This window comes from Jiella flava (genome assembly GCF_017349315.1).
Taxonomy (GTDB): domain Bacteria; phylum Pseudomonadota; class Alphaproteobacteria; order Rhizobiales; family Rhizobiaceae; genus Jiella; species Jiella flava.
The window spans coordinates 1-56,661 of record NZ_JAFMPP010000011.1 but is presented as its reverse complement, the minus strand read 5'-3'; the positions used below and the strand labels follow the sequence as shown (position 1 = coordinate 56,661).

The window sequence follows — 56,661 nt, the reverse complement described above, 5'->3', positions numbered from 1 at the left end:
GCGGCCAAGGGCACGCCGGCCGCCCCGCTGGCGCCGATCACCGGATACGCGGCAGCTCTTCCCACTGGTGGAACGGCGGCGGCGAGGGCAACTGCCATTCGAGGGTGGTCGCTCCCTCGCCCCACGGATTGGCACCGGCGACGCGCTTCTTCGAAAAGGCCTCCCAAACCCCGTAAAGGAAGACCAGCACGGCAACGCCGGAAATATAGGACCCGATCGAGGAGACGAAGTTCCAGCCGGCGAAGGCGTCGGGATAGTCGACATAGCGGCGCGGCATGCCGGCGGCGCCGAGGAAGTGCTGCGGGAAGAAGATGATGTTCACACCGATGAAGGTCATCCAGAAGTGAATCTGGCCGATCCGCTCGTTGTACATGTAGCCCGTCATCTTCGGGAACCAGTAATACCACGCGGCGAAGATCGCGAAGACCGCACCAAGCGACAGGACGTAGTGGAAATGGGCGACGACGTAATAGGTGTCGTGCAGCACCCGGTCCATGCCGGCATTGGCGAGCTTGACGCCCGTGACACCGCCGACGGTGAACAGGAAGATGAAGCCGACAGCCCACAGCATCGGCACCCGGAAGCTGATCGAGCCGCCCCACATGGTGGCGATCCAAGAGAAGATCTTGATGCCGGTCGGGATGGCGATCACCATCGTCGCGAAGACGAAGTAGCGCTGGGTGTTGAGCGACAGGCCGGTGGTGTACATGTGGTGCGCCCACACGACGAAGCCGACGACGCCGATCGCCACCATCGCGTAGGCCATGCCGAGATAACCGAAGACCGGCTTCTTGGAGAAGGTCGAGATGATGTGGCTGATGATGCCGAAGGCCGGCAGGATCAGGATGTACACCTCCGGGTGACCGAAGAACCAGAACAAGTGCTGGAACAGGATCGGATCCCCGCCGCCGGCCGGCGCGAAGAAGGTCGTACCGAAATTGCGGTCGGTGAGCAGCATGGTGATCGCGCCGGCGAGCACCGGCAGCGACAACAACAGCAGGAACGCCGTCACCAGCACCGACCAGGCAAACAGCGGCATCTTGTGAAGCGTCATGCCCGGCGCGCGCATGTTGAGGATGGTGGTGATGAAGTTGATCGCGCCGAGGATCGACGAGGCGCCGGCGATGTGCAGCGAGAAGATCGCCAGATCGACGGCGGGGCCGGGATGGCCGGTGGTCGACAGCGGCGGATACATGGTCCAGCCGGTGCCGGCCCCGGTCGAGCCCGGCGCGCCCTCGACGAACATCGACAGGATCAACAGCGGGAAGGCCGCGGCGAGCAGCCAGAAGGAGATGTTGTTCAGCCGCGGAAACGCCATGTCAGGCGCGCCGATCATGATCGGCACCATCCAGTTGGCGAAGCCGCCGATCAGTGCCGGCATGACCATGAAGAAGATCATGATCAGTCCGTGACCGGTGGTGAAGACGTTATACATCTGCGGATTGGAGAAGATCTGGAGCCCGGGCTCCTGCAGCTCCATGCGCATCGCCACCGACAGCGCGCCGCCGACGATGCCGGCGCAGATCGCGAAGATCAGATAGAGCGTTCCGATGTCTTTGTGGTTGGTGGAATAGACCCAGCGCGTCCAGCCGCGCGGCTTGTGGTCGTCATGGGCCTCGTGGGCGGCGCCATATGCCATGATCGTGTCCTCTCTCCCCCGGAATTGTCAGCGCGCGGCGACTTTGGCGCCGTCGGCAGCCTTGACCGCGGCGGTCAACTGCTTGTTGGCGTTGTCGAGATCGCTGCCGGCAGCCTTGTACCAATTGGCGAACTGCTGTTTCGAGACGACGCGCAGCGCGATCGGCATATTGGCATGGTTCTGACCGCAAAGCTCCGAGCACTGGCCGTAGAAAATGCCCTCGCGGTTCGCCTCGAACCAATATTCGTTCAGTCGTCCCGGCACCGCATCGACCTTCACGCCCATCGACGGCAGGGCGAAGGAGTGGATCACGTCGCCCGAGGTCGACAGGATGCGCACCACGGTGTCGATCGGCACGACCAGCTCGTTGTCGACGGCCAGAAGCCGCGGATATTCCTTCAGGCTGCCCTTGGCCTCGGCGGCGGCATCCTGATCGGCAACGGAATCGGTCAGCTGCGCCAGCGGATAGGAATCGAAGGATACCGGCTGTTCCTTGGCTTCCTGCGACTGGCTGACCGGCTGATATTCGTAATTCCAGTACCACTGATAGCCGGTCGCCTTGACTGTCAGTTCCGGCTCGCGCGGCGGATTGTATTGGGCGGTCAAAAGCTGGAACGACGGCACCGCGATGAACAACAGGATGATGACCGGCGCGATCGTCCAGATCACCTCGATCGTCGTGTTGTGGCTGGTGCGCGACGGCGTCGGATTCACCGAGGCGCGATACTTGTAGATGCACCAGCCCAGGAGGCCGGCGACGAGAATGACGATCGGAACGATGAAGGCCAGCGTATAGTCGCTAAACCAATGGATCTGCGCCTCGATCGGCGACAGCGCCTCCTGCAGAGTGATTTGCCAGTCATGCGGCTGGCCCGGCAAGACCGCGCCCTTGTCCTGCGCCATCGCGGCACCCGCCGACGCGAGCAGCGCCGCCGCGGCAGTGGTGGATCGTCTCACTCGCCTGTTCTCCCTCGACATGGACGCCGGAAGCCGAATCATTTGCCGCACGCGCTGCCCCGATGGCCGCCACCTGCGGTGAATCGCTACCAGTCCCAGTGCCCCCCAGGGAAACTTCAAACCATGAAACCCGTTCGCTCGCAACTCCTTATGCAGGTCGGTCGCTTGCGGCAATTTTACCGGGGAAAGACAGAAAGACGAGCGTTTTCAGCAACAGGTGGGGCATTTGCGGGTCTGCTGCCATGGCCGCAGCGGCCTTGGCCAAAGCTTTCAACCGGGGCGTTTGGCCAAGGCATTTGGCCCGGACTTTCGGTCGCCATCGCGCCATCGTATGTTGGCCGCGATCGAGAATGACGCTAGTGGTCCGATTCAGGCATTTGATTCAACGCACGGCTCCGACTGGGACTCAAATGTCAAATTCAATCCACGAGGCGATGAGCGGCCCCGTCGGCGGCAACCTCGCCCGTGAAACTGATTCGGATTTCTGCATGTTCAAAGCGCTGAGATCGCTCGCAGTCCTCGCCGCGATGGCGGCCGCTATCGCCGGCAATCCGGCTACCGCCAGTTCGGCCGCGGCGCAGGCCGCGACGACCGGAACCGTGAAATCGAAGCACGGCGCCTGGGCGGTGGTCTGCGATCACCCGGCAGGAGCAAGCAGCGAGCAATGCGCGCTGTTGCAGAACGTCGTCTCAGATAAGCGCCCCGAGATCAGCCTGTCGGTCGTCGCGTTGAAGACCGCCGACGGCAAGGCGCGGATTTTGCGGGTGCTGGCGCCGCTCGGCGTATTGCTGCCGTTGCCGGAATACGGGCTTGGCCTGATCATCGACGGCAAGAGCGTCGGGCGCACGCAGTTCACCCGCTGCTTCGCCGACGGCTGCTACGCCGAGGTGCCGCTTGACGACAACCTCCTGAAGCTTCTGGAAAACGGCAAGGAGGCGGTGTTCACCTTCTTCCAGTCGGCCGAAAAGGATGGCGGTATCGGCATCCAGGTCGATCTCAACGGCTTCAAGGACGGTTTCGAGGCGCTGAAATAGCCGCTTGAACGAAACGCCGCCGGGGGCGGGCGGGCCTGTCGGCCGGGCGGCGCTGTCGCTTCTTCCGGTCGATGCGCCGAGCCGGTCTCACGGCAGCGGCCTTGGCTGTGGTATCGACGCTCACGCGGCCCTATCTTATCTGTTTCGCTCCGCCGGCCTCGCCAGCCGGCCCCGCTCTCGTCCGCCGATCGCAGGCAACCTGTCACGCCGGGGCGCGGTCGCGAGCGGCGATCCGAATTTTGAAGGAAGCAACGCCATGTCCATGTCCCTTCTGGAGCGCTTTGACCTTTCGCGCAGCGGCGTCGAATTCCTCCTCGCCGAAACCCTTGCCGGCGCCGACGACGGCGAACTCTTCCTCGAATATCGCGAATCGGAATCGCTGGTCTTCGACAATGGCCGGCTGAAATCCGGCAACTTCTCGGTCGATCAGGGCTTCGGCCTGCGCGCCGTTGCCGGCGAGTCGGTCGGTTACGCCCATGCCGGTGACTTTTCGGCGGCTGCGTTGAAGCGGGCCGCCGATGCCGTAGCGGCAGTCAAGACCGGGCATTCCGGCACCATCGCCGAGCCGCCCGCCGGTACCAATGCCAAGCTCTATGGCGAGGAGAACCCCATCCCCTCCCCGGGCTTCGAGGCCAAGGTCAAGCTGTTGACCGCCATCGACGCCTATCTGCGGGCCAAGGGCGACGATGTCCGACAGGTCTCCGCCACCCTCGGTGCTACCTGGCAGACGGTGGAAATCCTCAGGGCCGACGGCCGGCTGGTCAAGGACGTCCGGCCGCTGGTGAGGATCAACGTTTCGGTGGTCTGCGGCAAGGACGACCGGCAGGAGACCGGCTCCTTCGGCGCCGGCGGCCGGCGCGGCTTCGGCGAATTTCTGGCCGACGGCAGCTGGCAGCAGATCGCCGACGAAGCGTTGCGGCAGGCGCGGGTCAATCTTGAGGCGGTTCCGGCGCCGGCCGGCAGCTTCGACATCGTGCTCGGCGCCGGCTGGCCGGGCGTGATGCTGCACGAGGCCGTCGGCCACGGGCTGGAGGGCGACTTCAACCGCAAGAAGACCTCGGCCTTTGCCGGGCTGATGGGGCAGCAGGTGGCGGCCAAGGGCGTCACCGTCGTCGACGACGGCACCATCGCCGAACGGCGCGGCTCGCTGACCATCGACGACGAAGGCACGCCGACCAACCGCACCGTGCTGATCGAGGACGGCAAGCTCGTCGGCTATATGCAGGACCGGCAGAACGCCCGGCTGATGGGCATGCGCGCCACCGGCAACGGCCGGCGCCAGTCCTATGCCCATGTGCCGATGCCGCGCATGACCAACACGATGATGCTGAACGGTCCGCACAGCAAAGAGGAGATCATCGCCTCGGTGAAGGACGGGATCTATGCCGTGTCCTTCGGCGGCGGGCAGGTCGATATCACCAGCGGCAAATTCGTTTTCGGCTGCACCGAGGCCTATCGGATCCGCAACGGCCAGGTCGCCGAGCCGTTGAAGGGCGCGATGCTGATCGGCAACGGCCCGGAGGCGATGCATCGGGTCTCGATGGTCGGCAACGACGTCGCCCTCGACACCGGCATCGGCATGTGCGGCAAGCAGGGCCAAGGCGTGCCCGTCGGCGTCGGCCAGCCGCATCTGCGCATGGATCAGGTCACGGTCGGCGGCACCGAGGCGGCATGAGCGCACGCGGCGCGTCCGGTCAGGCGATCGCGACCGCCCGAAATCCGCCTTGACGTTTCCATCGCCAAATCGAGGTTCCTGCGGAGGAACGTGCATTGGACAGCCAGGTTTTCAAAGCGGCGTTCTTGGATATCAGAGCGCCCTGCGTCCGACAGGACGCAGGGCGCTCTTCCTCTTTAAATTGACGCATCGGCCGCCGGCACTTGAAATTCAAGGGTCGAGCGCCAGTCGGCTTTCGTTCCCCGCCACCGCCACCTGCCGGTGATCGGGGAAAATCATCGATCCGTCAGCTACGTTTGACGCTGGCCTGGCAGGCCGTTGCATCGACCTTTGTCACTTGGCCATTGCTTCCGACAGTGACGGCTGCGCTCATCGCGGCGGCGAGGTCAAGCCGGGCCCATCCCGCAGCATGAGAGTCAAGCGGCCCAGCCGTGGTGGACGCGGTCATGGCCAGGACGGCGCGGCGCTGCTTGTCCGTCAGCGACGGGTATGTCGTCAGCAGCAGGTTTTCCGCCCCCGCGGGAACCTCGAACTTGGCCGTCTTGGTCGCGGCGGGGATACCGTAGGTGAGCCGTTCCTTATAGACGCGAAGGGCCGAGGCGCAGTCAGAGACCGTCTGGTCGCTCCCCCCGGGCATCTTCTCACCACCATAGGGATTGTTGGTGTAGTTCTTTTGCTCGGCGACGAGTTGCGCGACCGTCTTGCCGGTCTTCTCCTGAATATAGCTCAAGAGTTCTTGCCTTGCCGGCAACAGGACCGTCTTGCGGAATTCCGGGTCAGACCACCGATAGGCGATGCCGGCTTCCGCGATGATGCGGCCACCGATCACGTCCAGCGGATAATGAACGCCGAGCACCACGCGGGCATTTCCCGATTCAGACGCACGCGCAAGGATATATGGAGCCACTTCGGGAAGGAGTGTCGCGAGCGTGATACCGACATTATAAGCGTCGGCCGTATGCCCGGAGGGGAACGAAGGCTCACTGCACATGTCCCAATCGCCGTATTCGGCGTCGAGCTTGATGCTCGGCTTTCCGAATTCGCCCGAGGTGTCGTCCTGCGTGGCCAACCGCTTGATTTTCAGATTACCGGTCGCAGTGGCCCAGGGCTCGCCCTTGCGGAAGGAGGCGAGGTCTCGCGCATTGATGTTCGCCGGATTGCAAGCCGGCGCGTCGCCAGCGGTCGGCGCCGTATTGGCGTCGGTGGGAACGAAAGGCCGGGGGTAGAAATAGGTATCCTTGGCGAGCGTAAGGTCTTTACCGTAGTCGCCTGTATCGAGGAAGGCTCCATCGAGACCGTCGTCGATATTCAGGAGTTTTGCGTTGAGCGGGAGTTCGTTCTTCAGACGGCCGGCGAGATAGACCTTGCCGAGCTCTTGTCCAAGACCGTCATACTCGGTCATGGAGGCGTCGTCCCAAGCGTCTTCCTGGGCGGCCTGCAATGCACGCGTCTGCTCAGCCGCGGTCGCGTGATTATTGATCCAAACCGCTAGCTCATCATTCTTGCGTAGCACGTCGCGGCCAATGGCGGTCGCATGTCCCTGAAAGAGTTGACCACTGATGATGTTCGCAGCCGCCTCGGTCTGCGCAACGATGTTTTCTCCAGTAGTCACCCAAAAATCAGTGAATCCAACCACCAACTCGCGGGGCGACGGCTCAGCTTGCGCCGCGGCTGCGTTTGCCGTCTGGGCGGAGACCCCGCACACAGGAGCTAATGACGCAGCAATTGCAATTACCCGGATTATATTCCGATTTATACTCATAAAATCCTCTCAGTTTCCGTAATTGCACAGCGTCTTAACGCCATTTCAGTGACGTATTAAAGACTCGCGCAGGCCGATATGCATTATGCGTCGCAAAAAACTTGGTCAAGCAACCTGTATTTGGTTCATAAAAGTGTAATTTCTGTTATAATTGTATGTCCGCGGAATTGTGATTCCGAAAATTCGAATGAACATCGCCCCTTGCATCTTATGAACATTGAGTTTCTGGCGAAGATGAGCCAAGTGCATGGACACGCGCCATTATGCGCTCTCACTCGCTGGCGAGCAGGCAGCATCGTCCAAGCCCTTTTGCGTGGCCTTGATCGCGCTTCCGGCCTGGAGAGAGGGATGGTCGGGTCGGTCGCGTCCTAATCCCGCCCTGTCTCGGAGAGCACCGCGTATCTTTCAGGACGCCCGAGGGATGCTCTAAGGTCTTGATTTTTAGCATCATACGTCGCCAAAAATCGGAAGCGATTTCCAGGCCGGTGCGTCCAATCAACAAGATCGCGTGCCCTTGGTGCGTTCTATCGGACGCACGGCGCGCGAGACGATGGGCGACGCAAGCGACGGCGCGGCGGGTTCAGCAAAGACGGCGCCAAGCACGGCCTCAAGGCAGCCGTGCGATCCGCTCGGTCAGCAGCGCATAGAAGCGATCGGCGTCGCCCGAGCGGATCCAAAGCGCGTTTTTCGGCCGGTTGGTGACGCCCCAATAATCGGCGACGGTCATGCCGCGGGTCAGCGGGCTGCTGGTCTCGATCTCGACATTGATCGTCCGCCCTTTGAAGATCGACGGATCGAGGACAAAGGCGGTGACGCAGGGGTCGTGCAGCGGTGCGCCTTCCCAGTTGTATTTCTCGACGTCGAAGCGCTCGGAAAAGGACAGCATCGCCGCGACCGCCTCACCGGCCTTGTTGCCGATCGCCTTGAAGGCGGCAATGCGTTCCCGGGTCGAGAGCATCTGGTGGGTGACGTCGAGCGGCAGGACGGTGAGCGCGACGCCGGAGCAAAACACCATCGCGGCGGCTTCCGGATCGACATAGATATTGAATTCCGCCGTCGGGGTGATGTTGCCACCCTGGAAATAGCCGCCACCCATCAGCACGAGTTCTTTCAGCCGCGTGGCGATGTCCGGCGCCTTGGCGAAGGCCAGCGCGACATTGGTGAGCGGCCCGAGGGCGAGCAGCGTCACCGTGCCGGGCGCCCGCGCCCGAACCGTCTCGATCAGGAAGTCGACGCCGTGCCCGTCCGCCGGCCTGGTCTGCGGCTCGGGCAGATCGGGCCCGTCGAGCCCGGTTTGACCGTGCACATGTTCGGCGGTGACGAGCGCGCGGCTTAGGGGGCGGTCACAGCCGGCAGAGACCGGAACGTCGGTCCGGCCGGCCAGCTCGACCAGCTTCAGGGCGTTCTTCGTGGTCAGCGCCAGGGGAATGTTGCCGGCCACCGTCACAATGCCGAGCACATCGAGTTCAGGCGAGGCGAGCGCCGTCAAAATTGCGATCGCATCGTCCTGACCCGGATCGGTGTCGAAAATGACCGCGCGTTGATCCATGGGGTTCGATCTCCGTTTGAGGTGGTGAACGCACACAATCGAGCGCCGCCACCGGCATTTTTGCGCCTGCTATGCCAAGTTTCAGCGGGCTTTGCCATGGCATTGACCGGATATCGGGATTCATGTGCAATCTGCCGTATCGGAAGTCAGGATCGCGTAATCGACACTCATAAAGAGAAGACAAAATTTTAAACACTGATAGATTGTATTATCCATTGAGGAATGATGCCCCATGACACTCGAAGACTGGCATCTCGGCGAGGGTGACAGCTTTCAGGACCGCCAACTCGCTGCCGAGTATGTCCCGATCCTGAAAGCCCATTTTAAGGACGACGAGCCCGATCGCATCGAACGCCTGCGCCGCACCTATGCGATGGCGCAGAATCTGTTTCTGATGGTCGAAGGCCGCCGGCTGCCGCGACGCGTCGTCATCGCTATGCAGGATCACAAGGGCTGCTTAGCCGTCACCTTCATCGACGAGTCGTGGAAGCGGTTCCTCGAACCGTTCTTTCGCCTCGCCTGGCGTTCGGAGGGCGAAGCCGCCGAACGCGTCAGCCTTGCCGTTCGGCAATAGGTGGCCGATGCTGTCACGCGCAGCGCGGCAAAATAGTTCACTTCGGTGCATTTATCATCGCAAATGTGATTGTTCATGATAAAACCGTGCACGTTCCGCGGACACTCGGTCGACCCACCGAGTGGCCGTCGCACTGCCAACCCTGAAGGTCAGCGAGTGATCGCACCATGTCGGACAGAGACACCTTCTTCATCAAGGAGCTCGCGGCTGAGTTCGGCCTGACCCTGCGCACCTTGCGCTTTTACGAGGAGCGGGGGCTGATCCGCCCGACTCGCCTCGGCTCGATGCGCATCTATTCCCGCGAGGATCGCGATCGCCTGAAGCTGATCGCCCGATTTGCCACGCTCGGCTTTCCGCTGACCGAGGTGAAGCAGATCGTCGATCTTCACGAAATGCCGGGGGACCGTCCCGAATGTTGGGTCGCCCTGAAATCGCGCCTGGTGTCGCAGCGCCAGATCCTGCGTGAGCAGAGCCAGGAGCTCGAGCGGATGATGCGGCTGATGGAGAAGACGCTGACGGAACTGGACGGCAAACTCGCGGCGCAGCGCTGCCCGGACTTGACCGAGAGCGACTGAGAGCCGCGGCGGCCCCAGGCGCTACTGCTGAATCTCTTCCGGCACGTCGTTTTCTTCCCGGACAGGCACCGCCCAGGAGGCTTCGATCGAAGGCAGCCCGCGGGTGATGTCGTGGCCGACGAAATGCTCCCAGCCGAAGGCGCGGGCCCGGACCGTCTGCGGAAACGGATCGCGCGGCGCCGCCGATGGCGCGATGCCGAGCATCGGCACGATCCGCTTGATCACCCCACCGGCGACCGGCACTGCGTTCCAGCCCGAGGCGCGAAAGCCATAGGTCTCTTTCAGCGCCTTCGGCTCGTCGAGCATCACAAGGAAGAGATAGCGGGGTTTTTCGGCCGGCACGACACCCATGAAGGAGGTCAGCACCTTGTCCTTGGAGTAGCGGCCCCCGACCACCTTTTCCGCCGTTCCGGTCTTGCCGCCCATGTAGTAGCCCGGCACTTCCGCCTTGCGGGCCGAGCCCGCCTCGGCGTTGAGACGCATCATGTAGCGCAGGGCCTCGCCCGTCTGATCGGAGACGAGATGCTGGCCCAAGAGGCGCGGTGCGACCTCCCTGCCCTTGATGAAGGTCGGGCGGATGAGATTACCGCCATTCACAAGAGCCGCGACCGCCATCGAGGCCTGCAGCGGCGTGACGGCGAGACCGTGGCCGAAGGAGATCGTTGCCGTATTGAGGATCTGCCAGTTCCTGGGAAGAATGGGGCTGGCGCTTTCCGGCAGCTCGGTGGTCAGGCGGTCGAGTTGGCCGAACCGCTTCAGGAACCGCCGCTGGCTGTCAATTCCGATCTGCGTCGCCATCCGGGCCATCGCGATATTCGACGAGTAGATGAACGCCTCCGGCATCGACAGCGGCCGGTTCTCGGCATGAAAGTCGTGGATCCGGAAGCGACCGAACTGCAGCGGCCGGCTGGCGTCGAGCACCGAATGAACGTTGAATTGCCCGGACTCCAGCGCCAGGGCGGTGTTCAGCGCCTTGAAGGTCGAGCCCATCTCATAGACGCCGACATTGATCCGGTTGATGCGATCCGACTTCAACGCGTCGGCCGGCTGGTTTGGATCGAAGTCCGGCAGCGAGGCGAGCGCGATCACCTCGCCATTGGTGACGTCGAGGACAAGGCCGGAGGCCGCGATGGCGCTGAACTTGTCGACCGCCTTCGCCAGCTCGTCGCGCAGCGCGTGCTGGATGCGCAGGTCCATGCTGAGTTGGACCGGCTCCAGCCCCTCCCGTTTGAAGTCGATGCCGGTCTGGCGCAGATCGCCCAAGCCCTGCTGGTCGATCCACTTCTCGATGCCGGCGATGCCGCGATTGTCGACATTGACCGCACCGAGGAAATGCGCGCCATTCGTCCCGTTCGGATAAAGCCGCATGGTCTCGTCGCGAAAGCCGACGCCCGGAACACCCTGCTCGAAGATGGCCTGCCGCTCGGCCGGCGTGATCTTGCGCCGGATCCAGGTGAAACGCGCCTTTTTGTTGGACAGCTGGCGATAGAGCTTGGCGGCGTCGAGATCGGTCAGAACGCTGGTCAGCTTTTCGACCGCCTCATCGACATCGACGATGCGGCTCGGCTCGGCATAGACCGAGCCGGTCGGCAGATCGACCGCGAGCAGCGTGCCGTTGCGATCGAGGATATCCGGCCGGGCGACCGACGGGCTGAAGGCGACCGGTGCATCGTCGCCGGTTTCGCTCATGCCGAACTGGGCAAGCCGCAGGAAGATGACCGCATAGACCGCCGCGAAGGCGACGACGCCAATGATGATTCGGGAGGCATTTCGCATGATGGTCTCGTCTCGGGGCGGATCAGACAGGGCGGCTCGTCACCTGCAGGCTACTCGTCATAGGCGAGGCATGGATCGAGAATGACCCGTCTGGCGCCGACGTGACGATAGCCGCCGGCCAGCATCACGCTCTTGGCGGGATCGATCACATGCGGAGCGTAGGTCACGCAGGTCACCTCGACGCCCTTCGGATCGCACATCACGAGATAGGCCAGAGCGCCATCCCAATGACTTTCCCGCAAAGGCCCGGTGATCGTCATGCTGATTCGACCGTCGTAATCCGGCGCTTTTTCGATCCAGGCCGGCAGGCTGGCGCAGGTCGCCGGTTCATCGGCGAACCCTTCGCCGAGCCGGAATGGTCCGGCCGGATCGATGACAGGGTCTTGCGCGACCGCACTCTTGCCGCCCATCGCCAGAACAACCGCCACGCACGCGATAAGCCTCGACAGATCCATCTTTCGCCTCGTTGGGCCGCACGCCGTCGTCGTCGTCTCGTGCCAGAGATCGGACTGTCCTCGGCTTTGGTTAAAATTATCTTACGTTGCGATAGTTTCGATTACCTCTACGAAACCATACCGGCGTGCGGCGCCCTTCATGTCGTTGTTGGAAACGATCGACACGCATCCGTGAAAGCGGCATGAGAGCATGATGCCGAAACGTTGCATGACGTTTCGGATCCCATCATGCGGTAAAACAAGGGCTTGGAGCGGAATAGCGATTCCGGCTGATCGCATTTCGTTCTGCAGCATCGGCCCGAAAATCGGAATCGATTTTCGGCAACGCACGATGCGTCGATTCAAAGGGCTAGTGAGCCATGAACACTGGCAGATCGGCCTTGGCGAGAATGCCGCTGGTCGCCCCGCCGAAGATCATCTGCCGCAGGCGGCTCTGGGTGTAGGCGCCCTTCAGCAAGAGATCACAGCCGAGCGCCCGGGTTTCAGCCAGGATCGTCTCGCCGGAGCGGATGCCGCCGGATGGCAGCAGCTTCAATTCCACGTCGAGACCGCTCGCCGCAAGCCGCCGCTGAACCAGTGCGCCCGACGGCTGATCACCGAGCCCGCCATCGTCGGCCAGGACGACGACCCGTTTTGCCATTCGCAAAAACGGTCGGGCGAAAGCGATGGTGCGGGCGGTTTCGCTGGAGCCGTTCCAGGCAACCGCGATGCTCTCGCCAAAGCCTGTCTCCAGCCGCATCGGCGGCGCGATCAAAATCGGCCCACCGCTTTCGAACAAAGCCGATTCCAGCGAGGTGATCGAGGCACCCTCCGGGCTCGGACGGCCGACGACGGTCAGATCGAAAACCCGCCCATAGCAGCCGAGAAACGCGTCCCCGGCCATCGGCTTGTCGTTCCACGACCAGCGCGGCCCGCTCCGAGCGCTCACTCCCGCCAACGCCTCGGCGCCACCGTCGCCCTCGCCCGGCGCAATCGGCACGTCGGCCTCTCGCATCACCCGCTCGGTGAGCTCGCGTGCCTCGTCGCGGTTGCGGCGGTGATCGAAGTCGGCACCGTTCATGATCGCGACACCCGCCGGATCCCAGGTGAGATTGACCAGCGGCGGCATTTGCAGGGCGAAGGCCTCGACATGGCCGGCAAACCGGCGGGCGACCTCAGCCGCCATCCGCAAGGCGTGTTCGCCATCACCATGGCTTTCCGCCGGCACCAGGATCGCTTTCATCCGCCCTCACTCGATTTGACAGTCGACGCCATTGGCCGCTCCGGCGCTGCCGCATCGAAACCAGCATGATCCCAAAGCGTGCGCGATGGCAACCGCATCACCACGGCAAAACCATGGCCCGAACCGCCGCGCCGGCTATGCATTCCCTATCGGCACAATCCATGATTTCGCCATCAACTTCGCCGCGGATGCGGCGTTTGCGCTCGCTGAGCGCCAAGGCTACTCTTCGCGCCTGACGTCTTGGGAGGGACCGCCGGCATGGGCGAACAGGGTTCGAAAACGGGAGGCCGGGCCGACGACATGGCAATGCCCGAGGAGCGGCGCGAGCTGCACGATCCTCTCGCCTCGAGCTTTCCGGTCAGCCGCGAAGGGCAGATGCTCTTCCTGATCGCCATCGCCTTTTCCACCTTCCAGCTCCTCACCGCCGCGCATCTGTGGGATCTGCCGAGCCAGATCGTGCGCGCCGCGCATGTCGGCTTTCTCTGCCTGCTCGGCCTGCCGCTGGTCGCCGCGGTCAAACGGGAGCCGAAGACTGTCAGAGCGCTGTTCTGGCTGCTCGGCCTCTGCGGTATGGCGGTCGCCGCCTATCAATGGTGGGAATACAAGGCGCTGATCTTCAGAGCCGGCTCGCCGCTCCTGCAAGACACCGTCGTCGGCGTCGTGGCCCTCGCCGTCCTGTTCGTCGCCACCTGGCGGATCATGGGATCGGCGCTGCCAATCATCGCCGGCCTGTTCCTCGCCTACTGCCTGTTCGGCCAGTATCTGCCCTCGCCCTTCGTCACCCGCGGCTATGCATTCTCGCAGGTGATCGATCACATGGCGTTCGGCACCGAGGGCATCTACGGCATCCCGACCTATGTCTCGTCGAGCTACATCTTCCTGTTCATCCTGTTCGGCTCATTCCTCGAGCGCGCCGGGATGATCAAGCTGTTCACCGACGTCGCCCTCGGGCTCGTCGGCGGCGCCAAGGGCGGCGCGGCCAAGGTGGCGGTGTTTTCCTCCGGCCTGATGGGTACGATCTCGGGATCGGGCGTCGCCAATGTCGTCACCACCGGCCAGTTCACGATTCCGCTGATGAAGCGCTTCGGCTACCGGCCGGAATTTGCCGGCGGCGTCGAAGCGACGTCGTCGATGGGCGGACAGATCATGCCGCCGGTGATGGGTGCCGTCGCCTTCATCATGGCCGAGACGCTGAACGTCGCCTATGCCGAGGTGGTGACCGCCGCGCTGATCCCGGCGATTTTGTATTTCGCCTCGGTGTTCTGGATGGTGCATCTGGAAGCCGGCAAGCGGAACCTTCTCGGGCTCGCCAAGGAGGATATTCCGTCCGCCTGGGGCGCGCTGAAGACCGGCTGGTATCTGATCCTGCCACTCGCCGTCCTCGTCTGGCTGTTGTTTGCCGGCTACACGCCGCTTTATGCCGGGACGATCGGCCTCGCCTTGACCGCTCTGCTAATTCTGGGCGCGCCGCTCGCCACCCGCATGCCGGGCCTGGCGATCCGCATCGTGTTCTGGATCGTCATCGGCCTCTCGGCCGCGGCCTTCTTCGAATACGGCATCATGCCGATCGTCGTGGCGATCGCCGTGCTGGTCGTCGCCTGCGCCTTCCTCAAGGGCGGGCGCGAAACGCTGATCGCGGTGCGCGACGCGCTTGCCGACGGCGCCAAGACCGCCCTGCCGGTCGGCATCGCCTGTGCCATTGTCGGCATCATCGTCGGCACCATGACGCTCACCGGCGTCGCCAACACCTTCGGCCAGTTCATCGTCTCGGTCGGCGCCACCTCGCTGTTCTTGTCGCTGGTGCTGACGATGATCACCTGCCTGATCCTCGGCATGGGTATCCCGACGATCCCAAACTACATCATTACCTCGTCGATCGCCGGCCCGGCGCTGCTCGCCCTCGGCGTGCCGCTGATCGTGTCCCATATGTTCGTCTTCTATTTCGGCATCCTGGCGGACCTGACGCCGCCGGTGGCGCTCGCCTGTTTCGCCGCCGCGCCGATCGCCAAGGCTCCCGGCCTGCGCATCTCCTTCGAGGCGGTGAAGGTGGCGCTCGCCGGCTTCGTCATTCCGTTCATGGCGGTCTATACGCCGGCCTTGATGCTGCAGGACGGCGGGCCGCTGGCGGCCGAGATCGGCTATCCGCTGGCGGTCGCCTATATCCTGGTGAAGGCGTGCCTTGCCATCGGCCTGTGGGGCGCGGCGGCGATCGGCTATCTGATCGGCCCGATGCGCTGGTGGCAGCGCCTGATCGCGGCGGCGGCCGCCTTCACGCTGATCGCCGCGCTGCCCTTGACCGACGAAATCGGCTTTGGTCTCGCCGTCGCCGCCATCGCTTTGCATCTTCACACGGTGCGCGCCGAGCGCGCCGGCACGCCGACGCCTGATACAAAACGTCGCGCCACAAGGCCGGCCGAATGATCTGCATCCTCACCGCCGGCAAGACGATCGCCATCGCCGCTTCGGCCTTCACCCTGGCCTGGACGCATTCGGTCGAAAAGACCCGCTGGGAGGAACATTGGCGGGCGGGGCCGGAGGGGCTGACGGTCATCGAAGGGCGGATCGAGGGATCCGGTGCCGGCATGGAACCCCCGGAAAACTCTCGACTTTTGGACGGCGCCTATGTTTATGAGCTGCATCGAACGCCGATCCCCGAGCTGGTGCTCGCCGCCTCCGGCGGGACCGTCAGCGGCTGGACATTTTGCGCCAAGGGACGGCCATGCCGCAACCTTGGACAGACCCAAACCGCGCCGATCCACATCCGCTGGTGCGCGGCGCCCGCCGCTTACAGCGTGACAAAAACGCCGTAACGCCGTCGCACGTCCGCTGCGACAGGGTAGACTTAACGTCGCGTAATTCGTACCTTTCGCCGCGATGGGCTGATGTCGGGACGGGACGTGGGTTAGCGCCATCTTCCGAGGCATGAATCCGGACGATCACCGATCTTTCGGGCCCAACTCATGCAGAGATTTTGACAGCTTGGATCGGCGAGGCGGCTGAAACGTCGCGCGCCGACGATGTCGAGACGCGGGTTCCTCCGCGTCGTTGTTGCCTGAGGCGTCGATGCGGCACATTTCCTACACCAGCATGGCGAACGAGCTGACCCAAGACGAGTTTTCCGGCATCCTCGCCCATGCCCGGCAAGCCAACGAAGAGCGCCAGATCTGCGGCGCGATCGCCTTTGACGGTCGGATGATCACCCAGATCCTGCAAGGGCCTGCTACCGAGGTCGACGAACTCTATCTGCGCATCCAGTCCGATCGGCGCCACACCGGGGTGGTGCTGCAATCGCGCGCCGACATCGATGCCTCACAGTTCGAAGGCTTCGGGCTGACCCGGATGACACCGTCGGACCTGTTCATGATCGCCATGACGATCGAAGAGCGTTACGGCGCCGGCGACAGCTCAGCGGTGCCGCTGTTTGGCCGAGTGAGCTGACGACGGGAAAGCCCGCCGCCCGTCGCGTCACGTCTCTGACTTGAAGCTTTGAAACAGCGCCGCGAGCATCGGCACGCCGGTTTCCACGAGATCGAAGGCTTCTTCGGTCTTCAGCCACAGCGAAAACAATCCATGGACCGCCGCGCAATAGGCGCTTGCAGCGCCTCTTGCCGACCAGTTCCGCGACAGCGTGCCCTCCGCCTCGGCCTTGGCAAAAACCCGCTCGATCCGATCGTAAAATTCATCGTCGCTGCGGCGGATGCTGGTCAGAGCCTCCTGCATTTCGCCGATATATTCGCAGCGCAGCAACAAGATGGTGAAAACGCGCTTGCCGCGCTCGTCGGTCGGTGCAAAGCGCAGCACCTCCAGCGTTCGCTCCAGCAACCGATCGAGGAGATGCGGAGCACCAAGCAGGTCCGCGACGGCGAAGAACCGCTCTTTCGGCAGACGGGCGCGCGCCTGCATCGCCATGAACAAATCGAGCTTGTTGGCGAAATGCCAATAGATCGCGCCTCTTGTCAGCCCGGCCTCGGCGGCGATTTGCGCCAAGGTCGTCGCGGCGACGCCCTGGCAATAAAACAAATGCTCCGCAGCGTCGATGATCGCTTCGCGGGTTTGTTCCGCGCATTCCTTGGTTCGTCGCATACGGGCCTCCTTGCACCTATACATACACGCATGTATGTTTGATGCAAAGCAACATGGGCGGCTTCGTCCTGTCGGTCCCGAAAGTCTTTTGATGCCATTGCTTATCCTCCGCAGAGACATGTGGATCGCCGTCGCCGTTCTGTTCATGCCGCTTTCCGCCGCCGCCCAAGCGCCGCAAATGCCGCCGCCGCAGGTCAGCGTCGAAACGCTCAAAACCCAGACCGTGCCGGTCACGTACGACTATCCCGGCCGCGTCGTCGCCTCGCGCGAGGTCGAGGTGCGGGCCCGGGTCGGCGGCATTCTGCTCGCCCGCAAATTCGACGAGGGCGCGCGGGTGAAGAAGGGCGATCTGCTCTTCATCATCGATTCGGCGAGCTATCAGGCGCAGGTGGCGCTTGCCCGCGCTCAGGTCGCCCAGGCCGAGGCCCAGCTTGGCCAAGCGCGGCGCAGCGAGGAGCGCGCCCGCGCGCTGGCCAAGAGCGGCGCCTCCAGCCAGGCGACCCTCGACGACGCGGTTTCGGCCCGCGAACTCACCGAAGCCCAGCTCGAAGCCGCAAAAGCCCAGCTGAAAACGGCGGCCCTCTCCCTCGACTACGCCACCGTCGAAGCCCCGGTCGCCGGCATTACCAGCCTGGAACAGGTGCCGGAGGGCAGCCTTCTGTCGAGTGGGGATCTCCTGACCAAGATCAGCCAGATCGATCCGGTCTATGTGAACTTTGCCGCCACCGACACCGAAGCCGCGGCGATCCGCGACATGGTCGAATCCGGCGCCGTCGAAGGCGTCTCGAAGGCCACCGATCTGAAGGTCGAAATCCAGTTCGGCGACGGCTCGTCCTATGGCGAGACCGGGCGGATCGACTTCACCTCGACCTCAATCGACAGCGACACCGGCACCATCCTGTCGCGCGCGGTCATGCCCAATCCGCAGAGCCGTCTCCTGCCCGGCCAATTCGTGCGGCTGCGGCTGAACGGGCTGGTGGTCAGGGATGCGATCGTCATTCCGGCCGAGGCGCTGATGCAGGGGCCGCAGGGCACCTTCGTCTACACCCTTGACGACGAGAACGTCGCCGCCGTCGCGCCGATCGAGATCCGGCGCCAGATCCCCGGCGGCTACATCGTCAAGACCGGCTTAAAGGCCGGCGACCGGCTGGTGACCAAGGGCGTCGTCAAGGTCCGCCCCGGCGCTCCGGTCAAGCCGACGACGGCGCCGGCGGCGGGATCGACACCGGGCAAACCAGATGGCGACACGACGCCGGGCAGCCAGCCGTCCAAGGAGACGGCCAAACGATGAATTCCCGCTTTTTCGTCGACCGGCCGATCTTCGCGGTCGTCATTTCGATCATCATCACGCTCGGTGGCGTCCTCGCCCTGAAGGCGCTGCCGATCGAGCAATATCCGCAGCTCGTGCCGCCGCAGGTGGTGGTGTCGGCCACCTATCCCGGCGCCAGCGCCGAAACCCTTGCCCAGACCGTCTCGGCGCCGATCGAACAGCAGATCAACGGCGTCGAGAACATGATCTACATGCAATCGACGAATTCCTCGACGGGGACGGCGTCGATCGCAGTGACCTTCGCGTCCGGCACCGATCCCGATCAGGCGACGATCAACGTCAACAACCGCGTCCAGCAGGCCGTGCCGTCGCTGCCGCAGGAGGTCCAGCGGCTCGGTGTCACGGTCAACAAGCGCTCCTCGCAGATCCTCGCGGTCATCACCATGTCGTCGAGCGATCCGCGCTACGACGCGACCTATGTCTCGAACTACGCGCTGCTCTACGTCCTCGACGAGTTGAAGCGCCTGCCGGGCATTGGCGAGGCGCAGCTCTTCGGCGCCCGCAACTATTCGATGCGGATCTGGCTGCAGCCCGACCGGCTGGCCCAATACGACCTCACGCCGACCGACGTCGCCGAGGCGATCCGCGACCAGAACGCCCAGTTCGCCGCCGGCCAGTTCGGCGCGCCGCCGACCGACAAGTCCCTTGCCTTCACCTATTCGGTGACGACCGAGGGGCGGCTGCCCGACAAGGAAGCCTTCGAGAACATCATCCTGCGGTCGGACAAGAACGGCGCCTCGCTGCTGTTGAAGGACGTCGCAAGGGTCGAACTCGGCGCCCAGGATTACGGTTTCAACGCCACCTATAACGGCACGCCCACCGTGCCGATCGGCATCTATCTGCAGCCGGGCGCCAATGCACTGGCAACGCTGGAAGCGGTCAACGCCCGCATGAGCGAGTTGCAGCAGTCGTTTCCGAATGGCATTTCCTACGCCATCCCCTTCGACACGACGAAATTCATCGAGGCCTCGATCGAGGAGGTGATCCACACCTTCATCGAAGCGATGGTGCTGGTCTTCCTCGTCGTCTTCATCTTTCTCCAGTCCTTCCGCGCGACACTGATCCCGATGCTCGCCGTGCCGGTGTCGATTCTCGGCACCTTCGGTGCGCTGCTCGCCTTCGGCTTCTCGATCAACCTTCTGACGCTGTTCGGCCTGGTGCTCGCCATCGGCATTGTCGTCGACGACGCGATCGTGGTCTTGGAAAATGTCGAGCGGATCATGTCGCGCGAAGGCCTGTCGCCAAAGGAGGCGACGGCCAAGGCGATGCGCGAGGTCACCGGGCCTGTCATCGCCATCGTCCTCGTCTTGTGCGCGGTGTTTGTGCCGGTCGCCTTTCTCGGCGGCCTCGCCGGCACGATGTACCGGCAATTCGCGCTGACCATCGCCGTCTCGGTGACGATTTCGGGCATCGTCGCACTGTCGCTGACGCCGGCGCTCTGCTCGGTGATCCTGAAGCCCGGCCACGGCGAGCCGATCGCCCCATTCCGCTGGTTCAATGCCGGCTTTGCCAAGCTCACGAATGCCTACGGGGCGGGCGTCGCCTTCGTCATGCGGCGGGCGGTGCTGGCGCTGGTGCTGTTCGGCGCCCTGTGCTTCGGCGTCTGGCACTTCATGCAGACGCTCCCCAGCTCGCTGGTCCCCGACGAGGACCAGGGCGTCAATTTCGCCGTCGCCATCCTGCCGCCGGCCGCCTCGCTGCAGCGCACCACCGACGTCATGGACCAGGTGGTGGCGAATATCCGCAAGCATCCGGCGGTGCAGGACGTCACCGCCTTTGCCGGCTTCGATCTCCTCGCCGGCGTGCAGAAGACCTCGGCGGGCGTTGCCTTCATCACGCTGAAAGATTGGTCCGAGCGCACCGATCCGTCGCTTGACGCACGCAATCTTGTCGGCCCGCTGATCGGCATGAATGCCAAAATCCGGGACGGCATGGTGCTCGCCTTCAACCCGCCGCCGATCCAGGGCCTGTCGACCACCGGCGGCTTCGACCTGTTCGTTCAGGACCGGCGCGGCGGCGGCTCGGAAGCGCTGCTCAAGACCGCCAACGCCATCGTCGCGGCGGCCGCCAAGCGGCCGGAGCTTGCCGGCGTGCGCACCTCCTTCTCGGCCAATGTGCCGCAATACCGGATCGACGTCGACAGCGAGAAGGCCAAGGCTTTGAACGTGCCGATCGCCTCGATCTTTTCCACCATGCAGTCGACCTTCGGGACGCTCTACGTCAACGATTTCACCCTGCTTGGCCGCAACTACCGGGTCACGCTGCAGTCGGAGGCGGATTTCCGCCAGACGCCGGAGGATCTGCGCTTCGTCTATGTGAAGTCGTCGAGCGGCGCGATGATCCCGCTCGACACGCTGCTTCACGTCAAGCGCGTCGTCGGCCCCGACCTCATCGAGCGCTTCAACGCCTTCAATGCCGCGAAGATCTCCGGCGGTCCGGCCCCTGGCTATTCGTCCGGCCAGGCGCTTTCGGCGATGCAGGCGGTCGCGGCCAAAACCCTGCCCGCGGGTTATAAGATCGCCTGGACCGGCTCGGCCTATCAGGAGATCCAGGCCGGCGGCACCGGCGCCATCGCCATCGGCTTCGGCATCTTGATGGTGTTCCTGATTCTCGCCGCCCAATATGAACGCTGGACGCTGCCGATCGCGGTGATTCTCACCGTGCCCTTCGCCGTCTTCGGCGCGCTCTTGGCCATCTGGCTGCGCGGCCTCGACAACGACGTCTATTTCCAGATCGGCCTCGTGACGCTGGTCGGACTGGCGGCGAAGAACGCGATTTTGATCGTCGAATTCGCCGTCCTGAAGCGCGAAGAGGGCCTTACGGCGTTCGATGCGGCGCTGGAGGGCGCCAAGCTGCGCTTCCGGCCGATCGTGATGACCTCGCTCGCTTTCATCCTCGGTGTCGTCCCGCTGGCGATCTCGAGCGGCGCAGGCTCGGCCTCCCGCCATTCGATCGGCACCGGCGTCATCGGCGGGATGCTGGCCGCGACCTTCGTCGCGATCTTCTTCGTGCCGTTGTTCTATCGTCTCTTGTCACGGGACAAGACGCCGGCAGCCGGCAGCCATGCGGACCGGGCCGACAAGCTTCCGGCGCCGCATCCGGCCGAATAACCGGACGCGGACGTCGCAAGATGGGCGGGCGCCCCCTGACCGGCGCCCGCCTGTTGCCAAGGCGTTATCGGCCGCGGCTCGGGGCCGAGGATGACTGCCCGCCGGCGCCTGGCGAGCGGATCGGCAGCTTGGCATATGGCCTTGGCGTCTCACATCGAAGCCCGAAACGCCAAGGCCTGTCGTCAACCAGCCGTCAGATGTGGATCGGCTTGGCAAAGGCGGCAAAGGCCGCCTCGCGCATGGCTTCCGACAGGGTCGGATGGGCGTGCGAGGTGCGGGCGAGATCTTCCGAGGCACCGCCGAACTCCATCAGCAGCGCCGCTTCGGCGATCATGTCGCCGGCATCGGCGCCGAGGATGTGGACGCCGAGGACGCGGTCGGTCTTGGCGTCGGCCAGCACCTTGACGAAGCCGTCGGTCTGCAGCATCGCCCGGGCGCGGCCGTTGGCCATGAAGGGGAATTTGCCGACCTTATAGTCGATCCCGGCCGTCTTCAGCTCTTCCTCGGTCTTGCCGACCGAGGCGACTTCCGGCGCCGTGTAGACCACTGACGGGATCGCGTCGTAATTGACGTGGCCCGACTGGCCGGCGAGGATTTCGGCGAGCGCCACGCCCTCGTCTTCGGCCTTATGGGCGAGCATCGCGCCCTTCACCACGTCGCCGATCGCATAGATGCCGTCGACATTGGTCTTGAAATGACCATCGATCTCGACCCGGCCACGATTGTCCAACTTGACGCCGGCGGCTTCAAGGCCGAGGCCCTCGGTATAGGGCTTGCGGCCGGTCGCCACCAAAACGACGTCGGCCTCGAGCGTCTCGGCCTCGCCGCCCTTGACCGGCTCGAAGGTCACCTTGGCGCCGGTCTCGGCCTTGTCGACGCCGGTCACCTTGGCGCCGAGCTTGAAGCTCAGGCCCTGCTTGGCGAGCAGCTTCTGGAAGGCGGTGGAGACCTCGCCATCCATCGGGCCGAGAATCTTGTCGAGATACTCGACCACCGTCACCTGCGCCCCAAGCCGCGCCCAGACCGAACCGAGCTCGAGGCCGATGACGCCGCCACCGACGACGACCAGCCTCTTCGGCACCTCGGGCAAGGCGATGGCATGGTCGGAGGAGACGATGGTGGTCTCGTCGAATTCGACCTTCAGGCCCGGAATCCCGGCAACCTCGGAGCCGGTCGCAATGCAGATCGCCTTGGTCTGCAATGTCTCGCTCGAGCCGTCGTCCTTGGCGACCACGACCTCCCCCGCCGACCGGATCGAGCCGGCGCCGATCAGGCCGGTGATCTTGTTCTTCTTGAACAGATAGGCGATGCCGTCGACATTCGACTTCACCGTCTTGTCCTTATGTCCCATCATCGTGGCGAGGTTCAGCTTGGGTGAAACCTCGATGCCCATCTCGGCGAAGGAATGACTGGCCTCGGCAAAGGATTCCGAGGCATAGAGGAGGGCCTTCGACGGAATGCAGCCGACATTCAGGCAGGTGCCGCCATAGGTCTTGCGCTTTTCGACGACGGCGACCTTCAGCCCGAGCTGCGCCGCCTTGATGGCGCAGACATAGCCGCCGGGGCCGGAGCCGATGACGACGAGATCGTAGGTGTCAGCCATGGGAGATGTGTCTTTCGGTCTGATTGGCGTTCAAGTGGATCAGACGCCCGGCGGGCGCCGCAAAAGTTGGGAGCTTCTTTCCAACGGCAACGCGGGCCATGCAACCTCCTGCCCGGATCCGGCGGACCGTCCGGCGCGACGGCGAGCGGAGGGTCCGCCGCTCAATCGCCGCCGACGTCGCAGTCGCCGGAGGTTTCGTCGAATTTGGTGCGGGCCGGCCGCAGCGTCGCCTTGGAGATCTGCAATGGCACGAACGGCGGCGTCGCCTGGTTAGCCGGCTGAATGAAACGGGTAACGTAGCAGCCGGCGAAGACCTTGACCGACCCATCGGTCCCGATCGCCTCGATCACCGTGGGAACGGAGGTGTAAACCGAACCGGCCGCCCCCTCGCTCAAGGGATCGCCGAATTTCAGCTTCACGCCGCCGGTGGTCTCATAGCCCTTCTCGAAGGTCGCAAAGTCCGGCCGGCTGGAGTCTTCGGCAAAGTAGCTCCAGGCGCGCAGATATTCGTGCCGATCGATGGCGTTATAGAGCGATCGGATCAACGAGACCGGCGTGGACCGGTCATCGAGATAGTCCTCGTCGATGCCGGCTGTGTCGGATTTGGGAGCCGGAGCGCTCTCAGCCTGCGATGCGTCGGGGGCGCTGGCCTGCGCCGTCGTCGCGGCGGGCAGCGACGTGTCGAGGGCCGCCGCGGGGCCGATCGGGCCGGCTAACGCCGCGAAAACGCCGCAGAGAAGGGAAGCGGAACTCACAATTTTCATGGCAGGATGGCCCTTGCGCCGGAGACGTCGAGAATGGCGCCGGTGGAATAGCTCACGTCGATGGAGGCAAGCAGGAGGATTGCTTGGGCCCCCTCGTCGGCGGTGCCGGCCCGGCGCAATGGCAGGCTGAAGGCCATGGCGGCCAACTGGGTCGGCACGCCGCCCAAGGCGTTGCAGTCAGCGATCATGCCGAGGCGTGCCGTCGCCGCCCCAATGCCGCGCGAACGGCCGGTGACGACCGTCACGCCGGGAGCTAAATCTGAAGGGGGCTGCGACACGACGATCAAAGTCCGTTCTTGAAGGTCACCGGCTCAACCGGCCGGCGCGAGCGTCAGCCGCGAGCGATCGGTATAATCGGGAAGCTTGGTGTGTTCGTCGATCACCGCGCTCTGCAGCTGCTCGATGGTGAGGTTCTTGGCGCCAGTCAGATCGGCGCCGCGCAGATCGATTCCGGTCATGTCGGCGTCGTGAAAATTCACCCGGACGAAGACGGAGTCGCGGGCATCGGCGCGGCGTAGATTTGCAGCGGTCAAATTCACGCCCGTGAAATCCAGGGTGCGCAGCACCGTCCCCTCGAAGCAGAACTGGTGCTGAAGGCGCGAACCCTGATCGTCAGCGATCGAACTCATCGCTCACCCTCCTTCGCAACAACCTCTGCGATCGCGCGCGCATCAAACGGCGCCCGGCCGCCATCGAAATCCGCCATCTTCCGATCGAGCTGGTTTTCGAGAAGCTTGAAGACCGATCCCGACAGATCCGGAAAATCGACGGTGATCTCGCCAAGAATATAGATCGCCGCGAGACGGACTTCCATTTTATCGTCACCGAGCTGCCCGGCGGCCCGGTTGAACAACTCCATGACATGCGCGCGTCTGGCAAGCTCGGCCTGCACGACCGCCGTTCCGGCCTGCGTCGTCCCCGGCCCGACATTTTTCCAGGCCGGAGAGGCGCCGACGGCGGCGGCGGCCGTCAGCGCGAGATTGCGGAAGATCTCCGAGCGGTGGACCAGCGTCTCCATCCCGGCGATCCTCCCGTCCGCCGATTAAAGGTCGAGGACCAACCGCTCCGGATCTTCCAGGCTCTCCTTGACGCGCACCAGGAAGGTGACGGCTTCCTTGCCGTCGACGATCCGGTGATCGTAGGACAGCGCCAGATACATCATCGGCCGGATCACCACCTGGCCGCCGATCGCCATCGGCCGCTCCTGGATCTTGTGCATGCCGAGGATGCCCGACTGCGGCGCGTTGATAATCGGGGTCGACATCAGCGAGCCGTAGACGCCGCCATTGGTGATGGTGAAGGTGCCGCCCTGCATGTCGGACATGCCAAGCTTGCCGTCGCGGGCGGCTCTGGCAAGCCGCGACAGTTCCTTCTCGACCTCGGCGATGGACATCTGGTCGGCGTCGCGGATCACCGGGACGACGAGGCCCTTGTCGGTGCCGACCGCCATGCCGATATGGCAGAAGTTCTTGTAGACGATCTCGTTGCCGTCGATCTCGGCGTTCACCGCCGGGATCTCCTTCAGCGCGTGGCAGACGGCCTTGGTGAAGAAGCCCATGAAGCCGAGCTTCACGCCATGCTTCTTCTCAAAAAGGTCCTTGTACTTCTTGCGCAGCTCCATCGTCGCGGTCATGTCCACCTCATTGAAGGTGGTCAGCATCGCGGCGGTGTCCTGCGCGTCCTTCAGGCGGCGGGCGATGGTCTGGCGCAGCCGGGTCATCTTGACCCGCTCCTCGCGGGCCGCGTCATCCGGCGCGGACGACGCACGCGGCGTCTGCTGCGGCTTATCCTTGGCCGACGACGCCCCGCCCTTGGCGATGGCGTCGAGAACGTCACTCTTCAGCACCTGGCCTTGCTTACCGGAGCCTTCGACGTCGCCGTCCTTGAGGCCCTTTTCGCGCATCAGCTTGGCGGCCGAGGGTGCCGGCGGACGGCCCGCTTCAGCCTGATCCTGACGGCGCGGGGTCTCGTCGGTGCCGCTGCCACCGGCGGCCGAGCCCGACGCCGAAGCGCCGGAGCCGGCGGCCGCGCCTTCCTCGATCTTCAGGAGCAGCGCACCGACCTTGACCTCGTCGCCCGGCTTGACCGCCATCTCGCGGATGACGCCGGCCACCGGCGACGGAATTTCCTGCGCGGCCTTGTCGGTTTCGAGTTCGAGCAGCGACTCGTCAACCGAAACGCTGTCGCCGACCTTTCTGAAGATCTCGCCGACGGTCGCCTCGGTGACCGATTCGCCGGCGGCCGGAACGGTGATCTCGACCAGCTTGCCGGCGGCTTCGGCCTTTTTCGGCTCGCTCTTCGCTTCGGCCTTGGCGGGTGCCGACTTGGCACTGCTCGTCTTGGCCGACGCGCCATCACCCTCGCCGATCGCACCGATAACGGCCCCAACCTCGACGGTCTCACCTTCCTGGGCCGCGATGTCGGACAGGACACCGGCGGCCGGTGCCGGCACTTCGACCGTCACCTTGTCGGTTTCGAGCTCGGCGATGGTCTCGTCGAGCTCAACCCGGTCGCCGGGCTTCTTGAACCATTGGCCGATCGTGGCTTCGGTCACGGATTCGCCGAGGGTCGGCACTTTGATTTCGGTAGCCATCAGTCTCGTTCGTTCAGAATTGGCGTTCTAATGGGAATGCGTTCAAGAGCCTTCGGGACGAACCCGCCCGGCGATCAGCCGAGCGCGTCCTGCAGGAAATCGGCAAGCTGTTTCAAATGGTTCGCCATGGTGCCAGCGGCCGGCGAAGCCGCCGCCGGACGACCGGTGTAGCGAGCCCTGCGCTTTTCCGAGTCGATATGGTCCAGAACCCATTCGAGATAAGGGTCGATGAAGGACCAGGCGCCCATGTTTCTCGGCTCCTCCTGGCACCAGACCATCTCCGCCTGCTTGAAGCGCGACAGTTCGGAGATCAGCGCCTTGGCCGGGAACGGATAAAGCTGTTCGAGACGCAACAGGTAGATGTCGTCGATGCCGCGCTTCTCGCGCTCCTCGTAAAGGTCGTAATAGACCTTGCCCGAGCACATCACGACCCGCCGGATCTTGTCGTCCGAAACCAGCTTGGTCTCGGCGTTTTTGTCCATCTCGGCGTCGTCCCACAGCAGCCGGTGGAAGCTCGTCTCGCCGGCCATATCGGCCAATTTCGAGATCGCCCGCTTGTGACGCAGCAGCGACTTTGGCGTCATCAGCACCAAAGGCTTGCGGAAGTCGCGCTTCAACTGGCGGCGAAGGGCATGAAAATAGTTGGCCGGCGTCGAGCAGTTGGCGACCTGCATGTTGTCTTCCGCACACATCTGCAGGAAGCGTTCCAGGCGCGCCGACGAATGTTCCGGACCCTGGCCCTCATAGCCGTGCGGCAGCAGCAGGACGAGGCCCGACATGCGCAGCCACTTCCTCTCGCCCGACGAGATGAACTGGTCGATGACCACCTGCGCGCCGTTGGCGAAATCGCCGAACTGCGCTTCCCACAGCGTCAGGGCGTTCGGCTCGGCCAGCGAATAGCCGTATTCGTAGCCAAGCACCGCCTCTTCCGAGAGCATCGAGTTGATCGCCTCGTAGACCGCCTGACCCTTGGCGAGATTGGCGAGGGGGATGTAACGGCTTTCGTCCTCCTGGTCGTAAAGCACCGAATGGCGCTGGGAGAAGGTGCCGCGCTCGACATCCTGGCCGGACAAGCGCACGGGATGGCCCTCGGTGACCAGCGTGCCGAACGCCAGCGCCTCGGCCGTCGCCCAGTCGATCCCCTCGCCGCTTTCGATGATCGCGGCCCGGTTGTCGAGGAAGCGCTTGACGGTCCGGTGGACGTTGAAGCTGCCGGGCACGGTCGCCAGTTTGCCGCCGATCTCCTTCAGCGTCTTCATCGGCACACCGGTGATGCCGCGCCGCGGTTCGTCCTCCTGCTCGGCCTTGCGCAGGCCCGACCAGGCTCCGTCCAGCCAATCAGCCTTGTTGGGCAGATAGCTCTGTCCGGCCTCGAACTCTTCGTCGAGTTGCTTGCGAAACTCGGTGCGGCGGCTCTCGACGTCCTCGTCGCTCAGCAGACCCTCGGCGACCAGCTTCTTGGCATAGATCTCCAGCGTCGAGGGGTGATTGCGGATGGTCTTGTACATGATCGGCTGGGTGAAGGCCGGCTCGTCGCCCTCGTTGTGGCCGAACCGCCGATAGCAGAACATGTCGATGACCACCGGCTTGTGGAATTTCATGCGAAATTCCGTGGCCACCTTGGCCGCATAGACCACCGCTTCCGGATCGTCGCCATTGACGTGGAAGATCGGCGCTTCGACGGTCTTCGCCACGTCCGAAGGATAGGGAGACGACCGCGAAAAGCGCGGATTGGTGGTGAAGCCGATCTGGTTATTGATGATGAAATGCACCGTGCCGGCAACCCGGTGACCGCGCAGCGCCGACAGGCCAAAGCATTCGGCGACGACGCCCTGGCCAGCGAAGGCCGCGTCGCCGTGGATCAGAAGCGGCAGGATCTGCGCGCGGGTATCGAGCGGCACCACCTCGTTGCGGGCCCGCCCGGCGATCTGATCCTGCTTGGCGCGGGCCTTGCCCATCACCACCGGATCGACGATCTCCAGATGCGACGGGTTGGCGGTCAGCGACAGATGCACCTTGTTCTGATCGAACTCGCGATCGGACGAAGCGCCGAGATGGTACTTCACGTCGCCCGAGCCTTCGACGTCGTCGGGCTTGAACGATCCGCCCTTGAACTCGTGGAAGATCGCCCGATGGGGTTTGGCCATGACCTGAGAGAGCACGTTCAAGCGGCCGCGATGGGCCATGCCGAAGACGATTTCCTTCAAGCCCAGCTGACCACCGCGCTTGATAATCTGCTCAAGCGCCGGGATCAGCGCTTCGCCGCCGTCGAGACCGAAGCGCTTGGTGCCCTTGTATTTGACGTCGAGAAATTTCTCGAAGCCCTCGGCCTCGATCAGCTTGTTGAGGATCGCCCGCTTGCCCTGGGCGGTGAACTCGACGCCCTTGTCCGGGCCCTCGATCCGCTCCTGCAGCCAGGCCTTCTCCTCGGGATTGGAGATGTGCATGAACTCGACGCCGAAGGTCGAGCAATAGGTGCGCTCCAGGATGTCGACCATCTGGCGGATGGTCGCAAATTCCATGCCGAGGACATTGTCGATGTAGATCTTGCGGTCGTAGTCGGCTTCGGTAAAGCCGTAGGCCTTGGGCGACAGCTCGTTGTAATCGTCGTCGGCCGACTTGGCGATGCCGAGCGGGTCGAGCTTGGCGTGCAAATGGCCCCGCACCCGATAGGCGCGAATCAGCATCAACGCGCGGACGGAGTCGCGGCTGGCGCGATTTAAAGCGTCGCCAGACGGCGTGGCGCCGTCCGCCTTAGCCTTTTCCTTGACCTTGGTTTCGATGCGCTGTTCGACCGAGCCCCAATTGCCGTCAAGGGCCGAGACCAGCTCGCCATTCATCGGGATCGGCCAATTGTCACGACTCCAGGACGGACCGTCCGCATTCTTCTTCACATCCTCTCGGCCATCGCCGAGCTGCTTGAAGAAGTCGCCCCACGCGGCGTCGACGGACGCGGGGTCGTCCTCGTAGCGGGCGTAAAGCTCCTCAATGTAATCGGCATTGCCGCCATAGAGGAAGGAGGAAAGAGCGAAATGATCGTTCGCTTGGCTGCGTGACATGTTCGAGTTCGCGGCGCGGGACAGGCGCCGCCTCCTATCGGAATCATTTGGTCCGGCCGGGCGCATCCCTAAAACCGGTTACAGACGCCACGACCCTTCGGCCGCAAATTCGGCTTTGCCATGGCTTTTACCTGGCAAAGCCTTCATCTTTCGTTTCTTTCCGCTGCGGCTCAGCCCTTCAGGACTTCGCTCAGCGTCGTGCCGAGACGAGCCGGCGATGGCGAAACGCGGATGCCGGCCGCTTCCATCGCGGCGATCTTGTCCTCGGCGCCACCCTTGCCGCCGGAGACGACCGCACCAGCATGGCCCATGGTGCGGCCCTTCGGCGCCGTGCGGCCAGCGATGAAACCGACCATCGGTTTCTTGCGGCCCTTGGCGGCCTCGTCCTTGAGAAACTGCGCCGCATCCTCTTCGGCCGAACCGCCGATCTCGCCGATCATGATGATCGACTTCGTCGCCTCGTCAGCCAGGAACATCTCGAGCACGTCGATGAATTCGGTGCCCTTGACCGGATCACCGCCAATGCCGACCGCCGTGGTCTGGCCGAGGCCCTCGTTCGAGGTCTGGAAGACCGCTTCGTAGGTCAGCGTTCCGGAGCGCGAGACGATGCCGACATTGCCCTTCTTGAAGATATTGCCCGGCATGATGCCGATCTTGCATTCTTCCGGCGTCAGAACGCCCGGGCAGTTCGGGCCGATCAGGCGCGATGAGGATTTCTCCAGCTTGGCCTTGACGGTCACCATGTCGGAAACCGGGATCCCCTCGGTGATGCAGGTGATGAGATCGATCCCGGCGTCGATCGCTTCGACGATGGCGGCGGCGGCCCCTGCCGGCGGAACGTAGATCACCGAGGCGGTGGCACCGGTCGCTTCCTTGGCCTCTCCGACGGTGGCGAAGATGGGCAGCTCGGTGCCCGCCTTGTCCCTGGCGCCTTCACCCGCCGTCCAGGTCTCGCCACCCTTCTTCGGGTGAATGCCGGCGACCATCTGCGTGCCGAAATAGGCCAGCGCCTGCTCGGTGTGGAAGGTGCCGGTCTTGCCGGTCAGGCCCTGAACGATGACCTTGGTGTTCTTGTCGACCAGAATGGACATGGTGTTGCTACTCCTTGAAGGTCACCCTGCTGCGACAGGAGGGCGTTACAGAAACGGATTGATGGCGGTCACCGACCCGTAGGCCTGACCGTGGCTGAGATCTTCGGTGTAAAGGGTCGTGGCCCCGAGGCGCGCCGCGGCGGCGATGATCGCGCCGCGTCCAACCGAAATCTGAAAGCGCTGCGCCACATCGATGCCGGCGAGCACCAGGCGGTCGTCGAGCGGGACGCAGGGCTTGCGGCCGAGCAGCGATACCCAGCGCCGGGCCTCGTCCGGCGGAACCGGTACAGGCTTCGTGCGAATGGCATGGGCGTAGAATTCAGCCAGCACTTGTCCGCTTGTGCCAAACGCCGTCGTGAGCAGGCCGTGAGCGACCTGCCATTTGGCCGGCTCGCTCGCCTGGGCGGTCGCGGCGTAGATGAAGATGTTGGTGTCAAGAAACACCTCAGCGCCAGCGATCAAAACGCGGCTCTCCGGAACAGGTCTCGTCGCGACTGGGCCGCCAGTTGCCCATGTCGGCCTTGCTGTCGCGCGAAAGCTTGAGCAGCTCTTCGGTCACCTCGTCCCGTTCCTGCTCCTGTGCGACCAGGCGCTGCAGATAGGTCCGCACAAGCTCGTTCACGCTCGTCCGCTTGATCGCGGCGAGGACGCGCACCTTGTCGAGGAGATCCTCGTCGATGGCGAGGGTGATATTCTTGGCCATGACGGCGAGCCGATCGCGCTCCAACACGGGTTATGTGGAGCACATATCCTGTGCGGATGACACATGCAACCGCGATCAACCGCGCCAGCGCGCGAAAGGCGATTGCGGCGGTTTTAACCGCCACCGCGCTTCAGCTTCGCCCAATCGCCGATCATCCGGCCGGCTTGGCGCCGGCGTCCTTGCCGAGCTTGGTGAGTTCCGCCCGGCCCATGGTCAGAACGAAGCGCGTGCCGCCGGCCGGGATCGCGGTCATGGTGACCACCTGGCCGGTGTCGTCGACGAAGCTCCACAGCGACGCCTTGTTGCCGGCAAGGCCCGGCATCGGCGCGCCGCCGACGACGCCGTCGATCTGGGTCATCACCGCCGGATCGAAATCCTGCGGCTTCTTCGACAGCACCATCTGGCAGCTCGTCGCGGTGACATGTGGGAACGGCACGCGGGTGATGGTGACGAAACTGCCATCGCCCTTGGTGGCGGTGAACATGCCGGAAGCGGCCGCTCCGCCGGCCATGCCGGACTGATCGGCCTTCGGGATCTTCCAGCCCTTGGCCATCGCGATCTTCCCGGCCTCCGGCACGTTCTTCATGCCGGCCGAGCAAATTTCCAGATATTGCGCGATATCGGGTGTCGCATCCTTCGGCGGCGTCGTGATCGGCAGTGTGACCTGCGCGGCGCCGGCAGAGCCAGCCACACAGGCGGCAAAGGTCGCGGCAAGCGGCAGCGAAAGGGACAGGCGCAAACAGGCAGCCGCCATGGGCTTGGCGTTAAGTGTCATCTCAGATCCTCCCTCGATGGTCATGTCCGGCAAAACGGCGTGCCCATCCGCTGCCCTGACTGCCCCGCGATCGTGGCGAAGCAGCGGCCGAAGAGCAAGTTTCGGCTGCAGTCGAGGTTTCGCGGCCGCATCGTCCGGGGTCGGCTCCGCGAAAAACACGGCGCCCCGAGCCCGGCATCCCAAAATGCCAGCCTCGGGGCGAATCGATCGGCGGCGAGACCGCTCAGCGCGTCAGCCGACGGCGGCGACGATCTTCTTGGCGGCGTCGTCGAGATCGTCGGCCGGGGTAATATTGAGACCCGAGGCATCGAGAATCGCCTTGCCCTTGTCGACATTGGTGCCTTCGAGGCGCACCACCAGCGGCACCTTCAGCCCGACATCCTTGACCGCCGCGACGACGCCCTCGGCGATGACGTCGCAGCGCATGATGCCACCGAAGATGTTGACCAGAATGCCCTTCACATTCGGATCGGCGGTGATGATCTTGAAGGCTGCGGTGACCTTCTCTCTGTTGGCGCCGCCGCCGACGTCGAGGAAGTTCGCCGGCTCCTTGCCGTAGAGCTTGATGATGTCCATCGTCGCCATGGCCAGGCCCGCGCCGTTGACCATGCAGCCGATGTCGCCATCGAGGGCGACATAAGCGAGGTCGTATTTCGACGCCTCGATCTCCTTGGCGTCCTCTTCCGACTCGTCGCGCAGCGCCTTGATGTCGTCATGGCGGAACAGCGCGTTGCCATCGAAGGACACCTTGGCGTCGAGCACCCGCAGATGGCCGTCGGTCATGACGATCAGCGGATTGATCTCGAGCAGGCTCATGTCCTTCTCGGTGAAGGCTTTGTAGAGGATCGGGAAGAGCTGCATGCCGTCGACCTTGGCGGCACCGCCAAGATGGAGAGCCGAGCAGAGCTTCTCGGCGTCGGCCGCGGTCACGCCGGCGATCGGATCGATCGGCACGGTGACGATCTTGTCCGGGGTCTCTTCGGCGACGGTCTCGATGTCCATGCCGCCCTCGGTCGAGGCGACGAAGGCGACCTTGCCGACCGAGCGGTCGACCAGCAGCGAGAGATAAAGCTCGCGGTCGATATCGGCGCCGTCCTCGATATAGAGGCGGTTCACCTGCTTGCCGGCCTCGCCGGTCTGCTTGGTGACAAGGGTGTTGCCGAGCATCTCCTTGGCGTTCGCTACGACTTCGTCGATCGACTTGGCGAGGCGCACGCCGCCCTTGGCGTCAGGGCCGAGCTCCTTGAACTTGCCCTTGCCGCGACCGCCCGCATGGATCTGGCTCTTGACGACGTAAAGCGGGCCGGGAAGCTGCCTGGCGGCAGCCTCCGCCTCGTCGACGCTGGTGATCGCCACGCCTTGCGCAACGGGGGCGCCGTACCCTTTCAGGACTTCCTTGGCCTGATATTCGTGGATGTTCATGGAAGTGTCCGGTCTCTCGTTTCAGCCTTGACGGCGGAGGAAATGGCGAAAAGCCGGAGCGCCGGCCCCGGCTTTGTCAAAATTACTTCAGGCTCGGGGCGATGCCCTGACAGGCCTCCATCAGGCCCTTGACGGCGGTGACCGACTTTTCGAACTGGGCCTTCTCATCGCCGTTCAGGTCGATCTCGATGACGCGCTCGATGCCGCCCTCGCCGATGACGCAGGGAACGCCGACATACATGTCGGAGAGGCCGTACTGGCCCGACAGATGGGCCGCGCAGGGCAGAACCCGCTTCTTGTCCTTCAGATAGGCTTCGGCCATCTCGATGGCGGAAGCGGCCGGCGCGTAATAGGCCGAACCGGTCTTCAACAGGCCGACGATCTCGGCGCCGCCGTCACGGGTGCGCTGGATGATCTGTTCCAGACGCTCGGCCGTGCACCAGCCCATCTTGACGAGATCGGTCAGCGGGATCCCGGCGACGGTCGAGTAGCGCGGCAGCGGGCACATCGTATCGCCATGGCCGCCGAGCACGAAAGCGGTCACGTCCTGGACCGAAACGTTGAATTCCTCGGCGAGGAAGGTGCGGAAGCGCGAGGAGTCGAGCACGCCGGCCATGCCGACGACCTTCTCCTTGGGCAGGCCGGAAAACTTCTGCAGCGCCCAGACCATCGCGTCGAGCGGGTTGGTGATGCAGATGACGAAGGCGTTCGGCGCGTATTTGGCGATACCGGCGCCGACCTGCTCCATGACCTTCAGGTTGGTGCCGAGCAGATCGTCGCGGCTCATGCCCGGCTTGCGCGGCACGCCGGCCGTGACGATGCAGACATCGGCGCCTTCAATGGCGGCGTAGTCGTTGGCGCCCGACAGCTTGGCGTCGAAGCCTTCGACCGGACCGGACTCAGCAATGTCAAGCGCCTTACCCTGCGGCGTGCCCTCGGCAATGTCGAACATAACGACGTCGCCGAGTTCCTTCAGACTGGCCAGATGGGCGAGCGTGCCGCCGATCATGCCGGAACCGATGAGTGCGATCTTCTTACGAGCCAAAGTCTCAATCCCTTAAGTTGTCGCGGCGATCGGTCCCTCCTGACCGCGTCGTCCGCCGAGAACATCGCGCCTGTCGCAGATCCCGAAGCTCATGAGTTGAACCGGGATCGTTGCGGCATCGCGCATCGGGCATCGAGACCATGCAAGGTGGCGACTTCTCCGGTCTGGCCGGCTCGCCATGCTGCAATGCAACGGTGCCCCCGTTGATGGGCACGCTTAGACCTGTCTCAGTTCGCATGCAACAAGCAAAATATCGGGTGAGGAAATACAATCGTTTAGATGGATTCCAATTTACGTAAAAGTAAGAATTTGCACATGTCGCCAAAAGAACTCGGCCGGCGCGCGGCCAGCCCGTCAAGCGCGATCCGGCGCGCTTCACCGATCCAACGCTCGCCGATCTACAGCATCGGCCCGACAATCGGAATCGATTTTCGGCAAAGCACGATGCGTCGATTCAAAGGGTGAGAGCGACCTTTCTGCGTCCGATCAGATGCAGGGGGTGCTCTAACGCCCGCGGCCGTCTTGGTCTACCCCACCGGCCGGACCCTTCATGCCCGCCAGTCGGCAACCCATGTCCGGCTCAGCGCCCGCGCCGAGCCTGCAATCGCGCCTTACGCCGGGCTTCGGCGGAGAGGCTCACCCGTTCGAGCGTGTCCAGAACCTGCGCCACCTCCTCGCCATTGAGCGAGGTGATCGATTCTGCCAAGCGGTTGGCGAGCCGTGTCGCGACGGGCGACAGGCCGCCGGTGTCGACGACGATTTTCGGATCCGACAGTTCGGCCAGCCGCTCGAGCTCCTCGGCATCATCCCAGATCACGTTCAGATAGCCGATGATCCGCTGCAGCATCGCCCAGGTCGGACGGCCCCGCCGTCCATGCTCCAGCGCCGAGAGATAGGCCGAGGAAACGCCGAGCGCCCGCGCCATGTCCTGCTGGGTGATGTTGCGCTCGCGCCGCAACGCGCGAACCTTTTCGCCGAAAGGCGTCATGGCGCCCTCCCGCCCGGCCGCCGCACCCGGACATACAGCGCGCCGTCGCCGCCATGATGACGCTCGGCCCGGTCAAAGCCGGAGACCAGCGGCCGAAACAGCGCGCTCGCGAACCATTGCGGCACCACCCGGCGCAGGATGCCGCGCGAGCCGCCCGGCATGCCGCGACCCGTGATGACGAGAACGTGGCGCAGGCCCATCGCCTGCGCCTGGGCGAGAAAGCCCGAAAGCGCCGCATAGGCCGCCGTCTGGGTCATCTCATGCAAGTCGATCCGCGCCTCGATGGCGATGCGGCCCTTGGCGATCTTGCGGCGGGTCGGTCGCTCGATCGGATGTTGCGAAGCCAGCGCGCCGCCTTTAGCCGGATTGCCCGAACCCGCCGCGCCCATCGTCACCTGCGGCTGGGCTTGAAGCGGGCCTTTGTTGCCTGCGGTCGGCGGAGGTAACGCCCCATCGATCGCCGGCGGCCGCGGATCGGCCGGAACGACCGGCATCGCCTTGCCCTTGAGCGGCACCGCCTGCCGGGCAACGCTCGCCCACAGGCGCTTGTCTTCGTCACTGAGGATCCGGCGCCGCCTCATCGCACCAGCTCGGTGGCCAGGTCCGGTGGCACGAGCACATGGAAATCCGCCGCGTGCCGGATCGTGCCCGCCAGCGCACCGGCAGCATCGCCCGTGCCGACGAAAATATCCGCCCGGGCCGGCCCGAGGATCGCCGAGCCGGTATCCTGAGCGACCATCACCCGGCGGAATGGCTTGGCCTCGATCATCAGGCTATCGGAGGCGATGAAATAGGGCACGCCGTATGTCGCCAGCAGCCGATCGACGGCGATCGAGGCGAGCGGCGTCAGCGGCACCTTGGCCGCGCCGATCGGCCCGAGCGCCGGATCGTTGACCGGCATGATGGCGAAGAAGATGAAGGAGCGGTTGCGATTGAGCACTTCGTCGCGGCGATCGGGATGCTGATCGAGCCAGCGGCGGATGCCGGCCATGTCCGCCTCGGCAAGGGTCAGCGCGCCCTCCTCGACCAGGCTGCGGCCGATCGCGGTAAAAGCCTGGCCGCTCTTGGCCACATAGCCGACGCGCATGTCGCTGCCGTCCTGCATATGCAGGCGTGCCGAGCCCTGGACATGGATGAAGAAGGCGTCGATCTTGCTCTTCAGCCAGGCGATTTCGAGCCCACGGCCTTTCAGGGCGCCAGCCTCGATCGCCGCCCGGTCAAAATATTCGCCGATCATCCCGCAATCGAGCTGGCGAGCGAACCGCATGTCGGGATCGAAGCCCGGCGGCCGATTGATCGCGTCGATCTTGATCAGATCCTTCGGTCGGCCATAGAGGGGAAAGCCAAACGCGGCCGTTTTGACCCGCGAGGCCTCGACCACCGGCTCGTAATAGCCGGTCAGAAAGCCCTGCCCCGTCTCCGGCCGCAGCGCGACGGGCACGAAATGCGTCGCAAAGAACTGCCGAGCGGCGGCCGGATCGTCGATCGCGCCAGCGGCAAGCGCCGCAGCGGCGGCAGGGCGATAGGCGGCAGCCCGAATGCCGAGCGACCCGGTGTCGAAGGCACCGTCCGACAAGCGCGCGGCACTTTGCCGGAACGCCGAAAAGGCCGCCCGAAGGTCGGCCTCGCCAAATCCGGCCAGCGCGTCAAAAGAGCGCGAGACAAACCCCACCATCGCCCGCCTCTGGGATCGAAACCGTCACGCCTCGTCGGATTCAGTACCGACGAGCTTCCAATTGGGATCGCGCGAGCGCGTGTCGCGAGCGAAGATCCAGACGTCGCGAACCTCAACCACGGCCTCCGGATCGCCATCGACGACCTCGCTATTCGGCCCGAGTGTGGCGCTGATCAGCTGCGAGACGAAGCGCACCGTGAGCTGCGCCTCCCGCCCCTTCAGCTCGGCGGCGACGAGCTTGGCCTCGTCGATGCCGATGAAGGACGAATTCATCGTTTGCCCCGCCGCCTCGCGCTCGGCGATCGCCTTGTCGAAATCCGCATAGACCTCGGACGACAACAGCCCCTTGAGTAACCGGCGATCGCCGTCGGCAAACGCGTTCACCACCATCTCATAGGCGACCTTGGCGCCATCAAGAAACTCGACCGGATCGAATTCGGTATCGACGTCGCGGATCTTGCGCAGCTCGGCGTTCAGCGGGCTGCCAGGCACCGCGACCTTATCGACCTTCTCGTAAAGCACCCGCGCCGGCACCCCTTCGTCGTCCTCCGCGCGACGCTGCGGGAGGGTGACGACATTGCCGTTGGATGCCGCCTCCTCGCGCGGCGTATCCGGACGCGAATAAGGATCGAAGGGCGGACGCTCATTCCCGGTTCGCCGACCCAGCACGTTGCGCAGCTGAAACAGGACGACCGCCGCAATCACAACTAAGATAATCGTCCCCAAACCCATCGCGCGCTGTTACCTTAAAGTTTTCTCGGCTGGAATGGCCTCCATATAGAGATGCGCGGGCGTGCATTCAAATCCGTTGTCGCACTCCCTATCTACCTGTCGAAACCAACGGCAAAACTGCCTGCTTGCCCTCGCCCCGCCCTCACCCAGACGGCTGGGACAAGAAGGACCGACCGACATGCCTTTCGCGCTGATTCCGTTCTTCCTGCTGATCATTCCGGCGATGGAAATCGCCGTGTTCATCGTGGTCGGCAATCTCATCGGCTTGTGGCCGACGCTCGCCCTGGTCGTGGTGACGGCGATGCTCGGATCGCTGTTGCTGAAACGTCAGGGTTTGAGCACGCTGCAACGCATCCAGGCCGAGATCAGTACCGGCCATGTGCCAGGACGCGAACTGGTCGACGGGGTGATGATCATGGCCGCGGGGCTGCTGCTTCTCACCCCCGGCCTTGTCACCGACACGATCGGCTTTCTGCTGTTCGTGCCGGGCATTCGGAACGTCATCCGCAGCTCGCTGAGCAAACGGGTGGTGGTGATGGCGCAGAACCACACCGCCCGCGGCTTTGCGGGACGGCCCGGCGAGCCGCGTGACGGCGCGCGCCAGCAGGCGCCCGACGTCGTGGACCTGTCCGGCGAGGATTATCACCGTCAGCCGGACCCGTCGTCGCCATGGCATCCGAGCGAGGATCGCGGGCCGAACGGTCCGCCGCCGGGGCGCACGCTGCACTGACGACGGCCGGATCGCGGGCGGCCTAGGCGCCGCGCCTTGTGATCACGATGGCTGCATGCTAGCGCTCGGCCCCGACGAATTCTCCGTCGGGCATGCTCTTTCGGCAGGCTCGACATCCTCCGGGTCGCCAGAAGGCCGCGACCTCGATCGGAACCGAACAGAAAGGTCGAGCATGTCCGAGATCAACGAAAACACCGGTGCCAACGGCGCGGCCGCCAGCGAAGACGGCCCGCAGCCGAGCCTCAACGTCCTCACCCAGTACATCAAGGACCTCTCCTTCGAAAGCCCGAATGCGCCGGCGATTCTGCGTAGCCAGTCGCAGGGCCCGTCGATCAACATCGGCGTCAATGTCGGCGCCAACCAGATCGTCGAAGGCCAGGACGATTACGATGTGCGTCTGACGCTGAACGCCAAGGCCGGCGAAGGCGCCAACATGCTGTTCCACGTGGAACTGGAATATGGCGGCGTCTTCCGCGTCCAGAACTTCCCGCAGGAGCATCTCCTGCCGCTGTTGTTCATCGAATGCCCGCGGCTGCTCTTCCCCTTCGCCCGGCAGGTCGTGGCGGACGTCACCCGCAATGGCGGCTTCCCGCCGCTGATGATCGACCCGATCGACTTCGCCCAGCTTTTCCAGCAGCGGATGGCCGAAGAGCAGGCCCGTCAGCAGGTGCAGACCGCCTGAGCAACGGCTGATCCGTTCCCTCGTCCAGAAGCGGTCCTCTTCCACACCAACAAGCGCCGGCGCGGATCAACGCGCCGGCGTTTGTCGTTCATGCGCAGCGTCGCGGCCAGTCAGCGGGCGCAGAGACAAGCACGACGGCAGCATCGGCCCGAACATCGGAATCGATTTTCGGCAAAGCACGATGCGTCGATTCAAAGGGTGAGAGCGACCTTTCTGCGTCCGATAAGACGCAGGGCGCTAACGGCCTGATATCCCGGGCGGCGAGCCGGCCTTGCTCGCGGCCACACGCAAAATGCCTTTGAATCGACTGATTTTTTTGCATGTCGATCTGATAGTTTATAAAGCTTTTAAAATAATGCCCGCATTGAAATGCAAGTGCCATGTTCAGTGATTACGCTTCGGACGTGTCGACCTTCCGGTCCGGTCCCAACGTCAAAAGGAAGCGCCACCATGGCTTGCCAATCCTCCGCCGCCGCCATCCTCCTGTCGAGTGTCGCTGCTCTCGGCCTCGCCGCCAGCGCTTCTGCGGCGCCCAAGACAGACGGGCCGGCGACGAGGACGCCGATCAAGCATCTCGTGGTCGTCTTCCAGGAAAACGTCTCTTTCGACCATTATTTCGCCACCTACCCGCACGCGGCAAACCCCGCGGGTGAGCCGCCCTTTACGGCAGCGAAGGCAACGCCCGGCCTGCCCGGCAACGACACCGTCGACACGCTCGAGCACGCCGATCTGATCACAACAAATCCCAACAAGACCAACGTCAAGAACGGCAAGGATGCTTCACTGCCGTTCCGTCTCGACCGCAGCCAGGCGGCGACGGCCGACCAGAACCACGCCTACGCCCCTGAACAGGCCGCCTTCGACGACTTCAAAATGGATCTCTTTCCGCTCGAGACCGGCCGCGGCTCGAAAGGCGGCGCCGGAAGCTTCGGCACCAAGGGCCAAGTGATGGGCTACTACGACGGCAACACCGTGACTGCGCTGTGGAACTATGCCCAAAACTTTGCCATGAGCGACAATTCCTTCGGAACGACCTACGGACCGTCGACCCCCGGCGCGATCAACCTGATTGCCGGCCAGACCAACGGCGCGATGCCGCTGCCCGGGTTTACGACCGGCAAGGACGGCAGCTACGACCGTGGCCACGAAATTCCGGATGGCAACGGCGGTTGGACGATGATCGGCGATTCCGATCCGACCGGCGACGTCTGCTCCAAGCCCGGCGGGACTGTGGCGATGTATGGCCGCAACATCGGCGATCTGCTCAACCAGCATCATATCAGCTGGGGCTGGTTCGAAGGCGGCTTCGATCTTGCCATCACCAATGCGAATGGCACCACCGGCTGCAAACGCTCGACCCTGTCCGATGTCACCAAGGTCGCCGAAGTCGACTACATCCCCCATCATCAACCTTTCCAGTACTTCGCATCGACGGCCAATCCGACCCATGTGCGGCCGAAATCGGTGGCCTCGATCGGCACCGGCGACGACGGCGGCGCCAACCATCAGTACGACATGACGGACTTTTACGCCGCGCTGAAAGCCGGCAATCTTCCGGCCGTCAGCTTTCTCAAAGCGGCCGGATATCAGGACGGCCACGCCGGCTATTCCGATCCGCTGGACGAGCAGACCTTCGTCGTCACGGTCGTCAACGCGCTTCAGGCCTCGCCGTTCTGGAAGGACACGGCAGTTCTGGTGCTTTGGGACGACTCCGATGGCTGGTACGACCACGCCCATGCGCGGGTGACGAATTCATCCGACGCCAAGGGCTTTGACGTCCTGAATGGCGATCGTTGCGGCGCCGGCACCCCCTTGCCGGGCGTGAGCGGCGAGCCGGCGAACGGACGCTGCGGGCCCGGTCCACGGTTGCCGCTTCTCGCCATCTCGCCCTACGCCAAGAAGAATTTCGTCGACCACACCCTGACCGACCAATCGTCGGTGATCCGGTTCGTCGAGGACAACTGGCTCGGCGGTCAGCGCATCGGCCAGGGCTCGTTCGACGCCACCGCCGGATCGCTCGATGCGATGTTCGACTGGTCTCACCCGCGCCAGGCCAAACTGGTGCTCGATGCGGAAACCGGTGAAATCAAGCATTAAGCGAGGGAGCGCTTCCCATGAACCGCCTTTTCACCGCCGTCGCGGTCGCAGGAGCCGTCTTTGTCGGGGTCGCAGCGACGGGGATGTCCCTCGGCCACGCGGCGCCGGTGAAAGGGGTGACGGGCGACGGCGCCGACACCCTCGGCGCCGTCGCTCTTCTCGGACGCCAGATGTTCTTCGATACCGCCCTGTCCGGCTCCGGCAAGCTCGCCTGTTCCAGCTGCCACGACCCGGCCAATCATTACGGCCCGTCGGGGAAAAGCCCCGTCTTCATCGGCGGTGCCCATCTTGACCGCGCCGGGACGCGAACCATCCCGTCGCTCACCTACATGAACCTGACGCCACCCTTTTCGATCGGACCGGAGCCCGCCGGAGAAATCGAGGGACCGGCCACGGTCGTTGCGGCTCCCACCGACAAGCCGGCGACGCCACTCGTCGGCCCGCTTTCCGGAACCCCCACCGCCGGCGGCAAGGCGAACTCCAACGCCGCCGATCAGGTGCCGCAGGGCGGCTTCTTCTGGGATGGCCGGGCCGACACGCTGCAGGAGCAGCCGGCCGGGCCGCTGCTGGCGCCAAACGAGATGGCGAACGCAACCAAGGCCGATTTCCTGACGCGCCTCAAGGCGCGGCCCTATGCCAAGACCTTCGAGCAACTGTTCGGCTCAAACGTCTTCAAAGATCCCGGGCGGGCGTTCGCCGAAGCGGAATTCGCCTTTGCCCGCTATGAGTTCGAGGACACGAGCTTCCATCCCTTCACCAGCAAATATGATGCCTATCTGCGCGGGAAGGTGAAACTGTCGCCCCAGGAAGCGCGAGGCTTGAAGCTTTTCGACGACGAAAAGAAGGGTGATTGCGCCGCCTGCCATCTCGATACGATGGGGAAAGACGGCACGATGCCGGTCTTCACCGACTACGAGTATGAAGCGCTGGGCCTGCCGCGCAATCCGAAGATTCCGGCCAATGCCGATCCCGCCTATTACGATCTTGGCATTTGCGGCCCGTCGCGCCACGATGCCTATGCCCAGCAGGTGGCCAATTGCGGGCTGTTCAAGACACCGACGCTGCGCAATGTCGCCACCCGCCCGGTGTTCTTCCACAACGGGATCTACGACAATCTGACCGACGTGGTGCGCTTCTACATGGACCGCGAGACGAGACCGGAAAAGATCTACCCGAAAGGCCCGGACGGCAAGCTCGCGCTCTATAACGACCTGCCGCGAAAATACTGGCCGAATCTCGACCGCATCGATCCGCCGCTCAATGCCAAACGCAGCGACAAGCCGGCGCTCAACGATGCCGAAATCGCCGATGTCGTCGCTTTTTTGAAAACGCTGACCGACGGCTACACACCGCCGGCCTCGGTTTTGGCGTCGGCTTCGGCGGCAGACGCCGGCAAGTAGCGCCGCCAGATCGCCTCCTCGCCAAGGCTCTCGACGAAGGCCAGATGACGGGCGCGCTCGTCCGCCGTCAATCGCGGCGTCAAAGGCACCGGGCGCGCGGCGATCCGGCGTTGCCCGTTCGCGCCCTCGCCCATGCCATCCTGCTCGTCCCCGCCAAAGACCAGGCCGAGCGCCGCCTGCCGGCCGCCGATCAACTCGATATAGACCTCGGCGAGAAGCTGTGAATCGAGCAAGGCGCCGTGCTTGTCTCTGCGCGAGGTATCGATCGAAAAGCGCGAGCAGAGCGCGTCGAGGGTCGCCGGCGCCATCGGGAATTTCCGCCGCGCCATCGGCAGCGTATCGACCACCCGCTCGGGCTCGATCGGCGGATGACCCAGACGGCCGAGTTCGGCATTCAAGAAGCGAATATCGAAGGCGGCGTTATGGGCGATCAGCCGGCCTTCGGAAAAAAACGCCAGAAACTCGTCGATCACCTCGGAAAACAGCGGCTTGTCGGCCAGAAACGCGTCGGAAATGCCGTGCACGTCGAAGGCCGCCGGATCGACCTTGCGCCCGTCCGGCCGGATGAAGACGTGATATTCGCGGCCGGTCGGAATGTGGTTCCACAATTCGACGCCGCCGATCTCAATCACCCGCTCGACGCTCGGATCGAGGCCGGTGGTTTCCGTATCGAAGACGATCTCGCGCATGGTGGCTCTCCTCGCTGGGTTTCTCCGTCGCAAAAGCCAAACCGCGGGGCAAGCCGCGACGCCCGGTTGCCCTCTCATTCCACAGCCCATCGCGATCGGCTATGGTCGTGCCAAGGACCGCCGAGCCACAGGCCGCACATGGCAAGCCGAGATGATCGTCGGACAGGACAGCATCGTCGACCTCGCCGGCCTCGGGATCAGGCTCCGCCTGGCCGATCTCTATCGGACGATGGCCACCTCGAATATCGATGCCGGCGAATCACTCTAGCGCAACGTGGCTGTCGCAAGTTTGCACGCGCGATCGCTAAGTGATTCTGCGGACTCAGTTTTTTCTACAAGTCAACAAATTTGTTGACTATTTGGCATATGTTCCTATTTTTTCTACAAATGGATTGGGGGTTCCCGGTCGGCGTCAGGCCTTGGAGTGATCCGAGGCCTTTCGCTTTTTAGAACGTGAATGCCGCGTTTCGCATAGGCGGCAACTCGGACACCGAAGTACTTCGCCGAAACCGCCGAAAAAGCGCGATTGGGCTGCGCGGGCCGCAGAATGTGGAGCCCAATCGGTCTCGCAACGAGATCAGCGACCTGCATGCCCGTCGAATTGATCTTCTTGTCGGCGAGCACGAGCCGAAAATTGTCAAGACGGCGTCCAAGGTCATTCTGTCCGGCCGCGATCCGCAAAAATTCCAACTCCAGCTCCTTATCCTCTTTGGGACCTCGGCGCTCGAAGATGAAATGGGTGATCCGATCAACCTGGCCTTTGTTACGAAGAAAGTGGTAAGCGCATTCCAGACAGATCTTGAGAGATATGTGATAGGGGTGCTCAGGAAAGAGATCCGCGCTGATCCGCCGTTTTTCGATGACACATGCGATAATCCGAAAGCGAGCGTCTTTCATCACGGCAGTGAGATCGGTGGTGAAACTCTCCCGCAGACCTCTGTCGGTCAGGATATGAAAGTCGTTGATCTGCTTGCGAAGTTCGCGCTCATGCAGAACCACCGTATCATGACCAAAATATCTGAACTTCAGCGCCTGAAACGCCGGTACGACAGATCGCGCATAGGCCTTCTTCTCGAACACGCAGAGCGTTAAACAGAAGATCGGATAGGCCGCATCGAGGGATGCAAGGGAATGATCACCGCTCTCGTCGGCATAAAAGACGAAATCCGAGAACGCCGGTGAGGCCACGATCAAAACTCTGCATCAGACAGCTTTGAACAACGTATCGTAGACTCCATGACCCTGAAAGCCCGCATTATCCCCTGCCTCGACGTCAAGGACGGCCGTGTGGTCAAGGGCGTCAATTTCGAGGGCCTGCGCGATGCCGGCGATCCGGTCGAAGCGGCACGGGCCTATGATGCGGCGGGGGCGGACGAGCTCTGCTTCCTCGACATCACCGCCTCCTCCGACGATCGCGAGACGATTTTCGACGTGGTCGCTCAAACCGCCGAGCAATGTTTCATGCCGGTCACCGTCGGCGGCGGGGTGCGCACGGTCGACGACGTGCGCAAGCTGCTGCTCGCCGGCGCCGACAAGGTGTCGATCAACACCGCGGCGGTCAAACGACCGGACTTCGTCGCCGAGGCCGCCGACAAGTTCGGCGATCAATGCGTCGTCGTCGCCATCGACGCGCGGCGGGTGAGCGAAGACGGCGCCGCACCGCGCTGGGAAATCTTTACCCATGGCGGCCGCCAGGCGACGGGCATCGACGCCGTCGACTTTGCGCGAAAAGTGGTCGACAACGGTGCCGGTGAAATCCTTTTGACCTCGATGGACCGGGACGGCACCAAGGCCGGCTTCGACATCGAATTGACCCGCGCCGTCGCCGATGCCGTCCATGTGCCGGTGATCGCCTCGGGCGGCGTCGGCACGCTGGATCATCTGGTCGCGGGCGTGCGCGACGGCCATGCCGCCGCGGTTCTCGCCGCCTCGATCTTCCACTTTCAAACCCACACCATCGCCGAAGCGAAGGCCCATATGGTCGCCGCGGGGATTCCGATGCGCCTCGACAAGACCCGGTGAGGTCTGGCATTGCGGCTGGTGCATGGGGAAAGGGCAGACATGAGTGATTTTACTCTGGAGGATCTCGAGACGATCGTCGCGGCACGCAGCCGCTCCGGTGACGCCGCCTCCTACACCGCGACCTTGATGCGTAAGGGCATCGGCCACACCGCCAAAAAGCTCGGCGAAGAGGCGGTGGAGACGATCATCGCCGCCACCAGCGAAGACGCGGCGCGGCTGACCTCCGAGAGCGCCGATCTCCTGTATCACCTCCTCGTGCTGCTGCATCTCAAGCAGGTGCCGCTGTCTGCCGTGATGGCCGAGCTCGCCCGCCGCACGGCGCAGACCGGCCTTGAAGAAAAAGCCGGCCGGCCGAAACAGGCAGGCGACTGATGGACCAACTCGCGCCGGTGAAATATTCGCCCTACCGGGTTTTTTCGGCGGCCGAATGGGCAAGATTTCGCGCCGACACGCCGCTGACCCTGACCGAGGACGAAGTCGCGCGCCTGCGCTCCCTCGGCGATCCGATCGACCTCGACGAGGTCGCGCGCATCTACCTCGCCGTCTCGCGGCTGATCTCCGCCCATGTGGAGTCCTCGCAGCTGCTGTTCCGCCAGCGCCAGCGCTTCCTCTCCGGCAATGGGGCGGGGCAGAAGACACCGTTCATCATCGGCATCGCCGGCTCGGTGGCGGTCGGCAAGTCGACGACGGCGCGCATCTTGAAGGAGCTGCTCGCCCGCTGGCCGTCCTCGCCGAAGGTCGATCTCGTCACCACCGACGGCTTTCTCTATCCCAACGCCGTCCTCGAAGCCGACGGGCTGATGCGCCGAAAAGGCTTTCCTGAAAGCTACGACGTCGGCAAGATCTTGCGCTTTTTGTCCGACATCAAGGCCGGGCGGGCCAAGGTCGAGGCGCCGGTCTATTCGCATTTCGTCTATGACGTGATGCCCGGCAAAACCGTCGTTGTCGACCGGCCGGACATCCTGATCTTCGAGGGGCTGAACGTCCTGCAGGTACGCGAGATGCCGAAGGACGGCAACGCCATCCCGTTCGTCTCGGATTTTTTCGACATCTCGATCTATATCGACGCCGAGGAAAACGACATCCGGCGCTGGTATATCGAACGCTTCATGAGCCTTCGGGAAACCGCCTTCCGCGAGGCGGGCTCGTTCTTTCACCGCTATTCCAAGGTCTCCGAGGCCGAAGCCGTGGCGATCGCCGAAGATCTGTGGGCCGCGATCAACGCCAAGAATCTCCACGAGAACATCCTGCCGACCCGGCCCCGCGCCGATCTGATCCTGCGCAAAAGCTCCGATCATCTGATCGACCAAGTGGCATTGCGAAAGCTGTAGGCCGGCTGTCGCGGCCGGACGGCCTACAGCCGGAGCGACATTTCGCTCTGGCGCGCCGGCGCACATGACCAAGATTTCACAAGCATTGCGCGCCATCGCCCGCGTAGAGAGGATCGTCAGTCCCGAGGCGACGGCCGAACCGTCGTCGCCGGCCACATCGCTGGCCCGACCGTTTTCAGGAGAAAACCTCCGTCATGTTCGTCTCGTTCTTCCCCAAGCCGAAGCTGTTTTTCATTTCGGTCCTGATCTGGACCGGTATCGCTATCGCCGGCTGGTACACCCTCGGGGAAGCAATCGGAGCGGCGCTCGGCTTCGTCAACCCTGCCGGCGCCCGGCCGGTCATCGGCATCATGGTGTTTTTAACGGCGCCATTCCTCTGGTTCTACATCTATTACGCCGTCTTTGCGGGGCTGTTCTACCTGTTCTGGCGGTTCTACGCGCCCCATCCTTGGCTCAAATGGTCGGTGCTCGGCTCCGCCTTGATCCTGTTCTCGATCTATTTCCAGGTTCAAGTGACGGTCGCCATCAACGCTTGGTACAATCCCTTCTACGATCTGCTGCAAGCCGCGATGACCAAGACGCGGGCCGTGACGCTCGCGCAGTTTTATCATGAGCTTGGGGTGTTTGCGGGTTTGGCACTGGTCGGCATGACCGTGTCGGTGCTGGTCGACTTCTTCGTCAGTCATTACGTCTTCCGCTGGCGCACCGCGATGAACGACTACTACACCGATCACTGGCCGAAGCTGCGGCTGATCGAAGGCGCCTCCCAGCGCGTCCAGGAAGACACGATGCGCTTCGCGGCGACCACCGAGGATCTCGGCACCAGCTTCGTCCAGTCGGTGATGACGCTGATCGCCTTTCTCCCGGTCCTCCTCGCCCTTTCGGTGCATGTCACGGAATTGCCGCTGGTCGGCAAGATTCCCTATTCGCTGGTCTTTGCCGCGCTGTTGTGGGCGAGCTTCGGCACGGCCCTGCTGGCGATCGCAGGCATCAAGCTGCCGGGCCTGGAGTTCAGGAACCAGCGGGTCGAGGCCGCCTATCGCAAAGAGCTGGTCTATGGCGAAGACTCGACCGATCACGCCAAGCCGGCGACGCTCTCGCAGCTCTTTTCCAATGTCCGGCGAAACTATTTCCGGCTCTATTTCCACTACGCCTATTTCAACGTCGCCCGTTACGGCTACCTCCAGGCGGATGCGGTCTTCTCCTCGCTCCTGCTTGGGCCGACGATCGTCGCGGGGGCCATCACCTTTGGCCTGTGGCGGCAGATCGTCAACGCCTTCGAGCAAGTCAGCTCCTCATTCCAATATCTGATCAATTCCTGGACAACGGTGGTCGAGCTGATGTCGATCTATAAGCGCCTGAGAGCGTTCGAAGCGACGATCGACGACGACCCGCTGCCGGCGATCGACCAGCGTTGGCTGGAAGCGCAGGGCGAGCCGGCGCAATAAGCGCGCTGGCAAGACGTCAGCCGGATTCGGACCCTTGGTCTATGCCGGCTGCCCATCCGGCAGCGTCACGCGTCGGAGCGTCAGATTGATCCGCCCGCCCTTGGTCAAAAGCGTCGAGGTCTGCGGATCGATCCGGTCGACACCGTGGTGGCAAAGCCGCGCGGCGCCGCCGAGGACGAAGACGTCGCCGGAGGCAAGGCGCAACGACGCGGTCTTGCCGCCGCGCTCCACACCGCCGATCCGAAACCGGCAGTCGTCGCCGAGCGAAATCGACACCACCGGCGCGTCGAGCGCTGTCTCGTCCTTGTCCTGATGCAGCCCCATCTTGGCGCTTTCGTCGTAGACATTGACGAGACAGGCCTCCGGCGAATGGGGATAGTCCGCCACCGCTGCCCACAAACTCAAGAGCACCGGCGGGATCTCCGGCCAAAGCGCATCGGTGACGGGATGGCGGGGCTGGTAGCGATAGCCGGCTTTGTCCGCGACCCAGCCGAGAGATCCGCAATTGGTCATGCGCACCGAAAACGGCCGGCCGGAGCGCGGCATCACCGGCCGATAGAGCGGCGCGGCCGCGACGACGGCGCGGATCGCCTTCACCAGCGCCTCCTGGCCGCTGCGATCGAAATAGCCGGGATAATAGCGCGCGCCGTCCGGCAGTCCGCTCACGACAGATAGCCGAGCTGCGCGGCCATCGCGACCGCGTGGGTGCGGTTGGCGGCGTTCATCTTGCGCTGGGCCGCCGTCAGATATTGCGAGACCGTATATTCCGACAGGGACAGGATGAGGCCGATCTCGCTGGAGGTCTTGCCGAGCATGGCGAGCTTCAGACAGTCCCGCTCGCGGCCGGATAAGGGGTTGTTCTTGCGGTTCTCCTCAAAGCGGATCGCCGCCAGCATGGCGAAATAGACAAAGGCGAAATGATGCAGCTGCCGCACCGTCTCGGCGGCAAGATCGGGCGCGCGCCCGGCAAAGGACAGCGCGCCGTTGAACGAGGTCAGCGCATGGACCGGCAGAAGAACGCCGGCGTGATAGCCTTCATCGACCAGAAATTTCGCCGCCGGCGAGGGATCTGGATCGTCCGCGCCATAGAGCGTCTCGACATCCCAGACGAAAGGCATCGGATCGGTGCGCAGCGTGCCGAGCACGATCTTGAACTTGTGCAACCCGTGCCCCTCATAGGCCCGGGCGAAGGTCGTCGTCCAATTGCCGTGGATCAGCCGCGTCGCCAGCCCGACATCGTCGGTCGAGGGCAGCGCGAAGGACGCGACATGCGAAAAGCCGAGCTGAGCCGCGACCGTCTCCAGCGCCCCGGCCAATTCGTCCTCACACCACGGCTCGCTCAAACCGGAGAGCCACTCGGCTGCACCGCTCATGTTCCGGTCCCCTGTTTGATCCGTCACAGGTGCTCTGTTCGCCCATGCTGGCTACACACCGTTCGTTGCGGCCGTGCGGCGTCCCGAATGCCGCGCGATACGCTGGCGACGAAACGATGGGGTGGTCAAAGCGGCGCGACACCGCTCCATGCCGCCGGTTGCGGCGACCAGTCAAAGCTTGATCGACCGATCCCGAATCGGCCATTCACTGTGACCCCATTTCGATTGCGATTTGAAGACTTAAAATCCCCCGCCGTTGCTCCGTGGCACATTCGCACTGGCATCTTGATCCCCGCCATCCCATGTAGGCGGACGAAACCGGAGGAGCGGTTCGACCTGTCCTAACGAAATTGCGACCGCTGGCAGACAGGCGATCCGTCTCATCAACGCATGGCTGGAGGCCAATCGAAGCCCGACGATCATCCGCCTCGGGCGACGGATCTCTCCAGCTTGAATGTGACAGACTGACGCCCCCTGGCGATTCCCCTGGCCGAAACGGCCGATCGGATTCTGGCGGCGGCGACACCGAAGATGGGCCGATCCGGCCCGAACGACGAAAAGTGACCTTGATGACTGACTTCTCTCCCCGCGAAATCGTCTCCGAACTCGATCGGCACATTATCGGCCAGAAGGACGCCAAACGGGCCGTCGCCGTCGCCTTGCGCAACCGCTGGCGCCGTCAGCAGCTGGAGGGGTCGCTGCGCGAGGAAGTGATGCCGAAGAATATTTTGATGATCGGACCGACCGGCGTCGGCAAGACCGAAATCTCGCGGCGCCTGGCCAAGCTCGCCGGCGCTCCCTTCATCAAGGTCGAGGCGACCAAATTCACCGAGGTCGGCTATGTCGGCCGCGACGTCGAGCAGATCATCCGCGACCTCGTCGAGATCGGCATCGCACTGGTGCGCGAGAAAAAGCGCGAGGAGGTCAAGGCCAAGGCACATCAGGGCGCCGAGGACCGGGTGCTCGACGCCCTCGTCGGCAAGAGCGCCTCGCCGGCGACCCGCGACAGTTTCCGCAAGAAGCTGAGAGCCGGCGAACTCGACGACAAGGAAATCGACGTCGAGGTCGCCGACAGCGGCAATCCCCTCGGCGGGATGGAGATCCCCGGCATGCCGGGTGCCAATATCGGCGTTCTCAATCTGTCGGAAATGTTCGGCAAGATGGGTGGAGGGCGGACCAAGCAGCGCCGCACCACCGTCCGCGACAGCTACGACCTGTTGATCGGCGAGGAATCCGACAAGCTGCTCGATCAGGAGCAGGTGGTGCGCGAGGCGATCGCCGCCGTCGAGAACAACGGCATCGTGTTTCTGGATGAGATCGACAAGGTCGCGACAAAGGACGGGCACTCTGCCGGCGTCTCGCGCGAGGGCGTCCAGCGCGATCTCCTGCCCTTGGTCGAGGGCACCACGGTTGCCACCAAGCACGGGGCGGTCAAGACCGACCACATCCTATTCATCGCGTCGGGTGCCTTCCATGTGTCGAAGCCGTCGGATCTCCTCCCCGAGCTGCAGGGCCGCCTGCCGATCCGGGTGGAGCTGCGGGCACTGACCAAGGAGGACTTCCGCCGCATCCTGACCGAGACGGAGGCCTCGCTGATCAAGCAGTATGTGGCGCTGATGCAGACCGAAAACGTCGATCTGGAGATCACCGACGACGCCATCGACGCCATCGCCGATACCGCCGTCGCCCTCAACGGCTCGGTCGAGAACATCGGCGCGCGGCGCCTGCAGACGGTGATGGAGCGCGTCCTCGACGACATCTCCTTCGAGGCGCCGGACAAGGCCGGCGAGCACTACACCGTCGACGCCGCCTATGTGCATAAGGCGCTCGACGGCATTGCGGGGAACGTCGACCTGTCGCGCTATATTTTGTGACGACGGCGGAGACGCCTCAATCCCTTGGCCTCCTGACGGAGGAGACGGCGATTTCGATCAACCTGGCGGTGAAGTAAACATCCCAGGCTATCGAAATCGCGGGCGGGGACTGGCGGCGACGTGGCTGGCGCATCGGCGATCCGATCGAGGCCGCCATGTCCGTGGCGGCCTACCCGGCTGTGCCGGCTGAAACATTCGATGAAGGGCCTTGGGCGATGACTGTGATCGAGCGCCTCACTCATCGCCATTCCCGGCGCGCAGGCCCTCGCGCACCCGGTGGGCGATCTGCAGAAATTCCGGCGTGTCGCGGATGTCGAGCGGACGCTCGCGGCCGAGATCGCAGTCGATGATGTCGTGGATGCGGCCCGGCCTCGGGCTCATCACCACGATACGGGTCGACAGGAACACCGCCTCGGGGATCGAATGGGTGACGAAGACGATGGTCTTGTCGGTCTTCGCCCAGAGCTTCAGCAGCTCTTCATTGAGGTGATCGCGGACGATCTCGTCGAGCGCGCCGAAGGGCTCGTCCATCAACAAAAGATCGGGATCGAAGGACAGCGCCCTGGCGATCGAGGCGCGCTGCTGCATGCCGCCCGAGAGCTGCCAGGGAAACGTCTTGCCGAAACCCGACAGGCCGACGAGATCGAGGCCGGCCTCAATCCGCCGCCGCTGTTCGGCCCGCTCGACGCCCATGATTTCCAGGGGCAGCGCGATGTTGTTTTCGATCGTGCGCCAGGGGTAAAGCGCCGCCGCTTGGAAGACATAGCCATAGGCCCGCTGGCGGCGGGCCTCGTCCGGGGTCATGCCGTTGACGGTGATGGTCCCGCCGGTCGGCCGTTCGAGGTCGGCGATCACCCGCAGCAAGGTGGTCTTGCCACAACCGGACGGGCCGATCAGCGACACGAACTCGCCGCGATGGATCGACAGATCGACATCCTTGAGCGCGTGGACCGGCGCCGCGGCGGTCGGAAAGACGAGGTTGAGCCCGCGCGCCGCGATCACCGGATCGCGCAAGCCGGTGGCAGCCCCCTCATGCGCCGTAGCACGCGTGCCCTGAGGATGCTCCGAGCGGTCCGATGGTCGCATCCTCGACTCCTTCCAATGCGCATGCAAAATCCAATGCTTATAAGGCCCGCTTCGCCCTGTGACGGCAAGGCGGGATTTTGCGATTTTGCAGGATCCGTCCGCCGACCGGCACCCGGCCGGATCGAGCAAGGCGGGGCTGAACCGACGGCAGGCTATACCGATCCGTATAGTTGCAGGCATCGCGGCGGCGCCGGCTTTGCGCTAACGAAAAGCAAAGCGAGAACCAATGCGCCGCGGCGATCTGCCGCGACGAGGGCCGGCAGATCGGCTCCGCCCGCAGAAAAAGGACGATCGAGAAGGACAGCCTGCGATGAAGGTGCTGGTGATCGAGGACGACGGCGCGACCGCCGACTATGTGGTCGGAGGTCTGAAGGAGGAGGGGCACGACGCCGATCACGCGCTCGCCGGGCCGACCGGGCTGGAGCTTGCCTGCACCCGCGACTACGATGCCATCGTCGTCGACCGCATGCTGCCGGGCCTCGACGGGCTGTCGATCGTCAAGGCGCTGCGCTCCTCCGGCCGCGACACGCCGGTGATCTTCCTCACCTCCGTCTCCGGGCTCGACGACCGGGTGGAGGGGCTGGAAGCCGGGGCCGACGACTATCTGGTCAAACCCTTCGCCTTTTCCGAGCTGATGGCACGGCTGAACGCGCTCGCCCGCCGCTCGCCGCTGAAGCGGGAGGAGACAGTGCTGAAGGTCGGCGAGTTGGAGATGAATCTCATCGCCCGGACGGTGAAGCGCGGCGGCCACACGATTGAGCTGCAACCGCGCGAATTTCGCCTGCTCGAATATATGATGCGCAATCGCGGCCGGGTGCTGACCCGCACCATGCTGCTCGAACGGGTCTGGGACTTCCACTTCGACCCGAAGACCAACGTCGTCGAAACCCATGTCAGCCGCCTGCGCGCGAAGGTCGATCGGCCTTTCGAGCAGGAGATGATCAAGACCATCCGCGGTTCGGGATACATGCTGAATGTTCCTGCCTGAGGAAGTCCGCTCGATCTCCTTCCGGGTCGCGCTGATCTATACGGCCTTCTTCGTCGTCTCGGTTCTGGTCATTTTCGGCACCACCTATGTGGTCGCCTCATCGGAACTCTCCGGCATCCTGCGCTCGTCGGTCGGCGACGAGATGGGCCGGCTGCAGGACGCCTTCGCCGCCGGCGGCCAGAGAGCTCTCGACAACGGGCTCGACGATCTCAGCGAGTCCGCCTCGGAGGACCGCTTTTTTCTGGTGCGCGACAAAAGCGGCCGCGCCATCGCCGGCAATGTTCCCGGCGAGCTGTGGCGGCCCGGCTGGCAGGACACCAAACTCAAACACGCGGTGATCGCCAAGACCGCCGATCTGCGCGCCGCCGACGCCCATAACAAAGATCACGAGGTGCTGCTCTTCGCGCTCGGCGAAACGATCGGCCCCTATGAGGTGATGATCGGCCGCAATTCCCATATCCTCGACGAAACCCAGGAGATCATCCTCGAAGCCATGGTGATCGGCGGAATCGTCACCGCACTCCTGGCGCTTGTCGGGGGGTTCGTCGTGGCCCGAGGACCGACCCGGCGGGTGGACGAAATCGCCGGCACGACCCGGCAGATCGTCGAGGGTCGCCTCGATCTTCGGCTGCCGGTCTCGCCGCGCGGCGACGAGGTCGATCGGCTGGCCGCCGACATCAACGCCATGCTGGCGCGGATCGAAACGCTGCTGTCGAGCCTGAAACAGGTCTCGACCGATGTCGCCCACGACCTGCGCACCCCGCTCGCGCGGCTGCGCCAGCGGCTCGACGCGGTGCGCCGCAAGCCCCGGACAGCGGCCGAATACGAGGCGGCGATCGACGTCGCGATCGCCGAGAGCGACGCGGCGATCGGCACGTTCCATGCGCTGCTACGGATTGCTCAGATCGAAGCCGGCACCCGGCGCTCACGCTTTCGCCGCCTCGATCTGGCGGCGATCGCCGGCAAGACCGCCGACGTCTTCGCCGATGTCGCGGCCGATGTCGGCCACATGCTTGCCTTCGACGATCTCGAACCGGTGATCATCGAAGGCGATGAGGAGCTGTTGATCCAGTTGCTCGTCAATCTGGTCGAAAACGCCATCCATCACGTGCCGCCGCCGGGCCACATCGCCGTGACGCTGCGCTGCGATGGCGCCCGCGCCATCCTGGCGGTTGCCGACGACGGTCCAGGCGTTCCGGACGAGGAACGGGAAAAAATCTTCCGCCGGCTCTACCGCCTCGATCGCAGCCGCACCACGGCGGGGAGCGGTCTCGGCCTCGCTCTTGTCGCGGCGATCGCCGAGCTGCACGGCGGAACCGTCGAGGCGCTCGACAACGCGCCGGGCTTGATCGTCGCGGTCAAGCTGCCCATTGCCGCGAAATAATCCGGCGCGGTATGGCGCAAGACCTATCATCGCCGATGACGTGAAACGGGAGACACGCCGATGGTCGCAGCCCTTGCCGGTGCCTGGCAGTTCTGGGCGCTGCTTGCCGCCATATTCGCCGCGCTGACGGCGATTCTCGCCAAGGTCGGCGTCGCCGACATTCCCTCCGACCTTGCGACGCTGCTGCGTACCCTCGTCGTCGTCGCGCTTCTGGCGCTGATCGTCGCCTTCACCAAGCAGTGGCGATCGCCGGCCTCGTTGCCCGGCCGCTCGCTGGTTTTCCTGGCGCTGTCGGGGCTTGCCACGGGAGCGTCCTGGCTGTGCTATTTTCGCGCTCTGAAGCTTGGCGATGCCGCCCGCGTTGCGCCGATCGACAAGCTGTCGGTGGTCCTCGTCGCGATCTTCGGGGCCACGTTTCTCGGCGAGCGGCTCGGCGCGGTGAACTGGCTGGGCGTCGCGCTGATTGCGCTTGGCGCCTGGCTGATCACGCTGACATAGATCGCCGCCGGCGCGGCCGCAAACAGCATCCGTCCAAGCCGCAGTCCAGACCGATTCAACCGCCGGGACACGACAATGTCGTTCGGTTACCGATCCGTATAGTCGGGGCAATGAAGGGGTAGAGCTGACAGCACAAAAGGTCTCCGCTTGCCAATCAGGAGACCGGACTGCCCTCATGTTGAAAACCGCACCGACAACCGGCTGGAGCCGGCTCAACGTCTTCCTGCACTGGACCATCGTTCTCCTCATCATCGGCCAGTGGATCGAAGGCGGATTCATGAGCGACGTCTGGGATGCGACGCTCGACGGCAAGATAACCGACCAGCTCACCACCACTCTCGGCTATAGCCACATCGTCATCGGCAGCGTGATTCTTGCGGCAACGCTGATCCGCCTTGGCGACCGCTTCGTCGTCGGTCGACCGCCCCACAATGATGAAGAGCCGCAATGGTCGACGATGCTCGCCAAAGTCACTCATTTTCTGCTCTATGCTCTGCTCATCGTCATGCCCGTCCTTGGTCTCCTCGCCTGGTTCACCGGCAATGACACCATCGCTGGCTACCACGCCTTCTTATGGACCCCGCTCCTGGTGCTGGCCGGTCTCCACATTCTCGGCGCGCTGGCCCAGCACTTCTGGTTCCGTTCGCCGGCCTTGAAGCGGATGATTCCCGGTGTGCGGCACTCAGTCTGAGACCGTCCAATCTCCAAGGAACGCTGCGACTTGACGCCGATCGAAATGGCCTGCTGCCGGTTTTTCGGACACGCAGTTAAGCTAACATAGCTTTCTCCTCGAACTCGACGGGGCTCATATAGCCCAATGTCGAGTGCCGTCGCTGGGGATTGTAGAAGCGCTCGATGTAATCGAACA

General features: G+C 63.9%; 54 protein-coding genes. 23 read left to right on the top strand and 31 right to left on the bottom strand.

What is annotated here, in order from left to right; genetic code table 11:
* Positions 1-37 precede the first annotated feature (37 nt).
* Positions 38-1,639 carry a cytochrome c oxidase subunit I gene (gene ctaD, locus J1C48_RS13070; RefSeq protein WP_207258310.1) on the bottom strand — a complete coding sequence of 534 codons (1,602 nt, stop codon included), beginning with the start codon at positions 1,637-1,639 and terminating at the stop codon, positions 38-40.
* 27 nt (positions 1,640-1,666) lie between these two features.
* Positions 1,667-2,617 (bottom strand): cytochrome c oxidase subunit II, encoded by a 951-nt coding sequence (gene coxB, locus J1C48_RS13065; RefSeq protein WP_207258309.1) that lies wholly within the window; start codon positions 2,615-2,617, stop codon positions 1,667-1,669.
* A 467-nt stretch (positions 2,618-3,084) separates the two neighbouring features.
* On the opposite strand from coxB, the gene J1C48_RS13060 reads away from it, so the two are divergent.
* A complete protein-coding gene (locus J1C48_RS13060) occupies positions 3,085-3,630 on the top strand; it encodes an invasion associated locus B family protein (protein ID WP_207258427.1) in 546 nt (181 codons plus the stop codon).
* 256 nt (positions 3,631-3,886) lie between these two features.
* The gene (gene tldD, locus J1C48_RS13055; RefSeq protein WP_207258307.1) at positions 3,887-5,305 is read left to right on the top strand and encodes a metalloprotease TldD; all 1,419 of its coding nucleotides are present in this window, start codon (positions 3,887-3,889) and stop codon (positions 5,303-5,305) included.
* Between the two features lie 286 nt (positions 5,306-5,591).
* On the opposite strand, the gene J1C48_RS13050 is transcribed toward tldD, so the two are convergent.
* Positions 5,592-6,917 carry a phosphatase PAP2 family protein gene (locus J1C48_RS13050; RefSeq protein ID WP_207258305.1) on the bottom strand — a complete coding sequence of 442 codons (1,326 nt, stop codon included), beginning with the start codon at positions 6,915-6,917 and terminating at the stop codon, positions 5,592-5,594.
* 757 nt (positions 6,918-7,674) lie between these two features.
* Positions 7,675-8,616 (bottom strand): nucleoside hydrolase, encoded by a 942-nt coding sequence (locus J1C48_RS13045; protein ID WP_207258304.1) that lies wholly within the window; start codon positions 8,614-8,616, stop codon positions 7,675-7,677.
* Positions 8,617-8,848: 232 nt separating this feature from the next.
* Here J1C48_RS13045 and J1C48_RS13040 point away from each other — a divergent pair, with 232 nt between their 5' ends.
* Both J1C48_RS13040 and J1C48_RS13035 read left to right on the top strand, forming a co-directional pair.
* Complete coding sequence (locus J1C48_RS13040; RefSeq protein ID WP_207258302.1) at positions 8,849-9,190, top strand: hypothetical protein; 342 nt, start codon at positions 8,849-8,851, stop codon at positions 9,188-9,190.
* A 167-nt stretch (positions 9,191-9,357) separates the two neighbouring features.
* Positions 9,358-9,765 (top strand): MerR family transcriptional regulator, encoded by a 408-nt coding sequence (locus tag J1C48_RS13035; protein ID WP_207258301.1) that lies wholly within the window; start codon positions 9,358-9,360, stop codon positions 9,763-9,765.
* Between the two features lie 21 nt (positions 9,766-9,786).
* On the opposite strand, the gene J1C48_RS13030 is transcribed toward J1C48_RS13035, so the two are convergent.
* The 3 genes from J1C48_RS13030 to J1C48_RS13020 all read right to left on the bottom strand — a co-directional run bounded on the left by J1C48_RS13030 (position 9,787) and on the right by J1C48_RS13020 (position 13,218).
* Positions 9,787-11,541, bottom strand: coding sequence for a peptidoglycan D,D-transpeptidase FtsI family protein (locus J1C48_RS13030; RefSeq protein WP_207258299.1), 1,755 nt, complete (start codon positions 11,539-11,541; stop codon positions 9,787-9,789).
* Positions 11,542-11,591: 50 nt separating this feature from the next.
* Positions 11,592-11,969, bottom strand: a complete 378-nt coding sequence (locus J1C48_RS13025) for a hypothetical protein (RefSeq protein ID WP_207258298.1) — start codon at positions 11,967-11,969, stop codon at positions 11,592-11,594.
* A 376-nt stretch (positions 11,970-12,345) separates the two neighbouring features.
* Positions 12,346-13,218 (bottom strand): universal stress protein, encoded by an 873-nt coding sequence (locus tag J1C48_RS13020; protein WP_207258297.1) that lies wholly within the window; start codon positions 13,216-13,218, stop codon positions 12,346-12,348.
* A 300-nt stretch (positions 13,219-13,518) separates the two neighbouring features.
* Here J1C48_RS13020 and J1C48_RS13015 point away from each other — a divergent pair, with 300 nt between their 5' ends.
* From J1C48_RS13015 to J1C48_RS13005, 3 genes are all read left to right on the top strand, one after another.
* Positions 13,519-15,639 carry a TRAP transporter permease gene (locus J1C48_RS13015; protein WP_425523505.1) on the top strand — a complete coding sequence of 707 codons (2,121 nt, stop codon included), beginning with the start codon at positions 13,519-13,521 and terminating at the stop codon, positions 15,637-15,639.
* Entirely contained in the window at positions 15,636-16,028 is a 393-nt protein-coding gene (locus tag J1C48_RS13010) for a DUF1850 domain-containing protein (protein ID WP_207258295.1), read from the top strand. Before J1C48_RS13015 ends, J1C48_RS13010 begins: the two co-directional genes overlap by 4 nt.
* 253 nt (positions 16,029-16,281) lie before the next feature.
* Positions 16,282-16,656, top strand: a complete 375-nt coding sequence (locus tag J1C48_RS13005; RefSeq protein ID WP_207258294.1) for a BLUF domain-containing protein — start codon at positions 16,282-16,284, stop codon at positions 16,654-16,656.
* A 27-nt stretch (positions 16,657-16,683) separates the two neighbouring features.
* Here J1C48_RS13005 and J1C48_RS13000 read toward each other — a convergent pair whose 3' ends face one another.
* Positions 16,684-17,301, bottom strand: coding sequence for a TetR family transcriptional regulator (locus tag J1C48_RS13000; RefSeq protein WP_207258293.1), 618 nt, complete (start codon positions 17,299-17,301; stop codon positions 16,684-16,686).
* 91 nt (positions 17,302-17,392) lie between these two features.
* On the opposite strand from J1C48_RS13000, the gene J1C48_RS12995 reads away from it, so the two are divergent.
* The gene (locus tag J1C48_RS12995) at positions 17,393-18,592 is read left to right on the top strand and encodes an efflux RND transporter periplasmic adaptor subunit (RefSeq protein ID WP_207258292.1); all 1,200 of its coding nucleotides are present in this window, start codon (positions 17,393-17,395) and stop codon (positions 18,590-18,592) included.
* Positions 18,589-21,741 (top strand): efflux RND transporter permease subunit, encoded by a 3,153-nt coding sequence (locus J1C48_RS12990; protein WP_207258291.1) that lies wholly within the window; start codon positions 18,589-18,591, stop codon positions 21,739-21,741. Before J1C48_RS12995 ends, J1C48_RS12990 begins: the two co-directional genes overlap by 4 nt.
* Positions 21,742-21,934: 193 nt before the next feature.
* Here J1C48_RS12990 and lpdA read toward each other — a convergent pair whose 3' ends face one another.
* From lpdA to J1C48_RS12905, 17 genes are all read right to left on the bottom strand, one after another.
* Positions 21,935-23,344, bottom strand: a complete 1,410-nt coding sequence (gene lpdA, locus J1C48_RS12985; RefSeq protein ID WP_207258290.1) for a dihydrolipoyl dehydrogenase — start codon at positions 23,342-23,344, stop codon at positions 21,935-21,937.
* A 161-nt stretch (positions 23,345-23,505) separates the two neighbouring features.
* Positions 23,506-24,108 (bottom strand): hypothetical protein, encoded by a 603-nt coding sequence (locus tag J1C48_RS12980; protein WP_207258289.1) that lies wholly within the window; start codon positions 24,106-24,108, stop codon positions 23,506-23,508.
* Complete coding sequence (locus J1C48_RS12975) at positions 24,105-24,386, bottom strand: Rossmann-fold NAD(P)-binding domain-containing protein (protein WP_207258288.1); 282 nt, start codon at positions 24,384-24,386, stop codon at positions 24,105-24,107. Before J1C48_RS12975 ends, J1C48_RS12980 begins: the two co-directional genes overlap by 4 nt.
* A gap of 33 nt (positions 24,387-24,419) precedes the next feature.
* Complete coding sequence (locus J1C48_RS12970; RefSeq protein ID WP_207258287.1) at positions 24,420-24,737, bottom strand: pentapeptide repeat-containing protein; 318 nt, start codon at positions 24,735-24,737, stop codon at positions 24,420-24,422.
* Entirely contained in the window at positions 24,734-25,126 is a 393-nt protein-coding gene (locus J1C48_RS12965; protein ID WP_207258286.1) for a hypothetical protein, read from the bottom strand. The genes J1C48_RS12970 and J1C48_RS12965 overlap by 4 nt, the downstream gene beginning before the upstream one ends.
* 24 nt (positions 25,127-25,150) lie before the next feature.
* Positions 25,151-26,701: a 2-oxoglutarate dehydrogenase complex dihydrolipoyllysine-residue succinyltransferase gene (gene odhB / locus J1C48_RS12960; RefSeq protein ID WP_207258285.1), complete on the bottom strand. Its 1,551-nt coding sequence runs from the start codon at positions 26,699-26,701 to the stop codon at positions 25,151-25,153.
* A 74-nt stretch (positions 26,702-26,775) separates the two neighbouring features.
* A complete protein-coding gene (locus J1C48_RS12955) occupies positions 26,776-29,760 on the bottom strand; it encodes a 2-oxoglutarate dehydrogenase E1 component (protein ID WP_231081779.1) in 2,985 nt (994 codons plus the stop codon).
* 170 nt (positions 29,761-29,930) lie between these two features.
* Positions 29,931-30,851: a succinate--CoA ligase subunit alpha gene (gene sucD / locus J1C48_RS12950; protein WP_207258283.1), complete on the bottom strand. Its 921-nt coding sequence runs from the start codon at positions 30,849-30,851 to the stop codon at positions 29,931-29,933.
* Positions 30,852-30,896: 45 nt separating this feature from the next.
* Positions 30,897-31,295 carry a PIN domain-containing protein gene (locus J1C48_RS12945; RefSeq protein WP_231081778.1) on the bottom strand — a complete coding sequence of 133 codons (399 nt, stop codon included), beginning with the start codon at positions 31,293-31,295 and terminating at the stop codon, positions 30,897-30,899.
* A gap of 1 nt (position 31,296) precedes the next feature.
* Positions 31,297-31,554 carry a DUF6364 family protein gene (locus tag J1C48_RS12940; RefSeq protein WP_207258282.1) on the bottom strand — a complete coding sequence of 86 codons (258 nt, stop codon included), beginning with the start codon at positions 31,552-31,554 and terminating at the stop codon, positions 31,297-31,299.
* 151 nt (positions 31,555-31,705) lie between these two features.
* The gene (locus J1C48_RS12935) at positions 31,706-32,329 is read right to left on the bottom strand and encodes a hypothetical protein (protein ID WP_207258281.1); all 624 of its coding nucleotides are present in this window, start codon (positions 32,327-32,329) and stop codon (positions 31,706-31,708) included.
* Positions 32,330-32,560: 231 nt separating this feature from the next.
* Positions 32,561-33,751, bottom strand: coding sequence for an ADP-forming succinate--CoA ligase subunit beta (gene sucC, locus J1C48_RS12930; RefSeq protein ID WP_207258280.1), 1,191 nt, complete (start codon positions 33,749-33,751; stop codon positions 32,561-32,563).
* An 82-nt stretch (positions 33,752-33,833) separates the two neighbouring features.
* Entirely contained in the window at positions 33,834-34,796 is a 963-nt protein-coding gene (gene mdh, locus J1C48_RS12925; protein ID WP_207258279.1) for a malate dehydrogenase, read from the bottom strand.
* A gap of 580 nt (positions 34,797-35,376) precedes the next feature.
* Positions 35,377-35,784, bottom strand: coding sequence for a helix-turn-helix domain-containing protein (locus J1C48_RS12920; RefSeq protein WP_207258278.1), 408 nt, complete (start codon positions 35,782-35,784; stop codon positions 35,377-35,379).
* A complete protein-coding gene (locus J1C48_RS12915; protein ID WP_207258277.1) occupies positions 35,781-36,365 on the bottom strand; it encodes a Smr/MutS family protein in 585 nt (194 codons plus the stop codon). The genes J1C48_RS12920 and J1C48_RS12915 overlap by 4 nt, the downstream gene beginning before the upstream one ends.
* Positions 36,362-37,459, bottom strand: coding sequence for a murein transglycosylase A (mltA, locus tag J1C48_RS12910; RefSeq protein ID WP_207258276.1), 1,098 nt, complete (start codon positions 37,457-37,459; stop codon positions 36,362-36,364). The genes J1C48_RS12915 and mltA overlap by 4 nt, the downstream gene beginning before the upstream one ends.
* Positions 37,460-37,483: 24 nt before the next feature.
* Positions 37,484-38,191, bottom strand: a complete 708-nt coding sequence (locus tag J1C48_RS12905; protein ID WP_207258275.1) for a Tim44/TimA family putative adaptor protein — start codon at positions 38,189-38,191, stop codon at positions 37,484-37,486.
* A gap of 178 nt (positions 38,192-38,369) precedes the next feature.
* Here J1C48_RS12905 and J1C48_RS12900 point away from each other — a divergent pair, with 178 nt between their 5' ends.
* From J1C48_RS12900 to J1C48_RS12885, 4 genes are all read left to right on the top strand, one after another.
* Positions 38,370-38,921, top strand: coding sequence for an FxsA family protein (locus tag J1C48_RS12900; RefSeq protein ID WP_207258274.1), 552 nt, complete (start codon positions 38,370-38,372; stop codon positions 38,919-38,921).
* Positions 38,922-39,093: 172 nt separating this feature from the next.
* Positions 39,094-39,603, top strand: a complete 510-nt coding sequence (secB, locus tag J1C48_RS12895; protein WP_207258273.1) for a protein-export chaperone SecB — start codon at positions 39,094-39,096, stop codon at positions 39,601-39,603.
* Positions 39,604-40,053: 450 nt separating this feature from the next.
* On the top strand, positions 40,054-41,700 hold the full coding sequence (locus J1C48_RS12890; RefSeq protein ID WP_207258272.1) for a phospholipase C: 1,647 nt from the start codon (positions 40,054-40,056) through the stop codon (positions 41,698-41,700).
* A 17-nt stretch (positions 41,701-41,717) separates the two neighbouring features.
* Positions 41,718-43,100, top strand: a complete 1,383-nt coding sequence (locus J1C48_RS12885) for a cytochrome-c peroxidase (RefSeq protein WP_207258271.1) — start codon at positions 41,718-41,720, stop codon at positions 43,098-43,100.
* Here the strand turns inward: J1C48_RS12885 and dnaQ are convergent.
* Positions 43,043-43,789: a DNA polymerase III subunit epsilon gene (dnaQ, locus tag J1C48_RS12880; protein ID WP_207258270.1), complete on the bottom strand. Its 747-nt coding sequence runs from the start codon at positions 43,787-43,789 to the stop codon at positions 43,043-43,045. The genes J1C48_RS12885 and dnaQ overlap by 58 nt on opposite strands.
* Between dnaQ and J1C48_RS12875 the strand changes: the two genes are divergently transcribed.
* Positions 43,788-44,057: a hypothetical protein gene (locus tag J1C48_RS12875; protein ID WP_207258269.1), complete on the top strand. Its 270-nt coding sequence runs from the start codon at positions 43,788-43,790 to the stop codon at positions 44,055-44,057. The two genes, dnaQ and J1C48_RS12875, sit on opposite strands and share 2 nt — an antisense overlap.
* A gap of 113 nt (positions 44,058-44,170) precedes the next feature.
* Here the strand turns inward: J1C48_RS12875 and J1C48_RS12870 are convergent, their stop codons facing one another.
* Positions 44,171-44,977 carry a DUF3800 domain-containing protein gene (locus J1C48_RS12870; protein WP_207258268.1) on the bottom strand — a complete coding sequence of 269 codons (807 nt, stop codon included), beginning with the start codon at positions 44,975-44,977 and terminating at the stop codon, positions 44,171-44,173.
* Positions 44,978-45,025: 48 nt separating this feature from the next.
* On the opposite strand from J1C48_RS12870, the gene hisF reads away from it, so the two are divergent.
* The 4 genes from hisF to sbmA all read left to right on the top strand — a co-directional run bounded on the left by hisF (position 45,026) and on the right by sbmA (position 48,590).
* On the top strand, positions 45,026-45,811 hold the full coding sequence (hisF, locus tag J1C48_RS12865) for an imidazole glycerol phosphate synthase subunit HisF (protein WP_207258267.1): 786 nt from the start codon (positions 45,026-45,028) through the stop codon (positions 45,809-45,811).
* A 39-nt stretch (positions 45,812-45,850) separates the two neighbouring features.
* On the top strand, positions 45,851-46,183 hold the full coding sequence (locus J1C48_RS12860; RefSeq protein WP_207258266.1) for a phosphoribosyl-ATP diphosphatase: 333 nt from the start codon (positions 45,851-45,853) through the stop codon (positions 46,181-46,183).
* Positions 46,183-47,142 (top strand): type I pantothenate kinase, encoded by a 960-nt coding sequence (coaA, locus tag J1C48_RS12855; RefSeq protein ID WP_207258265.1) that lies wholly within the window; start codon positions 46,183-46,185, stop codon positions 47,140-47,142. Before J1C48_RS12860 ends, coaA begins: the two co-directional genes overlap by 1 nt.
* Positions 47,143-47,336: 194 nt before the next feature.
* Positions 47,337-48,590: a peptide antibiotic transporter SbmA gene (gene sbmA / locus J1C48_RS12850; protein ID WP_207258264.1), complete on the top strand. Its 1,254-nt coding sequence runs from the start codon at positions 47,337-47,339 to the stop codon at positions 48,588-48,590.
* 39 nt (positions 48,591-48,629) lie between these two features.
* Here sbmA and J1C48_RS12845 read toward each other — a convergent pair whose 3' ends face one another.
* Entirely contained in the window at positions 48,630-49,256 is a 627-nt protein-coding gene (locus J1C48_RS12845) for an alpha-ketoglutarate-dependent dioxygenase AlkB (RefSeq protein ID WP_207258263.1), read from the bottom strand.
* Positions 49,253-49,963 (bottom strand): LuxR family transcriptional regulator, encoded by a 711-nt coding sequence (locus J1C48_RS12840; protein ID WP_231081777.1) that lies wholly within the window; start codon positions 49,961-49,963, stop codon positions 49,253-49,255. Before J1C48_RS12840 ends, J1C48_RS12845 begins: the two co-directional genes overlap by 4 nt.
* Before the next feature lie 569 nt (positions 49,964-50,532).
* On the opposite strand from J1C48_RS12840, the gene hslU reads away from it, so the two are divergent.
* Positions 50,533-51,837, top strand: coding sequence for an ATP-dependent protease ATPase subunit HslU (hslU, locus tag J1C48_RS12835; RefSeq protein ID WP_207258262.1), 1,305 nt, complete (start codon positions 50,533-50,535; stop codon positions 51,835-51,837).
* A 234-nt stretch (positions 51,838-52,071) separates the two neighbouring features.
* Here the strand turns inward: hslU and J1C48_RS12830 are convergent, their stop codons facing one another.
* Complete coding sequence (locus J1C48_RS12830; protein WP_207258261.1) at positions 52,072-52,923, bottom strand: ABC transporter ATP-binding protein; 852 nt, start codon at positions 52,921-52,923, stop codon at positions 52,072-52,074.
* A 310-nt stretch (positions 52,924-53,233) separates the two neighbouring features.
* Between J1C48_RS12830 and J1C48_RS12825 the strand changes: the two genes are divergently transcribed.
* The 4 genes from J1C48_RS12825 to J1C48_RS12810 all read left to right on the top strand — a co-directional run bounded on the left by J1C48_RS12825 (position 53,234) and on the right by J1C48_RS12810 (position 56,484).
* On the top strand, positions 53,234-53,911 hold the full coding sequence (locus J1C48_RS12825; RefSeq protein ID WP_207258260.1) for a winged helix-turn-helix domain-containing protein: 678 nt from the start codon (positions 53,234-53,236) through the stop codon (positions 53,909-53,911).
* Positions 53,898-55,295, top strand: a complete 1,398-nt coding sequence (locus J1C48_RS12820) for a sensor histidine kinase (protein WP_207258259.1) — start codon at positions 53,898-53,900, stop codon at positions 55,293-55,295. Before J1C48_RS12825 ends, J1C48_RS12820 begins: the two co-directional genes overlap by 14 nt.
* Positions 55,296-55,355: 60 nt before the next feature.
* Complete coding sequence (locus J1C48_RS12815) at positions 55,356-55,793, top strand: EamA family transporter (RefSeq protein ID WP_207258258.1); 438 nt, start codon at positions 55,356-55,358, stop codon at positions 55,791-55,793.
* Between the two features lie 175 nt (positions 55,794-55,968).
* Complete coding sequence (locus tag J1C48_RS12810; protein WP_207258257.1) at positions 55,969-56,484, top strand: cytochrome b; 516 nt, start codon at positions 55,969-55,971, stop codon at positions 56,482-56,484.
* Positions 56,485-56,560: 76 nt separating this feature from the next.
* On the opposite strand, the gene J1C48_RS12805 is transcribed toward J1C48_RS12810, so the two are convergent.
* On the bottom strand, positions 56,561-56,661 hold a 101-nt coding region (locus J1C48_RS12805), incomplete at its 5' end, for an IS3 family transposase (protein ID WP_207258424.1).

Bases quoted from the DNA above. Each gene is read 5' to 3' on its own strand.
- ctaD (WP_207258310.1), bottom strand. From the start codon at position 1,639: ATGGCATATGGCGCCGCCCACGAGGCCCATGACGACCACAAGCCGCGC.
- coxB (WP_207258309.1), bottom strand. From the start codon at position 2,617: ATGTCGAGGGAGAACAGGCGAGTGAGACGATCCACCACTGCCGCGGCG.
- J1C48_RS13060 (WP_207258427.1), top strand. From the start codon at position 3,085: ATGTTCAAAGCGCTGAGATCGCTCGCAGTCCTCGCCGCGATGGCGGCC.
- tldD (WP_207258307.1), top strand. From the start codon at position 3,887: ATGTCCATGTCCCTTCTGGAGCGCTTTGACCTTTCGCGCAGCGGCGTC.
- J1C48_RS13045 (WP_207258304.1), bottom strand. From the start codon at position 8,616: ATGGATCAACGCGCGGTCATTTTCGACACCGATCCGGGTCAGGACGAT.
- J1C48_RS13040 (WP_207258302.1), top strand. From the start codon at position 8,849: ATGACACTCGAAGACTGGCATCTCGGCGAGGGTGACAGCTTTCAGGAC.
- J1C48_RS13035 (WP_207258301.1), top strand. From the start codon at position 9,358: ATGTCGGACAGAGACACCTTCTTCATCAAGGAGCTCGCGGCTGAGTTC.
- J1C48_RS13030 (WP_207258299.1), bottom strand. From the start codon at position 11,541: ATGCGAAATGCCTCCCGAATCATCATTGGCGTCGTCGCCTTCGCGGCG.
- J1C48_RS13020 (WP_207258297.1), bottom strand. From the start codon at position 13,218: ATGAAAGCGATCCTGGTGCCGGCGGAAAGCCATGGTGATGGCGAACAC.
- J1C48_RS13015 (WP_425523505.1), top strand. From the start codon at position 13,519: ATGGCAATGCCCGAGGAGCGGCGCGAGCTGCACGATCCTCTCGCCTCG.
- J1C48_RS13010 (WP_207258295.1), top strand. From the start codon at position 15,636: ATGATCTGCATCCTCACCGCCGGCAAGACGATCGCCATCGCCGCTTCG.
- J1C48_RS13005 (WP_207258294.1), top strand. From the start codon at position 16,282: ATGCGGCACATTTCCTACACCAGCATGGCGAACGAGCTGACCCAAGAC.
- J1C48_RS13000 (WP_207258293.1), bottom strand. From the start codon at position 17,301: ATGCGACGAACCAAGGAATGCGCGGAACAAACCCGCGAAGCGATCATC.
- J1C48_RS12995 (WP_207258292.1), top strand. From the start codon at position 17,393: ATGCCATTGCTTATCCTCCGCAGAGACATGTGGATCGCCGTCGCCGTT.
- J1C48_RS12990 (WP_207258291.1), top strand. From the start codon at position 18,589: ATGAATTCCCGCTTTTTCGTCGACCGGCCGATCTTCGCGGTCGTCATT.
- lpdA (WP_207258290.1), bottom strand. From the start codon at position 23,344: ATGGCTGACACCTACGATCTCGTCGTCATCGGCTCCGGCCCCGGCGGC.
- J1C48_RS12980 (WP_207258289.1), bottom strand. From the start codon at position 24,108: ATGAAAATTGTGAGTTCCGCTTCCCTTCTCTGCGGCGTTTTCGCGGCG.
- J1C48_RS12970 (WP_207258287.1), bottom strand. From the start codon at position 24,737: ATGAGTTCGATCGCTGACGATCAGGGTTCGCGCCTTCAGCACCAGTTC.
- J1C48_RS12965 (WP_207258286.1), bottom strand. From the start codon at position 25,126: ATGGAGACGCTGGTCCACCGCTCGGAGATCTTCCGCAATCTCGCGCTG.
- odhB (WP_207258285.1), bottom strand. From the start codon at position 26,701: ATGGCTACCGAAATCAAAGTGCCGACCCTCGGCGAATCCGTGACCGAA.
- J1C48_RS12955 (WP_231081779.1), bottom strand. From the start codon at position 29,760: ATGTCACGCAGCCAAGCGAACGATCATTTCGCTCTTTCCTCCTTCCTC.
- sucD (WP_207258283.1), bottom strand. From the start codon at position 30,851: ATGTCCATTCTGGTCGACAAGAACACCAAGGTCATCGTTCAGGGCCTG.
- J1C48_RS12940 (WP_207258282.1), bottom strand. From the start codon at position 31,554: ATGGCCAAGAATATCACCCTCGCCATCGACGAGGATCTCCTCGACAAG.
- J1C48_RS12935 (WP_207258281.1), bottom strand. From the start codon at position 32,329: ATGACACTTAACGCCAAGCCCATGGCGGCTGCCTGTTTGCGCCTGTCC.
- sucC (WP_207258280.1), bottom strand. From the start codon at position 33,751: ATGAACATCCACGAATATCAGGCCAAGGAAGTCCTGAAAGGGTACGGC.
- J1C48_RS12920 (WP_207258278.1), bottom strand. From the start codon at position 35,784: ATGACGCCTTTCGGCGAAAAGGTTCGCGCGTTGCGGCGCGAGCGCAAC.
- J1C48_RS12915 (WP_207258277.1), bottom strand. From the start codon at position 36,365: ATGAGGCGGCGCCGGATCCTCAGTGACGAAGACAAGCGCCTGTGGGCG.
- mltA (WP_207258276.1), bottom strand. From the start codon at position 37,459: ATGGTGGGGTTTGTCTCGCGCTCTTTTGACGCGCTGGCCGGATTTGGC.
- J1C48_RS12905 (WP_207258275.1), bottom strand. From the start codon at position 38,191: ATGGGTTTGGGGACGATTATCTTAGTTGTGATTGCGGCGGTCGTCCTG.
- J1C48_RS12900 (WP_207258274.1), top strand. From the start codon at position 38,370: ATGCCTTTCGCGCTGATTCCGTTCTTCCTGCTGATCATTCCGGCGATG.
- secB (WP_207258273.1), top strand. From the start codon at position 39,094: ATGTCCGAGATCAACGAAAACACCGGTGCCAACGGCGCGGCCGCCAGC.
- J1C48_RS12890 (WP_207258272.1), top strand. From the start codon at position 40,054: ATGGCTTGCCAATCCTCCGCCGCCGCCATCCTCCTGTCGAGTGTCGCT.
- J1C48_RS12885 (WP_207258271.1), top strand. From the start codon at position 41,718: ATGAACCGCCTTTTCACCGCCGTCGCGGTCGCAGGAGCCGTCTTTGTC.
- J1C48_RS12875 (WP_207258269.1), top strand. From the start codon at position 43,788: ATGGTGGCTCTCCTCGCTGGGTTTCTCCGTCGCAAAAGCCAAACCGCG.
- dnaQ (WP_207258270.1), bottom strand. From the start codon at position 43,789: ATGCGCGAGATCGTCTTCGATACGGAAACCACCGGCCTCGATCCGAGC.
- hisF (WP_207258267.1), top strand. From the start codon at position 45,026: ATGACCCTGAAAGCCCGCATTATCCCCTGCCTCGACGTCAAGGACGGC.
- J1C48_RS12860 (WP_207258266.1), top strand. From the start codon at position 45,851: ATGAGTGATTTTACTCTGGAGGATCTCGAGACGATCGTCGCGGCACGC.
- coaA (WP_207258265.1), top strand. From the start codon at position 46,183: ATGGACCAACTCGCGCCGGTGAAATATTCGCCCTACCGGGTTTTTTCG.
- sbmA (WP_207258264.1), top strand. From the start codon at position 47,337: ATGTTCGTCTCGTTCTTCCCCAAGCCGAAGCTGTTTTTCATTTCGGTC.
- J1C48_RS12840 (WP_231081777.1), bottom strand. From the start codon at position 49,963: ATGAGCGGTGCAGCCGAGTGGCTCTCCGGTTTGAGCGAGCCGTGGTGT.
- hslU (WP_207258262.1), top strand. From the start codon at position 50,533: ATGACTGACTTCTCTCCCCGCGAAATCGTCTCCGAACTCGATCGGCAC.
- J1C48_RS12830 (WP_207258261.1), bottom strand. From the start codon at position 52,923: ATGCGACCATCGGACCGCTCGGAGCATCCTCAGGGCACGCGTGCTACG.
- J1C48_RS12825 (WP_207258260.1), top strand. From the start codon at position 53,234: ATGAAGGTGCTGGTGATCGAGGACGACGGCGCGACCGCCGACTATGTG.
- J1C48_RS12820 (WP_207258259.1), top strand. From the start codon at position 53,898: ATGTTCCTGCCTGAGGAAGTCCGCTCGATCTCCTTCCGGGTCGCGCTG.
- J1C48_RS12815 (WP_207258258.1), top strand. From the start codon at position 55,356: ATGGTCGCAGCCCTTGCCGGTGCCTGGCAGTTCTGGGCGCTGCTTGCC.
- J1C48_RS12810 (WP_207258257.1), top strand. From the start codon at position 55,969: ATGTTGAAAACCGCACCGACAACCGGCTGGAGCCGGCTCAACGTCTTC.